The organism is Roseivivax sediminis, from assembly GCF_900112685.1.
GTDB lineage: Bacteria > Pseudomonadota > Alphaproteobacteria > Rhodobacterales > Rhodobacteraceae > Roseivivax > Roseivivax sediminis.
In genome coordinates, this window is the sequence record NZ_FOMS01000002.1 from 333,577 (window position 1) to 391,247 (window position 57,671).

Annotated in this window: 39 protein-coding genes and 2 pseudogenes (2 of these 41 only partly in view); 16 read left to right on the forward strand and 25 right to left on the reverse strand. The window is 68.1% G+C overall.

All coding sequences use genetic code 11. The annotated features are described in order from the left end of the window. The 8 genes from F3H57_RS04685 to ppsR all read right to left on the reverse strand — a co-directional run. Positions 1-106: the start of an aspartate aminotransferase family protein gene (locus F3H57_RS04685; RefSeq protein ID WP_149754711.1), read on the reverse strand. Its footprint begins 1,271 nt before the window's first position; the window shows 106 of its 1,377 coding nt (coding positions 1-106); it begins with the start codon at positions 104-106; its stop codon lies off the left edge, out of view. A 118-nt stretch (positions 107-224) separates the two neighbouring features. Further along, positions 225-1,709: an NAD-dependent succinate-semialdehyde dehydrogenase gene (locus tag F3H57_RS04690; RefSeq protein WP_149754712.1), complete on the reverse strand. Its 1,485-nt coding sequence runs from the start codon at positions 1,707-1,709 to the stop codon at positions 225-227. Positions 1,710-1,836: 127 nt separating this feature from the next. Continuing rightward, complete coding sequence (locus tag F3H57_RS04695) at positions 1,837-2,319, reverse strand: Lrp/AsnC family transcriptional regulator (RefSeq protein WP_149754713.1); 483 nt, start codon at positions 2,317-2,319, stop codon at positions 1,837-1,839. Between the two features lie 3 nt (positions 2,320-2,322). After that, on the reverse strand, positions 2,323-3,309 hold the full coding sequence (locus tag F3H57_RS04700; protein WP_149754714.1) for a cyclodeaminase: 987 nt from the start codon (positions 3,307-3,309) through the stop codon (positions 2,323-2,325). Then, the gene (gene eutB, locus F3H57_RS04705) at positions 3,299-4,303 is read right to left on the reverse strand and encodes a hydroxyectoine utilization dehydratase EutB (protein ID WP_149754715.1); all 1,005 of its coding nucleotides are present in this window, start codon (positions 4,301-4,303) and stop codon (positions 3,299-3,301) included. The genes F3H57_RS04700 and eutB overlap by 11 nt, the downstream gene beginning before the upstream one ends. A gap of 79 nt (positions 4,304-4,382) precedes the next feature. Then, a complete protein-coding gene (gene idi / locus F3H57_RS04710; RefSeq protein WP_149754716.1) occupies positions 4,383-4,943 on the reverse strand; it encodes an isopentenyl-diphosphate delta-isomerase in 561 nt (186 codons plus the stop codon). Between the two features lie 171 nt (positions 4,944-5,114). Further along, positions 5,115-6,395 (reverse strand): BCD family MFS transporter, encoded by a 1,281-nt coding sequence (locus F3H57_RS04715; RefSeq protein ID WP_149754717.1) that lies wholly within the window; start codon positions 6,393-6,395, stop codon positions 5,115-5,117. A 42-nt stretch (positions 6,396-6,437) separates the two neighbouring features. Further along, positions 6,438-7,847 carry a transcriptional regulator PpsR gene (gene ppsR / locus F3H57_RS04720; RefSeq protein WP_188129599.1) on the reverse strand — a complete coding sequence of 470 codons (1,410 nt, stop codon included), beginning with the start codon at positions 7,845-7,847 and terminating at the stop codon, positions 6,438-6,440. An 811-nt stretch (positions 7,848-8,658) separates the two neighbouring features. Between ppsR and F3H57_RS04725 the strand changes: the two genes are divergently transcribed. After that, positions 8,659-9,066 carry a c-type cytochrome gene (locus tag F3H57_RS04725; protein WP_149754719.1) on the forward strand — a complete coding sequence of 136 codons (408 nt, stop codon included), beginning with the start codon at positions 8,659-8,661 and terminating at the stop codon, positions 9,064-9,066. Between the two features lie 132 nt (positions 9,067-9,198). Here the strand turns inward: F3H57_RS04725 and F3H57_RS04730 are convergent, their stop codons facing one another. Both F3H57_RS04730 and F3H57_RS04735 read right to left on the reverse strand, forming a co-directional pair. Next, entirely contained in the window at positions 9,199-10,902 is a 1,704-nt protein-coding gene (locus F3H57_RS04730; protein WP_149754720.1) for a capsule biosynthesis protein, read from the reverse strand. Then, positions 10,880-11,539, reverse strand: a complete 660-nt coding sequence (locus tag F3H57_RS04735) for an ABC transporter ATP-binding protein (protein ID WP_149754721.1) — start codon at positions 11,537-11,539, stop codon at positions 10,880-10,882. Before F3H57_RS04735 ends, F3H57_RS04730 begins: the two co-directional genes overlap by 23 nt. A gap of 203 nt (positions 11,540-11,742) precedes the next feature. On the opposite strand from F3H57_RS04735, the gene F3H57_RS04740 reads away from it, so the two are divergent. Further along, a complete protein-coding gene (locus F3H57_RS04740) occupies positions 11,743-12,528 on the forward strand; it encodes an MBL fold metallo-hydrolase (protein WP_149754722.1) in 786 nt (261 codons plus the stop codon). 57 nt (positions 12,529-12,585) lie between these two features. On the opposite strand, the gene F3H57_RS04745 is transcribed toward F3H57_RS04740, so the two are convergent. Genes F3H57_RS04745 through F3H57_RS04755 form a run of 3 tightly spaced genes read right to left on the reverse strand, consistent with a single transcriptional unit; the run spans position 12,586 to position 15,601 of the window. Further along, positions 12,586-13,251 carry a GntR family transcriptional regulator gene (locus F3H57_RS04745; protein ID WP_223162953.1) on the reverse strand — a complete coding sequence of 222 codons (666 nt, stop codon included), beginning with the start codon at positions 13,249-13,251 and terminating at the stop codon, positions 12,586-12,588. Then, on the reverse strand, positions 13,248-14,402 hold the full coding sequence (argE, locus tag F3H57_RS04750; RefSeq protein ID WP_149754724.1) for an acetylornithine deacetylase: 1,155 nt from the start codon (positions 14,400-14,402) through the stop codon (positions 13,248-13,250). The genes F3H57_RS04745 and argE overlap by 4 nt, the downstream gene beginning before the upstream one ends. A 2-nt stretch (positions 14,403-14,404) precedes the next feature. Then, positions 14,405-15,601, reverse strand: a complete 1,197-nt coding sequence (locus tag F3H57_RS04755; RefSeq protein WP_149754725.1) for a M24 family metallopeptidase — start codon at positions 15,599-15,601, stop codon at positions 14,405-14,407. A 434-nt stretch (positions 15,602-16,035) separates the two neighbouring features. Between F3H57_RS04755 and F3H57_RS04760 the strand changes: the two genes are divergently transcribed. From F3H57_RS04760 to F3H57_RS04785, 6 genes are all read left to right on the forward strand, one after another. Continuing rightward, positions 16,036-17,136 carry an ABC transporter ATP-binding protein gene (locus F3H57_RS04760; protein ID WP_149754726.1) on the forward strand — a complete coding sequence of 367 codons (1,101 nt, stop codon included), beginning with the start codon at positions 16,036-16,038 and terminating at the stop codon, positions 17,134-17,136. Between the two features lie 123 nt (positions 17,137-17,259). Continuing rightward, positions 17,260-18,366 (forward strand): extracellular solute-binding protein, encoded by a 1,107-nt coding sequence (locus F3H57_RS04765; protein ID WP_149754727.1) that lies wholly within the window; start codon positions 17,260-17,262, stop codon positions 18,364-18,366. A gap of 162 nt (positions 18,367-18,528) precedes the next feature. Next, entirely contained in the window at positions 18,529-18,825 is a 297-nt protein-coding gene (locus F3H57_RS04770) for a DUF1330 domain-containing protein (RefSeq protein WP_149754728.1), read from the forward strand. Beyond that, the gene (locus F3H57_RS04775; RefSeq protein ID WP_149754729.1) at positions 18,818-20,527 is read left to right on the forward strand and encodes an ABC transporter permease; all 1,710 of its coding nucleotides are present in this window, start codon (positions 18,818-18,820) and stop codon (positions 20,525-20,527) included. The genes F3H57_RS04770 and F3H57_RS04775 overlap by 8 nt, the downstream gene beginning before the upstream one ends. A 19-nt stretch (positions 20,528-20,546) precedes the next feature. Continuing rightward, positions 20,547-21,728 carry an ABC transporter permease gene (locus F3H57_RS04780; protein ID WP_394349818.1) on the forward strand — a complete coding sequence of 394 codons (1,182 nt, stop codon included), beginning with the start codon at positions 20,547-20,549 and terminating at the stop codon, positions 21,726-21,728. A gap of 1 nt (position 21,729) precedes the next feature. Next, the gene (locus F3H57_RS04785) at positions 21,730-22,710 is read left to right on the forward strand and encodes a phosphatase domain-containing protein (RefSeq protein WP_149754730.1); all 981 of its coding nucleotides are present in this window, start codon (positions 21,730-21,732) and stop codon (positions 22,708-22,710) included. Between the two features lie 157 nt (positions 22,711-22,867). On the opposite strand, the gene F3H57_RS04790 is transcribed toward F3H57_RS04785, so the two are convergent. After that, positions 22,868-23,365: a lytic transglycosylase domain-containing protein gene (locus F3H57_RS04790; RefSeq protein WP_149754731.1), complete on the reverse strand. Its 498-nt coding sequence runs from the start codon at positions 23,363-23,365 to the stop codon at positions 22,868-22,870. 163 nt (positions 23,366-23,528) lie between these two features. On the opposite strand from F3H57_RS04790, the gene F3H57_RS04795 reads away from it, so the two are divergent. Beyond that, positions 23,529-24,395 (forward strand): SDR family oxidoreductase, encoded by an 867-nt coding sequence (locus tag F3H57_RS04795; protein WP_149754732.1) that lies wholly within the window; start codon positions 23,529-23,531, stop codon positions 24,393-24,395. Positions 24,396-24,422: 27 nt separating this feature from the next. Next, on the forward strand, positions 24,423-25,043 hold the full coding sequence (locus F3H57_RS04800; protein WP_149754733.1) for an exopolysaccharide biosynthesis protein: 621 nt from the start codon (positions 24,423-24,425) through the stop codon (positions 25,041-25,043). Between the two features lie 12 nt (positions 25,044-25,055). On the opposite strand, the gene F3H57_RS04805 is transcribed toward F3H57_RS04800, so the two are convergent. The 3 genes from F3H57_RS04805 to F3H57_RS04815 form a co-directional block, all read right to left on the reverse strand. Continuing rightward, positions 25,056-26,315 (reverse strand): glycosyltransferase family 4 protein, encoded by a 1,260-nt coding sequence (locus F3H57_RS04805; RefSeq protein ID WP_149754734.1) that lies wholly within the window; start codon positions 26,313-26,315, stop codon positions 25,056-25,058. 101 nt (positions 26,316-26,416) lie between these two features. Then, on the reverse strand, positions 26,417-28,306 hold the full coding sequence (locus F3H57_RS04810) for a hypothetical protein (protein ID WP_149754735.1): 1,890 nt from the start codon (positions 28,304-28,306) through the stop codon (positions 26,417-26,419). A 124-nt stretch (positions 28,307-28,430) separates the two neighbouring features. Then, positions 28,431-30,401 (reverse strand): CAP domain-containing protein, encoded by a 1,971-nt coding sequence (locus tag F3H57_RS04815; RefSeq protein ID WP_149754736.1) that lies wholly within the window; start codon positions 30,399-30,401, stop codon positions 28,431-28,433. 176 nt (positions 30,402-30,577) lie between these two features. Between F3H57_RS04815 and leuS the strand changes: the two genes are divergently transcribed. The 4 genes from leuS to F3H57_RS04835 all read left to right on the forward strand — a co-directional run bounded on the left by leuS (position 30,578) and on the right by F3H57_RS04835 (position 35,516). Then, positions 30,578-33,271, forward strand: a complete 2,694-nt coding sequence (leuS, locus tag F3H57_RS04820; protein ID WP_149754737.1) for a leucine--tRNA ligase — start codon at positions 30,578-30,580, stop codon at positions 33,269-33,271. Continuing rightward, positions 33,258-33,755, forward strand: coding sequence for an LPS assembly lipoprotein LptE (gene lptE, locus F3H57_RS04825; RefSeq protein ID WP_149754738.1), 498 nt, complete (start codon positions 33,258-33,260; stop codon positions 33,753-33,755). The genes leuS and lptE overlap by 14 nt, the downstream gene beginning before the upstream one ends. A gap of 4 nt (positions 33,756-33,759) precedes the next feature. Then, positions 33,760-34,785 (forward strand): DNA polymerase III subunit delta, encoded by a 1,026-nt coding sequence (gene holA / locus F3H57_RS04830; RefSeq protein ID WP_149754739.1) that lies wholly within the window; start codon positions 33,760-33,762, stop codon positions 34,783-34,785. Between the two features lie 140 nt (positions 34,786-34,925). Continuing rightward, positions 34,926-35,516 carry a glutathione S-transferase family protein gene (locus F3H57_RS04835; protein ID WP_149754740.1) on the forward strand — a complete coding sequence of 197 codons (591 nt, stop codon included), beginning with the start codon at positions 34,926-34,928 and terminating at the stop codon, positions 35,514-35,516. 4 nt (positions 35,517-35,520) lie between these two features. On the opposite strand, the gene F3H57_RS04840 is transcribed toward F3H57_RS04835, so the two are convergent. The 7 genes and pseudogenes from F3H57_RS04840 to F3H57_RS04870 all read right to left on the reverse strand — a co-directional run. After that, positions 35,521-36,021 (reverse strand): SixA phosphatase family protein, encoded by a 501-nt coding sequence (locus tag F3H57_RS04840; RefSeq protein ID WP_149754741.1) that lies wholly within the window; start codon positions 36,019-36,021, stop codon positions 35,521-35,523. After that, positions 36,018-36,911 (reverse strand): acetylglutamate kinase, encoded by an 894-nt coding sequence (argB, locus tag F3H57_RS04845; RefSeq protein WP_149754742.1) that lies wholly within the window; start codon positions 36,909-36,911, stop codon positions 36,018-36,020. Before argB ends, F3H57_RS04840 begins: the two co-directional genes overlap by 4 nt. Positions 36,912-37,057: 146 nt before the next feature. Beyond that, positions 37,058-37,714: a ribosome biogenesis GTP-binding protein YihA/YsxC gene (gene yihA, locus F3H57_RS04850; protein ID WP_149754743.1), complete on the reverse strand. Its 657-nt coding sequence runs from the start codon at positions 37,712-37,714 to the stop codon at positions 37,058-37,060. Further along, positions 37,711-38,451, reverse strand: a complete 741-nt coding sequence (locus tag F3H57_RS04855) for an MOSC domain-containing protein (protein WP_149754744.1) — start codon at positions 38,449-38,451, stop codon at positions 37,711-37,713. Before F3H57_RS04855 ends, yihA begins: the two co-directional genes overlap by 4 nt. Then, the gene (gene yidC / locus F3H57_RS04860; RefSeq protein WP_149754745.1) at positions 38,448-40,328 is read right to left on the reverse strand and encodes a membrane protein insertase YidC; all 1,881 of its coding nucleotides are present in this window, start codon (positions 40,326-40,328) and stop codon (positions 38,448-38,450) included. The genes F3H57_RS04855 and yidC overlap by 4 nt, the downstream gene beginning before the upstream one ends. Before the next feature lie 275 nt (positions 40,329-40,603). Beyond that, the gene (locus tag F3H57_RS04865; protein WP_223162954.1) at positions 40,604-42,145 is read right to left on the reverse strand and encodes a GGDEF domain-containing phosphodiesterase; all 1,542 of its coding nucleotides are present in this window, start codon (positions 42,143-42,145) and stop codon (positions 40,604-40,606) included. Between the two features lie 61 nt (positions 42,146-42,206). After that, positions 42,207-42,650: pseudogene (locus F3H57_RS04870) on the reverse strand (ATP-binding protein); the annotation flags it as partial. Positions 42,651-42,808: 158 nt separating this feature from the next. Between F3H57_RS04870 and F3H57_RS22470 the strand changes: the two are divergent. Both F3H57_RS22470 and F3H57_RS22940 read left to right on the forward strand, forming a co-directional pair. After that, a pseudogene (locus F3H57_RS22470) lies at positions 42,809-43,213 on the forward strand (transposase); the annotation flags it as partial. Continuing rightward, complete coding sequence (locus F3H57_RS22940; RefSeq protein WP_394349819.1) at positions 43,202-43,417, forward strand: DUF6880 family protein; 216 nt, start codon at positions 43,202-43,204, stop codon at positions 43,415-43,417. The pseudogene F3H57_RS22470 and the gene F3H57_RS22940, both read left to right, overlap by 12 nt. A 9-nt stretch (positions 43,418-43,426) precedes the next feature. Here the strand turns inward: F3H57_RS22940 and F3H57_RS04880 are convergent, their stop codons facing one another. Beyond that, a protein-coding gene (locus F3H57_RS04880) for a carbohydrate-binding protein (RefSeq protein WP_149754747.1) crosses the window boundary here: on the reverse strand, positions 43,427-57,671 show its 3' portion. Its footprint extends 989 nt past the window's final position; the window shows 14,245 of its 15,234 coding nt (coding positions 990-15,234); the start codon falls outside the window, past its right edge; the stop codon is at positions 43,427-43,429.

Consider the following 57,671-nt stretch of genomic DNA (forward strand, 5'->3'; position numbering starts at 1 on the left):
GGATCACGCGCTGGGGCGCGTTGCCGCGGGCGAATTCCGCCAGGTGGGTCGAGGGGTGGAAGAAATTCTCCCGATCCCATTGTTCGAGCATGTCGTTCTTGAGCATCGTCGCGGTCCTTGACTGTTCAATCCCGGCGCGGCCTGAGGGGCGTCTTTGCCGAGGGGTGATGTCGGTCCGGGCCGTGCGGGACGGCCCGGTCTAATCGTAAAAGACGGAGGGCGGTTCAGGCCCAATCGCGGCAGACGTACTTGATCTCGGTAAAGGCTTCGAGACCCTGACGCGCCCCTTCGCGGCCGAGGCCGGACTGTTTCATGCCGCCGAACGGGATCGGCGCGCCGGTCACCTTGGTGCGGTTCACCGCGACCATGCCGAAATGCAGCCCGCGAGAGACGCGGTAGATCCGCCGCGGATCGTGGCTGTGCACATAGGCGACAAGCCCGTATTCGGTGTCGTTGGCCCGCGCCACGACCTCTTCCTCGGTGTCGAAGGGTACCAGCGCTGCGACGGGCCCGAAGGTCTCCTCGTGCAGGATCAGCGCCTCTTCGGGCACGTCGGCCAGCACGGTCGGCTCGTAGAACAGATTTCCGGCGCTGTGGCGCTGACCGCCGCAGAGCAGCCGTGCGCCCTTGTCCAGCGCGTCCTTGACGTGCTCTTCCTGCTTGGCCACGGCCTTTTCGTTCATCAGCGGGCCGATGTCGGGATCGTCCATGCCGACACCGACGCTCAGCGCCTGGGTCGCCTCGGTGAACTTCTCGACGAAGGTGTCGTAGATCGCCCGCTCGATGAAGATGCGGTTCGCGCCGAGGCAATCCTGCCCGGAGGTGGCGAACTTGGCCTTCATCGTCTCGGTCACCGCCTTCTCGAGATCGGCGCCCTTGAAGACGATGACCGGCGCATGGCCGCCCAGCTCCATGATCAGCGATTTCACCGTCCCGGAGCATTGCCGGTACAGCAGCCGGCCGATTTCAGTGGAGCCGGTGAAGGACAGGACGCGCACGCGCGAATCCTGCGTCCAGGGCTCGACGATCTCGGACGCCTTGCCGGTGACGACGTTGAACACGCCCGGCGGCAGGCCGGCGCGTTCGGCCAGCTCGGCCAAGGCGAGGGCCGAAAACGGCGTCTCGCCCGAGGGATGCGCGACGATGGTGCAGCCGGCGGCAAGCGCCGCGGCGGCCTTGCGTGTCAGCATCGCGGCCGGGAAGTTCCACGGCGTGATGAGCGCGGCGACGCCCATCGGCTCGCGCCAGAGCTCGACCTCCGCGTCGGGCAGGTGCGAGGTCACGCCCTCGATGTTCGGGCGGCGCGTTTCCTCGGCGTAGAATTCGATAAAGTCGGCGGCGTAGTCGATTTCGCCCCGCGCCTCGGAGATCGGTTTGCCCTGTTCGAGCACCATGATCCGGGCGAGGTCTTCCTTGTGCTCCTTCATCAGCTCGTACCAGCGGCGCAGCAGGCGCGCGCGCTCCTGCGGCAGGCTTTGCGACCAGCTCTGGAAGGCGGTGTCGGCGGCATCGACGGCGGCGCGAGCCTCGTCGCCCGAAAGCTGCGCGACCTCGCCCAGCCAGGTGCCGTCGGCGGGATTGGACACGGCGAAGGCGGCGCCGGATTCGGCACTCTGCCACTTGCCGCCGATATAGGAAAAGTTGCGGACAAGGCGCGGATCGGCCAGGTCCGACAGCGGCGATTTGGGGAAGGTGCGATGCACGGTCATGCCATCCTCCTGAAGGGGTATGGCAGGAATATGGGCTGCGCCCGCCAGAGGAAGGGACCAAACATCCGCGCCGGGGCAGAGGATTCCTCTGCCTGAGGGCATAAAGCCAGACCGAACCGCCTGCGCGTCAGTCCGGGGCGGCGAGCAGCCCCAGCGGCGGACCGGCCGAGGTTTTCACCGATTTCGTCACGATATAGGTGTAGTACCGCGCCAGCCCGATCCGCGACTCCAGAAGGTGGTCGATCAGCCGCTGGTAGGCGTCGATATCGCGCGCCACCACCTGCATGAGGTAGTCGAACCCGCCGCCGAGCGCCCAGACCCAGGTGATTTCCTCGTGCCTCTGCACGGCCTCTTCGAAGATGCGGAATTCCGGCGCCTTGTGGCTGTCGAGCTCCACCGCCACGAACACCGTCACGTGCGGGCCGAACGCCTTCAGCGACAGCCGCGCGCCGTAGCCCTCGATGATGCCGGCGCGTTCGAGCTTCTTCAGGCGTTCCCAGCAGGGGGTCGGCGACAGGCCCACGCGCTCGGCCAGTTCGGTCTTGGTGATCCGGCCCTCGCGGGTGAGCGTGCGCAGGATGTCGAGGTCGCGCGCATCGAGGCGGACCATGCGTCAGCGCGCCCGGATCGGCGTGCCCGCCGCGCCCAGCCGCGTCGCCACGTGGCTGGCGATGGCGGTGTCCTGCGCGCCGGTGCCGGTCAGATCGGCGATGGTGATATCGCCCGGCGCCTGGCGGCCGGGCCGCGCGCCGGTGACGATCTGGCCCAGCTCGGCCGGATCCTCGGGCGCGGTGCCGGCGGCGCGGGCGGCGCGCAGCTCTCCCATCTTCTCGGCCTGCGAGACGCGGTCGCAGACATAGAGGTCGGCGCGCGTCAGGCAGGCCGCCTCCAGCTCCTGCTTGCCTTCCTGGTCCGATCCCATCGCGGTGACGTGCAGTTCGGGGTGCAGCCAGTCGGCTTTCAGCACCGGGTCGGTCGCCGGCGTCGTGGTGACGACAAGCTGGGACCGGCGCACGAGCGTCTCGGCGTCGGTGCAGACCTCCGCCTGGACCCCGAGCGCGGCCTTGAGGTCGGCGGCACATTCCGTGGCGCGCTGCGCGTCGCGGCCCCAGACAAGCACCCGCTCGAACGGCCGCACGAGGTGGACGGCGCGCATCTGCAGCCGGGCCTGCACGCCAGTGCCGATGACGCCGGCGGTGGTCACGTCCTCAGGGGCAAGGTGGCGCGCGGCCACGGCGCCCGCCGCCGCGGTGCGGATGTCGGTGAGATAGCCGTTGTCGAGGAACACTGCCTGCACCAGCCCGGTCCTGGCCGAAAACAGGATCATCAGCCCGTTGAGCGACGGCAGCCCCAGCTTGGGATTGTCGAAAAAGCCGGGCGAGACCTTGACCGCGAAGCCGTCGAAGCCGGGGATGTACGCGGTCTTCACGTCGACCTCGCCGTTGGCCTCGTGCAGCGCCATCGACATGACGGGCGGCATCACCACCTCGCCGCCGGCGAGCGCGGCGAAGGCGGCCTCGATCACGTCGACCGTTTCGACATCGAGCGCGACGACCTCGCGCAGCTCGGCCTCGGTCACGATGCGGATGTCATGGCTCATAGGGGCGCCCTTCGATCGTCATGTCGCCAAGCGTCACGTCGCGGCCCGTCACGACGCGGGTGAAGACCTCCATGTCGAGGTTGCGGCCCGTCAGGATCGTCGCGGTCGGCCCGGTCAGCGTGACTTTGCCCGTCTGTACTGCGGCGAGCCCGACGACGCAGGCGCCCTCCGCGATCAGCCGATCCTCGTAATAAAGGGTCTGGAGCGCGCGGTAGACTTCTTCCTCGCTCACCAGCACGACCTCGTCGAGAAGATCGCGGCACATCGCGAAGGTCAGCTCGTTGTCGAGCCCGATGCCGCCGCCGAGGCTGTCGGCGAGGCTCTCGACCTCTTCCACCTCCACCGGGCGGCCCGCCTCGAGGCTCGCGGCCATCGCCGCGCCGCGATCCATCGACACGCCGACGAGGCGGATGGACGGATTGATCGCCTTGGCCGCCGCGGCGACCCCGGCGGCGAGCCCGCCGCCCGAGAGCGGCACCAGCAACATGTCGAGGTCCGGCTGTTTCGCCAGCATCTCAAGCCCGATCGTGCCCTGCCCGGCGATCACGTGGGCGTCGTCGAAGGGCGATATCTGCGCAAGGCCCTGTTCCTCGGACAGCCGCTGGCTTTCGGCCAGCGCGGTGTCCTGCGACCGGCCGCGGATATGGACGTCGGCGCCGAAGGCGCGGATGCCGTCGACCTTGGTCTTGGGCACCAGTTCGGACATGCACACCACCGCGCGCAGGCCCCGTTCGCGCGCCGCGAAGGCGACGCCGCGCCCGTGGTTCCCGGTCGAGCAGCAGGTCACGCCGCTGATGCCCTCGGGCAGCTTGGCGACGGCGTTGAGCGCGCCGCGCAGCTTGAACGCGCCGATCGGCTGCGTCATCTCGAGCTTGAGCCAGAAGGGCTGGCCGTAGCGCGTCTCCATGTGCGGAGAGGGCACCATCGGCGTGGCATCGGCGCGCCCGCGCAGGACGGCGGCGGCAGAGAGGATATCGGCAAGAGTCACGGTCATCGCCCCGACTATGGCCACGCAAGCGGCGAAATGAAACCCGGGCCTTTCGGAGTGGTGCGGTGAAGCGGCGCCGCGTAGCTCAGTCTTCTGAGGCGTTCGAGAAGATGCGGCGGGCGTGCTCATCTAGGTAGATGCGCAGCCACGGCGTGTAGCGTTCCGGGCGGGCGGCGACGTCCTTCGTGAGCGCGTCGAGCGGCATCCATGCGGTCTCCATCACCTCGGCGGGATTGGGCGTGACGGGCAGCGCTGCGGGGGCCTCGGCGGTGAACAGGTCGACGACCTCGTGTTCGATGAGGCCACCGCCGACATCGGCGCGGTATTCGATCACGTCGCGGTGGGCGAGGGGCAGACCGGTCAGGCCGAGTTCCTCGAAGAGGCGGCGGTGCGCACAGGCCTCCGGCGCCTCGTCCCAGTGGGGATGGGTGCAGCAGGTATTCGCCCAGAGACCCGGCGTGTGGTATTTCGTGGCCGCGCGGCGCTGCAGAAGCACCGAGGCTCCGGAGAGCACGAAGACCGAAACGGCCTTGTGGCGCAGACCTTTGCGGTGCGCCTCCAGCTTTTCGACCGGGGTCAGGTGGCCGTCGACCCAGGCGGGGACGGTCAGCGGAGTCTCGGGCGCCGTGGCGCGCGGTCGTGTCATGGCAGCCTCGAAGGTCGGGCGGTGTCGTATGTCCGGAGGGTCATAGGGCCTTCGCGATGCGGTGAGAACCCGCAACACCGACTTGTGCGCGGGCGCTGATCCGGCGCCGCACCGTACCTTCCGTGCGATCGCGTGCGAAACCGTCCGTCGCCCGAACGAAAGCGAACGGGCTCATTCCCCTGCTTGCAGTCGGGCGGCGGGGTTGCGCCCCTCCATCACGAGAAGCGCCAGGATCGCGGCGGCGACGAAGAGGCCCGCTTCCACGGTAAAGACGGCGGCAAAGGCCGGGGCGTCCGCCGTCAGCCCGCGCATCAGGTCGACCGCCGCGGCCCCGGCGAACCCGCCCGATCCCGCGGCGATGGCCTGCGCCGCGCCCCACAGACCCATGCGCGTGCCCTCGCGCTGGCCGCGCCCTTCGCCGGCGAGCTTCATCATCGCACCGATGGCGGCGACCGCGAACATGCCGTTGAAATAGCCGAGCGCGATGGCCGCCGGCAGCAGCGGCGCGCCCGGTCCGGCCGGCGCGATGCCGGCAATCGTCAGGAGCGCGGCGGCCGATCCGAGGCAGCCCGCCGCGACCCAGGCCCGGAGCGAGCCGAGCCCGAAGCCGGTCGCGGCGATGCCGACGGTGAGCATGCCGACGAAGACGCCACCGTTCTGCGCCCCGGCAAGCTGCGTCGACTGGCCCGGCGTGTAGCCGAAGACGAGTCCGGCATAGGGTTCGAGGATGAGTTCCTGCATGAAATAGGCGATCATCGACAGGAAGACGAAGACGGTGAAGTTGCGCGCCCGCCGTTCTCGCCAGACCTCGGCCAGAGCGACACGGAACGGCGGCGCCCGGGGGTCCTGCCGGGCGATCAGCCCACGCTCGATGCCGTATACGGCGAGGACGGTGAGCGCCAGCATCGCCGCCGCGGTGGCGGCTACGATGACCAGAAGCCGCGCCGGCGAATATGGGTCGAGCAGCCCGCCGATCACGCCGGCAGTCACCGCGATGCCGAGGATCATCATCAGCCAGGTGATCGTGGCCGCGGCGGCGCGGCGGTGCGGCTCGGTGGCGGTGGCCAGAAGCGCCAGCAGCGAGGTGCCCGAGGCGCCAGTGCCGATGCCGATCAGCGCGTAGGACAGGATCGACACCGCGAGACCGGGCCAGAACGCGGACGCCAGCAGCACCACGCCGAGCGCCGCACCGATTCCGCCGAGCGCCAGCACGGCCATGCCGCCGACGATCCAGAACGTGCGGTTGCCGGCGGTGTCGGAACGGAAGCCCCAGCGCGGCCGGGTGATCTGGATACCGTAGTAGAGCGCCACGAGGAGGCCCGGCAGGGTTGCCGGGAGCGCCAGCTCGACCACCATCAGCCGGTTCAGCGTGGAGGTCGTCAGCACCACGATCGCACCGAGCGCCATCTGTACGAGGCCGAGCCGGAAGATCGAGAGCCAGCCGAGCGTCATCGCGTGCCCTCGTGCCGGCCGGGCGCCGCTGCGCGCGCCGGTTCAGGTCTCACCGGGGCCCTCGCGGTCCAGCAGGCCGAACTTGCGCAGTTTCACGTAAAGCGACTGGCGCGACAGGCCGAGCATCTCGGCCGCCGCGACGCGGTTGTTGCGAGTCAGGTGAACGGCGGTCTCGATGCACATCTTCTCGACCGCGTCGGTGGTCTCCGACACGATCTCCTTCAGCGTGGCGGAGCCGACAAGCGCAATCACCGAGCTTGCGTCCTCTGGCGTGCCGGTCGGTTTGGAACTGCGTACTCCTTCGGCGCGGCTGGCGTCGCGGATGACGAAGGCGAGCGAAGGGGCGGTGCGGTCGTCGAGGTGGCACACCGACATTTCCACCGCGGTTTCGCCGCCGAGCCGTGTGACGAGCCGGGTGGCATAGAGGCGCATCTGCCCGAGCCCGCGCGCGTTCTCCACCAGAACCTTCAGGTCGACCTGGCCGCGGCCGAGATAATCCGACAGGCATCGCCCCGCCACGTCCGAGATCTGCGTGGCCTCGATCAGGTCGAGGAAACTGTCGTTGCAGGTCACGATGGTGCCGTCGAGGCCGGCAAAGAGGATCGCGTCGGTCGAACGGGCGTAGAGGGCGGAGAGGTCGGCGGCAATGCCGTCCGCGGCGCCGGTGCGGTCGCCCGCCCCCTCGAGCCGGCAGAGGTAATGCCGCGCGCCGGCGGCGCGGAACACCTCGGCCGAAAGCCGCAGCTCCCGGCCGTCCCGCGCGGTGCTCAGGAGCAGCGGCCCCTCGCCCGCGGCGGCGCGGGCGAGGCGGTCGGAGAAATCCCCGGCCTCCGTTGCGAAAGCCGAGGCGAGGGGCCGGCCCAGCGATTCGCGCGTGGCGGCCAGCAGCGCGGCGGCAGGGTCGTTGAGGTCGGCGATCCGCCCGTCCGCGGCGGTCACGAAGACCACGGGCTCCGCGATGCCGCTCAGCAGCACCCGGTAGCGCGTGGCCACGTCGCGTCGCGCCTCGTAGACCTGTTCGAGCGCCAGTTGCGCCTGCACCAACTGCGTCCGGCATTCGGTGATGGCTCCGAGATCCCGGCCCAGCATGAGAAGCGCGCCGTCGAAACCGTGCGGCACGAAGCTGTAGCCGACCGGAGCCACCCGTCCGGTCGAGGTGCGGTGGTCGAGCTCCACCGCGCGGCACAGGTCTTCGCCCGCGGCGATCCGCGCGCGGGCGTCGTCGAGCCTGGCCGCGCTTTCGGGGGTCAGGGCGCCGGTCAGCGGGTGGCCGACAAGGTCCGCGAGCCCGGGATCGGGCAGGCCGGTCCGGCCCGGGACTACCGACAGAACTCGCCCGTCGGCGGCGATCACCAGCGCCACGTCGCAGGCCGCGCCGACAACCTCGGCGAGATACGCCGGCGGAACCGCCGCGTCGACCGCCTCCGGACGGCTGCGGGGGGAGCTGGTCATGGCCATGTCCTCACGTCGGAGCGCACGCCGGCATGCTGCCTCGTGAGCGGCGTGCGCGCAGCGTTTGTCACAAGATTGGCCCCGGTCAGGGCCCGAACGGCGTCTTCGCGATCGGGCACGAGGCCGCCGGATGCACGGAGGGCGGGGCGGCACGCGTGCTCTGTCACGACCGCAACGAGCGTGGCGCCGGTTTCGATCCCTTCCGCCCGGGCGCGGCAGACGGGCGCGGGCTCTGCATGCCCCCCGGAACGTGTCAGCGCACGCCGGCTGGCAGCGCGAACGTAAATCGCCCGGCGGCCCGGCCCGCGGCGTCGTTTCAGCCGAAGCATCGCCGCCGGGCACAGGGGCGCGCGGGTGCGTGGTGGCATCGGATGCTGCACTTGGCGTTCGCTCCGGTGGGTCGTTCGCGGGGGATGTCACACGTCCTGGTTCCTCGGTCGCCGGGGCCGAGCCGAGGTCAGATGGGTAAATAGTCTCTCGATGGCGAATTGACACGAGGATAACGTGATCGGGCGGGATCGCGACATCTGCGTGACCTGCGGGCGCGCTGAGATCGGCGGGCGGTGCGTTGCCGCCACGCCTCCGGCAGTGTGCCGGGGCGGAACTTTTCGCCAGGGCGGGCTACGGTACCGTCGTTCCGAGGCGGCACGGGGGCGCCTTCGCGGCCGCCATCCCGATGGTCGTGGGGGCAGGGCGGCCGGGGGCACGGATCGCCGTTCACGAAATTGTCCGGTATTCCGGACCTTTCATCGCGCAGGGGCGCTGTTATCTCTTGGGCGTCCGTCCGTTGTTCCCGATCCGAAGGGGTCCGATGATCCGCAAGCTGTCCGTCCTCCTCGCCTGCCTGCTGGCAGGGCCCGCCCCGGCGCAGGACGCCGCCGCGGGCGCGCGGGCGTTCGCGGCCTGCACCGCCTGCCACGCGGTGATTGCGCCGGACGGGACGGTGTTGCGCGGCGGCGGCCGGGCGGGGCCGAACCTGTACGGTGCCGCGGGCGCGCTGGCGGGGCGGCAGGCCGGGTTCAATTATTCGCCGTGGCTGCGGCGGCTGGGCGATGCCGGCGTGCACTGGACGCCGGACACCTTCGCCGCCTACCTGCGCAACCCGACCGAGTTCACCAAGGCGCAGCTTGGCGAGTCCTCGGCGCGTTCGCGCATGGCGTTCCGCATGGACCGCAGCGCGGCCGACATTCACGCCTATCTGGCGTCGCTGGAGCGCTAGAACCGGGCCGCGGCGCGTGCGGCACGGGCGAGGGGCCAGCCCAGCCCCTCGCACTCCCCGGGGTTTCTCCCGCCAGACGAAGAAGGGAGTCGCGGGCAGGGCGGGCAATCTGCCTACCTTCCGAGAGGCCGGTCAGGCGGAGACCTGTTCGCGCAGGATCGAGGCGGTGAGCGAGATCATCAGGTAGATTCCCGAGAAGATCAGGAACGCCAGGAGCGTGTTCTCGAACTTGCGCGGGTAGCTGGGGTCCTGCGAGGCGGTGGGCACGACGGCCGTGGTCAGGTAGCGCGCCTGGCTGTCGGCGTCGCGGCGCGCGGTCTCCAGCCGTTCGAGCGCCGATTGCAGCATCATGTCGCGCGTGGCGAGGTCGGCCTCGGCCAGCTGCACGTTGGTCGCGATGTCGGCGAGCGATTGTTCGCCCTCCTGCGCGCTGGTCATTCGGGTGTTGAGGTCGGCCAGCAGATCCTCGAGCCGGCGCACGTCGGCGCGGGCGCCGTCCACCCGGCTCTGGTTCGGGCGGGCGTTGTCGAGCAGCGCCTGGAGTTGCAGCCGCTTTTCCTGGAGCTGGATCTCGAACGTGTTGATCTGGCTGCGCAGCGCGGTGATCCGGCCCTCGGGGTCGAGAAGCGCGCTTTCCTGTTGCAGCCGCACCAGCGTCGACTGCGCCTCGCGCCGCGCGGCCTGGGCCTCTTCGAGCCCCGCCTCGGCGTCCAGCACGGCGTTGGCCCGCTTGCGCTGCGACAGGTTGTCCACCCGCTCCTCGGCATAGGAGATGAGCGCGCGCGAGAATTCGGCGGCGGTTTCGGGGTCCGCGGCTGTCACCTCCATCTTCACCACGCCTTCGGTCGGGTCGTAGCCGATCTCCACGTTGTCCTCGTAGACCTTGTAGGTGTCTTCGGTGGAGGCGCCCGGCTCGAGCCGCTGCAGGGGGTCGATGAAATCCTGGCTGAAATGCGACCTGAAGCCGACGTCGCGGTCGAGCCGCAGCATCGCGTCCTTCGAGGCGAGGTAGGATTGCACCGCGATCGCGTCCTGGTTGGTGGCGAACTGGGTGCCGGACAGCAGCCCGCCCATGCCGCTGCCCGAGCCGCCATCGGCGGCGAGGATCAGGAATTGCGACTTGGTGGAATAGAGCGGCGTGGCGACGTTGTAGAAGTAGTGCCCGGCCAGGGCCGTGGGAATGGCGATGAAGAAGAACAGCCGGGTGAGCAGCAGCGCGAACTTGCGCCGCCGCCGCTTGACGAGGTCGCGCTGGATGCGCCCGATCTCGGCCGCGCGGCGTTCTGCCGGCCCGGGGCCCGGATCGACCTCGGTCGAGGGCAGCGTCTTCTTCTTCAGCGGCATGGTCTGGGGCAGTTGCACCCGGCCGTCCGACCTGTCCGTGCCCGGCGTCTCCGCAGGCGCGGTTTCGTTCGCCGCGGCCGGCGGGCGGCCGACCTTGTCCTCGCCGGTTTCGGGGTCGCGGGTGACCACGAGTTCGAGCGTGTTTACGCGCTGGAACGGGTCGATGCCGCGGGCGCGCAAGAGCCGCACGGCATCGAAATCGGAGGTCGGCGCGAGCCCGTGCTTCTGCGCCACGCGGCGGGCCATGCGCAGCTGGCGGCCGGTCAGCCCCTCTTCGCGGATCGCCTGGATATCGGTGTCGGCGGCGGAGGCGATCTCGCCGCTGGGTGGCGCCTTCGGGGCCTCCGGCGCGGCTGTGTCGCTGCCGCGCGGGGCGGGCGGCGCCGGACGCGCGGCGGGATCGGCTTCGGCCATGGAGGTGCCGGCCTCCGCGGCGGAGGCGGGGGCGGAGCGGCGGATCCGGAATTTCTTAGCCTTGGGTTTCGTAGTCATAGAGCCGCTTCGCTTCTTCCAAACTCTCGAACATGTGCAACTGGCCATCCATCAGGACCGCGGCCTTGCGGGCGAACTTCTCCAGCACGTCGGGCTGGTGGCTGACGATGATGATCGTCGTGGTGCGCAGGCGCTCGGCGAGAATGTCGCCGGCCCGCTTGTTGAACCCGACATCGGTCGAGGACGGCATGCCTTCGTCGATGAGGTAGATGTCGAAGTCGAGCGCGAGCATCAGCGAGAAGGTGAACCGCGCCTTCATCCCCGAAGAATAGGTGCCGAGGGGCTGGTCGAAATATTCGCCGAGGCCGCAGAGCCAGCGGCAGAACGCCTCCACATAGTCGGGGTCGAGGCCGTAGAGCCGGGCAATGTAACGCGCGTTCTCGCGCGCGGATATCTTGGAGATCACGCCGCCCATGAAGCCCAGAGGGAAGGATACCCGGCAATTGCGGCGGATCTGTCCCTCGTCGGGTTTTTCCAGCCCTGCCATCATCTTGATCAGCGTCGTCTTGCCGGTGCCGTTGGGCGCGAGGACGCCGAGGGATTCGCCAAGGTCCACCTGGAACGACACCCGGTCGAGGATCACCTTGCGGTGCGATCCGGTCCAGAAGGACTTACTGACTGTGTCGAATTCGAGCATTCCGGCGGCCTCGGGTGACGGTGCGGGGAAAATGGGTCCGCAGGTCAGTGGAAACGGGGCATAAAGGTGGAATTTGGTTAGAGTATGTCGGGATTTGGCCACAAAACGCAATCGGGCTGTCGCGTCGGTGTCGGAGGCGCGGCGATGGACGCCTGCGCCCCGCAGCCTAGGTCTCACGCATCACCAGCGGAGAGGAGATCGAGATGTCTGTGACACGGCGCCGGTTCATGGCGACCACCGGGGCGGCCTGCGGGGCCGCGATCATGTTGCCCTTCCAGGCGATGGCCGAGCAGCACATGAGCAATACCTTCTCCACCGACGGCGGCGAGATCACCGTGCATCCGGTGAGCCACGCCTCCTTCGTGATGGAGACGCCGATGGGCGTGATCCATGTCGATCCGGTCGGTGGGGCCGACGCTTATGCCGACCTGCCGGCGCCGGACCTGATCCTGATCACCCACGAGCACGGCGATCACTACGACGCCGAGACGCTGCAGGCGCTGATGGGCGAGGGCACGCACCTCATCACCAACCCCGCGGTTGCCGAGATGCTGCCGGAGGCGCTGGCCGAGCGCGCCGAGGCCATCGGCAATGGCGAGAGCACCGACTGGGACGGCCTCGGGATCGAGGCGATCCCGGCCTACAACACCACCGAAGGGCGGCTCGATTTCCACCCCGGGGGGCGCGACAACGGCTACGTGCTGAGCTTCGAGGGGTTCCGGGTCTACATCTCGGGCGACACCGAGGACATTCCGGAGATGCGCGCGCTCGAGAACATCGACGTGGCCTTCGTGTGCATGAACCTGCCGTTCACTATGGATGCGGAGGCGGCGGCGAGCGCGGTCAACGCGTTCGCGCCGGCGCATGTCTATCCGTATCACTTCCGCGGGCGTGACGGCGGCACCCAGGACCCGGCGGCCTTCGCCGAGATGGTCGAGAGTGCGGAGGTCCTGACGCCGGACTGGTACCCGGACAACGAGTCGCTCTGAGCAGTGGAAGGGGGGCGGATTGCCCACACTACCGGCGCGCTGTCCGGAGCGTGAGGCTCAGTTCGCGGGCCGGGATCCGGGCAAAGCCGCCTTCAGGCGGTGGAAGCTCATGGAAATGTGGGCGCGGCGGATCATGCCGACCGCGGTCATGTCGCCGGAGGCGAGCGCGCCAGCGACCTGGCGCATCTCTTCGCGGAAAGCTTCTATCTCGCGGCCGAGGTCCAGCGCGGAGATGGTCTTGAGCCAGATCCGCGCGGTGCGGAAGTAGAGGCGTTCGGACACCTCGGCCAGTGCCTCGTTGCCGATCAGCCGCTGGGTGAAATCGAAATAGGCCATGTTGAGCCGGGCGAAGGCGCGCGCGTCGGGCGCCTCCGCCAGCCGCTCGCCCTCGGCCACCAGGCCGCGCGCCTCGTCGAGCACCGACTGCGTCACCGGGCGCGGGGTCATCGTACCCGATAGCTGTGCCAGTTCCTCGCGCAGCGCGTAGACCTCCCCGAGTTCACGCGCGTCGACATCCGTCACCAGCGTGCCGACGCCGTGGCGTGCCTCCACCAGCCCCTCGTCGGCGAGCCGTGCGAGCACGCGGCGGACCGGCGTGCGCGACACCCCGAATTCGGAGGCGAGCGATTCCTCCCCCAGCTTGGTGCCGGGGGGGTAGTCGAGCAGGCAGATGCGGCCTCGCAGCTCCGAGTAGAGCCGTTGATGGCGCGCCTCCGCGCTCATGCGGCGAGCGTGCGCCGCAGGCCTTCGAGCATCGTCAGGCATTCGGTCAGCTGCTGGCGCGAGACGTATTCGTCGGGCTTGTGGGCCTGCGCGATTGAGCCGGGGCCGCACACTACCACGGACATGCCAAGCTCCTGGAAGAGCCCGGCCTCCGTGCCGAAGGGCACGACGTCGGCGGAATTGCCGCCGGTGAGCTGGGCGACGAGGCTGCGCGCCATGTTGTCGTCCATCGGCTCCAGCCCCACGACCTCTCCGATCGTCTCCACGCTGATGTCGGCCCACGGGGTGACGGCGCGCATCGCCGGCAGAAGCTCCGTCTCGATCAGCTGGGTGAGTTGCTCCTTGACGAACTCCGCGTCGCCGTATTGCACCGGGCGCATTTCCCATTCGACCTCGGCGCGGCCGGGGATGACGTTGTGCGCCACGCCGCCGGCGAGCTTGCCGATGTTCACCGTGGTCCACGGCGGATCGAAGCGGCTGTCGCGCGGGGCGCGCAGCTTCAGTTCCTCCGCCAGTTCCATCAGGCGGGAGACGTAGCGCACCGCGTAGGCCACCGCGTTCACCCCGCGGTCGGGGTTCGAGCCGTGACCTTCGAGCCCCTGGAACCGGGCGGTGTATTCGCAGCAGCCCTTGTGCCCCTCGATGATCCGCATCTCGGTCGGCTCGCCGACGACGGCGATGGCCGGCAGGTGGTCGCGTCCCTTGAGGTGCTGAACGAGGTTCTGCGCGCCGAGGCAGCCGACCTCCTCGTCATGGGTGAAGCAGAAATGCACCGGGCGGCGCAGGTTCGTGGTCCCGTAGGCGCTGGCCATGGCGATCGACGCGGCGATGAACCCCTTCATGTCGCAGGTGCCGCGCCCCATCAGCAGATCGCCCCGTTCGGTCATCTGCCAGGGGTCGGTGGACCAGTCCTGGTCGGCCACCGGCACCACGTCGGAATGCCCCGACAGCATCACGCCGCCGCCCATGTCCGGGCCGATGGAGGCCCAGAGGTTCGCCTTGTCGCCGGTCTCGTCCCGGAACACCTCCACCCGCGCGCCGGCATCCTCGAGCCGGGTCGCCATCGCGTCGATCAGCCCGGCATTGGGGTCCGACGACACGGTGGGATGCGCGATCAGGTCGGCCAGGATCTCTTCGGTGCGGTCGAGCATCGTCAGTCCTTCACGTACATCTTGCGGGGGCGGTGGCAGAACGTCTCGGCCGGGCCGTCGTCCTTGATGAGGATGGATTCGGTGATCTCCAGTCCCCAGTCGGACATCCACAGGCCCGGCATGAAGTGGAAGGTCATGCCCGGTTCGAGCACGGTTTCGTCCTCCGCGCGGAGGGAGATCGTGCGCTCGCCCCAGTCGGGCGGGTAGCTGAGGCCGATCGGGTAGCCGCAGCGCGCCCCGCGTTCGATGCCCGCCGATTCCAGCGGCGCGGCGAGCGCGTTGGCGATGTCACAGGCGCGGTTGCCGGCGCGCGCGACCTCGAGCCCGGCTTCCAGCCCCTCGACCAGCGCGGCTTCGGCCCGCTTGAAGATGTCCGACGGCTCCCCGAGGAAGATCGTGCGGCAGAACGGCGCGTGGTAGCGGCGGTAGCAGCCGGAGATCTCGAAGAACGTCGCCTCGCCCGGATTGAACGGCTCGCCGTCCCAGGTCAGGTGCGGCGCGGCGGCGTCCGAGCCCGAGGGCAGCAGCGGCACGATCGCGGCATAGTCGCCCCAGTGGCCGTCCGCGCCCATGATCGCGTCGCGCTGGCATTCGGCCACGACCTCGTTCTTGGGCACGCCGGGTTCGACACGTTCCACCAGCCCGTCGATCATCTTCTCGGAGATCTTCGCGGCGCGGCGCATGAAGGTCAGCTCTTCCTCCGACTTCACGGCGCGCTGCCAGTTCACCAGCGCGGTGGCGTCGAGCAGCGTGGAATTCGGCAACTCGCCCGATAGCGCCATGTATGCGCGAGCGGAGAAATAATAGTTGTCGAGTTCCACCCCGATGCGCGTGCGTTCCAGCCCCATGCCGATGAGGCGCTGGGCCAGATCCTCCATCGGGTGACGTTCGGTCGACTGCACGTAGTTGTCGGCGTAGCCGATGACACGGTCGTCGCCCATCCAGACGGTGCGGATGGCGCCGTTGGCATCCTGGTTGCGGCCCCACCAGATCGGATCGGCGTCAGGCAGCACGATCACGCCCTGATGCACGTAGAAGGACCAGCCGTCATACCCGGTCAGCCACGCCATGTTCGACGGATCGGTGACGTAAAGCACGTCGAGACCGGATCGCTCCATCGCGCGGCGGGTCTTGTCGAGGCGGCGAGTATACTCTTCCTCGGAAAACGGCAGGTCCTTGGTGAAGCGATGATACGCCATGGGCACGCCTTTCTGACCGGTAGGGATGACAGCTCCACATTGACAACTTGTGTACATCTGGTCTGTCAGAACGCGACGCCAAGGCTCCGTTTGCGACATTATGCCGAAAAATTCAGCGGAATTTGGCTGGAGGCGCGCAGTGCATCCCCAAGATGTGTACATCATGGGGCGTCACCGGGTCGTGAGGCGAATGGCTGATTCTGCCTTCGGCGCAGCGCGGACCGGCGCCTGGGCCGGTGCGAACGGTCATTCCGGCCGGGGCCGCCTTGCCATTCTTCCCGCCAGGTGCCGAATATCTGGGCAATGTTCCTGTTTCTGGGCGCCGGATATGTTAGCCTTGCCAAGACAGTTGCATCGACAAGGCCTTGGCGGTTTAGTCGGGGTTCAGAGACGCGGGCCAACCCGCGCGGGACATATATCAGGGAGTTTGGCTGTTGGGGACCACGGCTGATAGCGACGCGTTCGTCGCGTTCGAACGCGTGCAGAAGAGCTATGACGGCGAGACGCTCGTCGTGAAGGATCTCAACCTCGCCATGCCGAAGGGCGAGTTTCTGACCATGCTGGGGCCGTCGGGATCGGGAAAGACCACCTGCCTGATGATGCTTGCGGGGTTCGAGACGGCGACCCACGGCGAGATCAAGCTCGACGGCAAGCCGATCAACAACATCCCGCCGCACAAGCGCGGGATCGGCATGGTCTTTCAGAACTACGCCCTCTTTCCGCACATGACGGTGGCCGAGAACCTGTCCTTCCCGCTTGAGGTCAGGGGCATGGCCAAGGCCGAGCGAGAGAAGAAGGTCAAGCGCGCGCTGGAGATGGTGCAGATGGGCCATTTCGGCGGCCGGCGGCCGGCGCAGCTTTCGGGCGGACAGCAGCAGCGGATCGCGCTGGCCCGCGCGCTCGTGTTCGAGGCCGAGCTGGTGCTGATGGACGAGCCGCTTGGCGCGCTCGACAAGCAGTTGCGCGAGCACATGCAGTTCGAGATCAAGCGCATCGCCAACGATCTCGGGATCACCGTCGTCTACGTGACGCACGACCAGACCGAGGCGCTGACCATGTCGGACCGGGTCGCGGTGTTCGACGACGGCCGCATCCAGCAGCTCGCCCCGCCGGACGAGCTCTACGAGGCGCCGCAGAACAGCTTCGTCGCCCAGTTCATCGGTGAGAACAACACGCTGGAAGGCGTGATCGAGGAGATCGGCGGCAACCGCTGCACGGTGAAGCTAGACAGCGGGGAGGTGATCGACGCCAACCCGATCAACGTGACCCAGAAGGGCGACCGCACGCGGGTCTCGATCCGCCCCGAGCGGGTGGAATTCAATCCGGACCTCGGCACCACGGCCCATACGCTGGAAGCCACTGTGCGCGAGTTCATCTACATGGGCGACGTGTTCCGCACGCGCCTGTCCGTCGCCGGCAACGACGAGTTCATCGTCAAGACGCGCAACCGCGCCGACCAGAAGCGGCTTTCGCCCGGCGAGACCGTGAAGATCGGCTGGCTGCCCGAGGATTGCCGCGCGCTCGACGCGACGTAGGATCGCCGCGCTGCGCGGGCTGGCGCGCCGAAAGGTGTGCGGCCGGCGCAGGCGCATCGGAAGGGCCTTGCGTTCCACCCGTAGCCGGGGCCCGCATCACCAACGGGACTTAGGGAGAAAGGTATGACACTTTCCAAGACGCTTCTCGCCACCACCGCGCTGACGGTCGCCGGCGGCGCCGTCGCCGCGCAGGAGATGGCAGACAGCATGACGCTGGTCAGCTGGGGCGGGGCCTACCAGTCCTCGCAGCAGCAGGCCTACGTGGAGCCCTACATCGAGAACAACCCCGAGGTCTCCGCGACCTGGGACGAAAGCTCGAACGAGGCCGTGGCCAAGCTGCGCGCGATGAACGAAGCCGGCAACATCACCTGGGATCTCGTCGACGTGGTGGCATCGGACGCCATCCGCCTATGCGACGAGGGCCTGGCGATGGAAGTCGACCATGACGAGCTTCTGGCGCCCGGCGAGGCCGAGGATGGCAGCGAGGTCGATCCCTCGGACGACTTCGGCGACCTGATCGTGTCGGATTGCTACATCCCGCAGATCGTCTATTCGACCACCTTCGGCTACCGCACCGACATGGTGCCCGAGGGCGCCGACGCGCCCGACGAGATCTGCGACGTCTGGGACCTGGAGACCTATCCGGGCAAGCGCGCGCTGGAAAAGCGCCCCATCAACAACATGGAATGGGCGCTCCTGTGCGACGGTGTCGCCAAGGACGAGATCTACGACGTGCTCGCCACCGACGAGGGCCAGGACCAGGCGCTCGCCAAGCTGGACGAGATCAAGGACGACGTGATCTGGTGGTCGGCCGGCGCCGACACGCCGCAGCTTCTCGCCGACGGCGAGGTGTTCATGGGCTCCACCTATAACGGCCGCCTCTACTCGGTGATCGAGGAGCAGGACCAGCCGGTGGGCATGATGTGGGACGCGCAGGTCTTCGACCTCGACGGCTGGATCATCCCCGAGGGTCTGCCGGAAGACCGCCTTGCCCGCGTGAAGGACTTCGTGCGCTTCGCCACCGACACGCAGCGGCTGGCGGACCAGGCGGAGTACATCTCCTACGGCCCGGCGCGCGAGACCTCGGCACCGCTGGTTCCCGAGGACATGAAGCAGCACATGCCGACCGATCCCGAGAACTCCGAGAACACGTTCCTCTACAACTACGAGTTCTGGGCCGACTACCGCGACGACATCGACGCCAAGTTCCAGTCCTGGCTGGCGCAGTGATCGCGGCGGCGGGGTAATCGCCCCGCCCGCAAGAGACCGGGGTGGGCAGATTGCCCACCCTACCCACCGCCGTCCGCAGGGTGGGGCAATCTCCCCACCCGGCGCGCGGCGCCAGAGCGACGCGCCGGACAAACGGCGCGCGACACCGACAGGGAACCCGGGATGCCCAAGGGCTACATCATCGGCCACATCACCGTCCGCGACCCGGAGGCGTACCGCGACTACATCGCGCGCGACACGCCCATCCTGGAGAGCCTCGGCGGACGTTTCATCGTCCGCGGCGGGCAGAGCGAGGTGATGGAGGGCGAGACCCACCAGCGCCACGTGGTTATCGAGTTCCCCAGCTACGACGCGGCCCGAGCCGCCTACAACGACAGCGCATACCAGTCCGTCGCCGAGATCCGGCGGCAGAGCGCCGACAGCGTGATCCTGGTGGTCGAGGGGACCCAAGATGAGTGACGCCACATCCGATCCGAACAAGATCGAAGCGCCGACGCCGGACGATCCGCTCGCCCAGGCCAAGGCGCTCGACAATGTCGACGACCGCGGGCGGATGCTCGCTGCCGACGGCACCCCGCTCAAGCGCCAGCTCGCCAAATCCCTGCGGATCCAGAAGATTCGCGCACTGGCCCTGATCGCCCCGCTGCTGCTGTTCGTGCTCCTGACCTTCATCGCGCCGATCGCGGACATGCTGTTCCGCTCGGTCGAGAACGAGATCGTCTCGGAGACCCTGCCACGCACCGTCGAGGCGCTGGCAGACTGGGATTACGACAGTGGCGAGTCCCCCGGGGACGAGGTCTATGCTGCGCTCTACGACGATCTTTTCCTGGCGCAGGAGCGCAAGGAACATACCCGCCTCGGCACCCGCCTCAACTACGAACTGACGGGGGTGTCGTCGCTCTTCCGCCGCTCGGGCCGCGGCGTCGACGATATTGGAGAGCTCTACCAGGACCAGTTCGAGGACCTGAACGAACTCTGGGAGGAAGAGCGCACCTGGGCCGAGCTCATGGGCTCGGACGAGTGGCTGGCGGCGCAGGAGGCCTGGGACGAGGAGTCCGGCGAGCCGCTGCCCGACTTCCAGCTGCGCGAGGGCATGCCGACGCTGCTGCCGGAAACCTCGCGCCAGATGCTGACCTTCGCGGAGTTCATCCGCACCGAGGACAACGAGAGCCCGCTCGAGGAAGAACCATGGACGCGGGTCTGGGCGGCACTCTACACCGATCTGACGAACAAGGATGTCTCGGGCTATTCGGGTCCGCATACCGACCTTCTGCAGGAGGCGTCCGCGGCGGTCGGCGATTTCGAGACCACGCCGATCAAGCAGGCCTTCCTCGACATGGACGAGGATTGGGGCGATCCGGAGGTCTGGGGCACGATCCAGGCGTTCTCGCCCGACTACACCTCGGGCTATTTCCTCAACGCCGTCGACATGCAGAAGACCCCCGACGGCGCGGCGATGCGGGACGAGGACGAACGGATCTACGGGCTGCTCTTCAAGCGCACGATGTTCATGTCGCTTGTCATTACCTTCAGCTGCATCCTTCTGGGCTACCCGGTCGCCTACCTTCTGGCGACGCTGCCGATGCGGTCGGCGAACCTGCTGATGATCCTGGTGCTGCTGCCGTTCTGGACCTCGCTGCTGGTGCGTACGTCGGCCTGGAAGGTGATGCTGCAGAGCCAGGGGGTGATCAACGACGTGCTCGTCTGGCTGGGCCTCGTCGGAGACGCCAACCGGCTGGTGATGATCAACAACCAGTTCGGCACCATCGTCGCGATGACGCACATCCTTCTGCCGTTCATGATCCTGCCGATGTATTCGGTCATGTCGACGATCCCGCCGAGCTACGTGCGCGCCGCGAAATCGCTGGGCGCGACCAACGTCACGGCGTTCCGGCGGGTCTATTTCCCGCAATCGGTGCCGGGGATCGGCGCGGGCTCGATCCTCGTCTTCATCCTGTCGATCGGCTACTACATCACACCCGAGATCGTCGGCGGCACCACCGGCACGTTCATCTCCAACCGGATCGCCTATCACATCTCCTCGTCGCTCAACTGGGGCCTCGCGGCGGCGCTGGGCACGATCCTGCTGGCGGTGGTGCTGATCCTCTACTGGGCCTACGACAAGATCGTCGGCATCGACAACGTGAAGCTGGGAGGCTGAGGCAATGGCGACACCCAACGTGGTCATCACCGAAACCCGCACCATGCCCTACGGCTTCACCTGCGGCGTGGTCGCGGCGGCGGGGGCGTTCTTCGGCCTCTTCGTCGGCACCGCGCAGGGCTCGGGCCTTGTCGGCATCGTGCTCGGCGCCGCGATCTGCGCCGGGCTCGCCTATCTCGCGATGGCTTATCTCGGCACCGCGCAGGAGCGGGCGTTCAAATGGGGGGTCGTCGCGCTGTTCGCGCTCGCCGGGCTGCTGATCGGCGGCGTGCCCGGCCTTGTCGTCGGCGCCCTCTTCGGCTGGTTCCTGGGCTGGTTCATCTACTGGGTCGGGCGCTGCCGCTACCGGATGGCGCTGCCGCCTTACCTCACCGGCGGGCAGGTCCTGTGGCACTACAGCTTCCGGGTGATCTGCGGGGCGATCTTCGTCTTCCTGATCACGCCGATCCTCGTGGTGATGCCGCTCAGCTTCAACGCGGAGAACTTCTTCACCTTCACGCCCGAGATGCTGTCCTTCGATCCCGAGGGCTATTCCCTGCGCCACTACCGCAATTTCTTCCAGTCGAACGAATGGCAGAGCGCGCTGCGCAACTCCCTGATCATCGCGCCGATCGCGACACTGCTGGCGGTCAGCTTCGGCACGCTCGCGGCGATCGGCCTGAGCCAGCCGCACGTTCCCGGGCGGCAGGTGATCATGGCGATCCTGATCTCGCCGATGATCGTGCCGCTGATCATCTCGGCGGCGGGAATGTACTTCTTCTACAGCCGGATCGGGCTGCAGGGCACATATCTCGGGGTGATCCTCGCGCACGCGGCGCTCGGCATTCCGTTCGTGATCATCACGGTGACGGCGACGCTGGTGGGCTTCGACCGGTCGCTGACGCGGGCCTCGGCCAATCTCGGCGCGAACCCGGTGACGACCTTCTTCAAGGTGCAGATGCCGCTGATCCTGCCCGGCGTGATCTCGGGCGGGCTCTTCGCTTTCATCACCTCCTTCGACGAGGTGGTGATCGTGCTCTTCGTCGGGTCGGCCAATCAGCAGACGCTGCCCTGGCAGATGTTCACCGGCCTGCGCGAGCAGATCTCGCCGACGATCCTGGCGGTGGCGACGATCCTCGTGGGTATCTCGATCTGCCTGCTGACCACGGTGGAGATCCTGCGCCGCCGGTCCGAGAAGATGCGCGGCATGAGCCCCGGCTGAGATGGTCAAGCCCGTCCTCGCACGTATTGCGCACCCGGTCGAAAAACTCTTCGACCGGGTGTTTCTTCGCCGGGAGCCCGAGCGGGTCGTCATCGATCCCTATCTCGGCTACGCCACGCCCGAGGAGATCCTGCTGCGCGGGCGCGTCCTGACCTCGCTGCGCCGCACCACGCCGTCGCCCGAAGCGTCGTGGTGGGTGAACCTGCGGCAGATGGCGGGGCTGTTCTTCACCCGCGAGGTGTCAGAGCGGACGATCCGCGTCGGAGAGGCGACGGCGGTCAGCGACGAGGAGGGGTATTTCACCCTCCACCTGCCGCGCGGCGATGCCGCGCCCGGCTGGTTTGCCGCCGAGGCGGAGATCGACGGTGGCGAGAGCGCGACGCTCGAGGCGCTGGTCGTCGGCGATGCGCCGTTCCTGGTAATCTCGGACATCGACGACACGGTGATGGAGACCGGGGCCTATTCGCTGGTGCGCAACCTCTGGACCTCGCTCACCGGCAACGCGCTGACGCGGCATGTCTTTCCCGACGCGGTGGCGCTGATGAAGGGGTTCGAGGCGGCGGGCGCGCCGATCTTCTTCGTCTCGTCGAGCCCGTGGAACCTGCACTATTTCCTGCGCCGCATCTTCGAGCGGCACGGCCTGCCCAAGGCGCCGGTCTTCCTGCGCGATCTCGGAATCTCAAGGACGCAGTTCATCTCGGGCACGCATGGCGACCACAAGGGTGCGGCGATCGATTCGCTGCTCGCGGCGCATCCCGGCGTGCCGGTGATGCTCGTCGGCGATACCGGCCAGCACGACCCGAAGGTGTACCTCGCCGCCGCCGAGCGCCATCCCGGCCGCATCGTCCGGGTGATCCTGCGCGAGCCCGGCAAGGGCGCGGACAAGCGCGACCGCGCCCGCATCGCCGCCCTGGAGGACCGGGGCATCAAGGTCGATCACGGGCCGAGCTACGACGGATTCAGCGCGGCGTTGCCCGACTGATCGCGCCGCCTTCGGCCCGAGCCGGCCACCTTTGCTTCTTTGGGCTTCAAATACTCAGGGGGGTTGCCATTGGCACGCCATCGGCCCGAGAGACAATGGCGACGGGCTGGGCCCCGGTCCGTGTCGCCCGTCCGCCCTGGGGGCCGGCGCCGCCGGATCAGCCCGGCCGCAGGCCGGTCTCCACCAGCATCCCGCGCCGCTTGGCCTCGTAATAGTAGCCGCGGGCATACCAGCCGACCGCCTTGTCGTGGCTTCCATCGGACACCATCCACGCGCCGCGAAGGTATTTCACCGCGTATTTGAGGTTGGTCTCGGCATCGAGAAGATCGGAGGGCGCACCGCGGAAGCCCATGGTCCGCGCGGTCGCCGGCAGGATCTGCATCAGCCCGTAATAGGGGCCGTTGCGCGCCCAGGGGCGATGCGTGCTTTCGCGCACGATCACCCGGTGAACCAGCGGGCGGGGCACGCCGTAACGGTCGGCGTATTCGTTGATGAGCTGGCGCAGCTCGGGCGTCTCGTTCGGATGGAGAGGCAGTTTCGGTGTCTGCGCTGCAAAGCTACGGGCTTCGCTGTCGTCTATCACCGGTGCCTGCGTGCCGCAGGCGGCCACCCCGAAAAGCGCCGCAATCGCGAGCGCCAGAGCCGTTTTCCGCATCGAACCTCGTCCCGGATCGTTTGTCCCTGGCTCGATCATAGACACGAGGCGGCCCACCGGGGAGCGCGAAAGCCCGGCCCCGCGAGCCGTCGGCAAGCTTCTGCCGACCCCTGCGGGTCGCACTCTGCTTGCCAAACCGCCGCACGCGCCGCATCCTTGGGCCATGACGGACCACACGCCCACGCTCCTCGCTCTCGGTTACGGTTTCTCGGCCCGAGCGCTCTCGCTCCGGCTGATCCCGGAGGGCTGGCGCATCCTCGGTACCGTGCGCGACCCCGAAAAGGCGCCTCGCCTCGAAGCGGACGGGGTGGAACCGGTGCCCTGGTCGGCCGAGAACATTGCCGCTGCGCTCGGGCCGGCGACGCATCTTCTGATGTCCGCCCCGCCGGGCGAGGACGGCGATCCCGCGCTCGCCATCGCGCGCGAAGCGATAGAGGCGAAGGCGCCGGACCTGCACTGGGCGGGGTACCTCTCGACCACCGGCGTCTACGGCGACCATCACGGCGCTTGGGTGGATGAGACCACGCCGCTCCTGCCGACCACGCCGCGCGGCCAGGCACGGGTGGAGGCGGAAGCCGCCTGGGGCTCCATTCCTCACCTGCCGCTGCACGTCTTCCGCCTTGCCGGGATCTACGGGCCGGGCCGCGGCCCGTTCGAGAAGCTGCGCCGGGGCCGCGCGCAGCGCATCGTCAAGCCCGGCCAGGTCTTCAGCCGTATCCACGTGGACGACATCGCCGCCGTGCTCGCCGCCTCAATCGAGCGGCCCAATCCCGGCGCGGTCTACAATGTCTGCGACGACGATCCCGCTCCGCCGCAGGACGTGCTGGCCTATGCGGCCGAGCTCCTCGGTCTGCCGGTGCCGCCCGAGGTGCCGTTCGAGACCGCGGAGATGTCCGAGATGGCGCGCAGTTTCTACAGCGACAACAAGCGCGTGGCCAACGACCGTATCAAGACGGAACTCGGTGTAGAACTGGCCTATCCGGATTACCGCTCCGGGCTACTTACCCTGCTCGAGGCCGAAGCGGCCTGATCCCACGTCCGCAGGAGGAGACATCCCGTGAGTTCCGCATCCCCGAGCGCGGCGCCCGAGGCGGCGCCCGTGACGACGCTGGGCGAGCTTCTGGCGCGCATCCGCCCCGATCCGGACGAGGATACGGTGTCGGTGGGGGACATCCTGCGCAAGGTCGGCGATCGGTCCTTTACCGCGGTGATCCTGGTGCCGGCGCTGATCCTCGTGTCGCCGGTGTCGGGTATCCCCGGAACCCCGACGATCGGCGCGCTGATCATCCTGCTGGCCGTCGGCCAGGCGTTGACGCGGCGCGACCACCTGTGGCTGCCGGGGTTCGTCACGCGGCGCCGTATCGGGGCGGCGCGGCTGCGCCAGGGGCTCGATTTCCTGCGCCGGCCCGTCGCCTGGATCGACCGGCACAGCCGCAACCGCTGGCGGGTGCTCACCTTCGGGCCGATGCGGACGCTGGCGCAGGTGATGATCGCGTTCACCGCGTTGACCTGGCCGGCGCTGGAGCTTCTGCCCTTCTTCACCTCGTTCGGCGCGGCGGCGGTGTCGCTGTTCGCCATCGGCCTTCTGATCCGCGACGGACTCTACATCGTCGGGGGCTACGTCATGGTCGGCGCGGCGTTCGGCGTGGCGTTCGCGATCTGGCAGGGCCTCGTCTGAGCGGCGGCGTACTCAGTCGATGACCGGCCGCGGCTCCAGCGTGGCGAGGCGTTCGACCCAGGCGACATGCTCGGGCAGGCACACCGTGCGCAGGTCGTAGTTCTGCTGCACGAAGGCGCGGGCGTTCCGGCCAAGCCGGGCGCGCGTCTCCGGGTCGTCGAGCAAGGCGCAGAGCCGGTCGACAAGCGCCTCGCGGTCGAAGAAATCGACCATCCAGCCGGTCTCGTCCTCGGTCAGCACCTCGCGCACGGGGCGGGTATCGGAGGCGAGGATCGCGCATTCGGCGCTCATCGCCTCGAGCAGCGACCACGACAGAACGAAGGGGTAGGTCAGGTACACGTGGGCCTGGCTGACCTGCATCATCGCAAGGAAGCGGTCGTAGGGCACGCGGCCGAGGTAATGCACTCGCGCCCAGTCTGCGTCGGGGATCTGGCCGCGGACCTCGTCGATGAAGATCTGTTTCCAGGTCTTGCCGTCTGGCGCCTTGGCGCCGTAGCTGACCTCGTCCCCGCCCAGCATCACGACATGGGCGTTCGGGCGGCGGCGCAGGATCTCGGGCAGCGCACGCATGAAGACGTGGTAGCCGCGATAGGGTTCGAGGTTGCGGTTGATGAAGGTGATCACCTCGTCGTCGCGGGTCAGCACGCGTCCGTCGGTGACCTCGAGCCGGGCGTCCGGGTTCGGTTTCACCTCGTCGGTGAAGATACCGTCATGGGTAACGGTGATCCGGTCCTGCCAGCGTTCGGGAAACGTCGAGGCCTGAAAGCGGGTCGGGCTGACGCCGGCATCCATGATCTCTTCGTGGATGCGGTTGTTGAGGTTCTTCAGGCGGATGCGCATCGCGTCGAGATCCGGCGTCCCGCGGTCGAACTCGGGGTCGAAGCGGGCGAATTCCTCGGTCGTGAGGTGGTAAAGTTCGCAGTAGAGGCCGAGCCGGGCGTTCGGCCAGACGTCCTTGAGGAACATGCTCTCGCCCCAGCCGTGATGGGCGAGGATCACGTCGGGGGCGAAGCCGCGCGCCTTGAGCTCCAGCGCGCCCTGGTAGCAGGAGGTGCCGCGCAGGATCTTGGTCTCGAAATCCTGCAGCCAGGGATGGATGCCGCGGGTGGAGTTGCCCTTGATCTTGTAGGGCAGGACCTTCACGCCCTTCCAGTTGGTCGGCTTGTCGACCTTGGGCGTGAGCGAGGCGACCTCATGCCCGCGCTTCACCAGTGCGGGGGCCAGGTACTTGTACTGGCCCGGAAAATTCTGGTGGATGATGAGGATCTTCACCGCTGCCGCCCCTTGCCCCGTGCGCTTGCCCGAGGGTCATGCCACATCGGACCGGAAAGGGAAACGCCCGGGCGGTGCCGCCCGGGCGCGGGCGTTGCGGATCAGATGAAGATGAAATCTCCGACGCCGAGATCTTCCGCGGCGATGCCTGCGATCTCGATGGTGTGGCCGCCGTAGGTCAGGCGCGCGCCGGCGACTTCGCCGTCGAAGGCGAAATACGTGATGTCGAGCGCCTCGATCCGTTCCTGCGTGTTGTTGCCCGAGATCCCGCGCAGGCGCAGCACGTCCTCGCCATCGTCGAAATCGTAGATCCGGTCGACCTCTCCGTCGGTGAAACCGTTGAAGACGAACACGTCTGCGCCGGCCTGGCCGTACATGTGATCGTTGCCTTCGCCACCGTTGATCGTGTCGTTTCCACTGCCGCCGAGAATCGTGTCGTTGCGGCCACCCCCGGCAAGGAAATCGTCGCCGTTGCCGCCGCCGATCAGGTCGTTGCCTTCGCCGCCTCCGATCGAGTCGTCGCCGTCATGACCGGCGAGAATGTCCATTCCGGTCCCGCCGCCGAGATTGTCGTTGCCGTCGCCATCCGAGACTGTGTCGTCGCCGTAGCTACCGCCGATCACGTCGTCGCCGGCTTCGCCGAAGATCACGTCGTCGCCGGGACCGCCGCTGATCACGTCGTCTTCCAGCCCGCCATTGACGGAATCGTCGCCGCGTCCGGCCCCGATTGTGTCACGGCCGGCGCCCGCGACGATCTTGTCGTCGCCGAAGCCGCCGCCGATCATGTCGTTTCCGTTGCCGCCGGAGATGGTGTCGTTGCCGTCACCTCCGGCGATCAGGTCCCAACCGTCGCCGCCCGAGATCATGTCGTCGCCGCCGCCGCCATTGAGCGTGTCGTCGGTCGGGGGTCCGCCGATGACGTTGTCGGCGTCGTCACCGATGACGCGGCGCCCTTCGCCGCCGGGGGGCATTCCGGGATTGCCGGTATTGCCGCCCTCGGAATGCATCGGCAGCGCCTGCACGATCTCGGACGGCGGATTGACGTTCCGCACCGGCTCCGTCGGAGGGGGTGGGCCGTCCGGTTCGGCCGGCTCCTCCGGCCCGTCCGGCAGCGGGTCCTGTTCCACTTCCACGAGGCCGTTTGCGGTCAGCTCGAACGTGCCGTCGGTGAACTCGAACAGCTCCATCCCGTGCAGTGTGCTGACATGCGGACCGAGGGTGATCTGCATGGCGGCGCCCGCCATTGCGACCTCCACCGCTGTCGAGGGGAGGTTTACCACCAGCGTGTCGGTGCCGGTGCCGCCGAAAATCGCATTGTTGCCGCCGCCGAGGTGAATCCTGTCGTCGCCGCCGTGGCCGCGGATCGTGTCGTCGCCGCCGCCGGCCGCGATCCGGTCGGCAAACGCGGTACCGCGCACGGTGTCGGCCGCGGTCGTGCCTTCTATGAGCGGGGGGCCCCCGGGATCTTTCGCCTGGCCGAACCAGACGTTGTAATAATTGCCGTAGCGGATCGGGCCGCTTTCCACGCGCTCGTTCATCTCCACCCCGATGCCGATGGCGCCCCAGCTGATGCCGGTCCAGGGGCCGGCATTGCGGATGACGATGTCGTGGCCGGGGGATTGTTTCCATCCCGCCAGCGCCCGTTCGACATCAGGTTGGCCGTAGGCGGTGATTTCGTAACCGGGGTCGTTGTAGCCCGATTGCAGCCGCTGCGGTGCGTTCGTCATCGCTCCCGGCGTGCTGCCGTCGGACATGTACGGCCGGTCGGACCAGCTGTGCAGGTTCGCACCCTCTGGCAGGCCGGTGCCCGGGACCTCGATGTTGTGATACTGATCGAGCGAATGACGCCCGGCGGTCAGCGTCAGGCCGCCGGACAGGGGGATAGCCGGCAACCCCTGTTCCGCGCGGTATTCCATGATCAGATGGTACAGATCGAGCTCGACCAGACTCAGGTTATCGGCCGAGGTCGGTGCATAGATATTAATTGGCATTCAGACTTGAGCCCATCCCAGTGCTGTCGCAGTCTCACTACAATAGACACCTTAACGGCGTCCAAGCATTCTGGGATTTTAATGAGCAATGCGGCGAGAATCGGGACTCGAAGCAATACTTCGCTCAGATGAACAGAAAGTCATCCAGTGTGAGGTCAGCGACGCGCACGTTCTCCAGCAGGATCAACTGGCCGTCATAGGACAAGATTGCGCCCTCGACGGTGTCCGTCGGGGTGAGCGCTGCCACTTTGCCGACGAGTCCGCTGCCCGGGGCATTGTCGATGCCGGTGAGGCGCAGCCGGTCCAGTCCGGGTTCGAAATCGGTGACGATATCGGCTTCGCCGGAAATTAGATCGTTCCAAATGAATATATCGGCGCCGGTGCCCCCCGACAAGATATCGTTGCCCGCGCCACCATTGATCGAATCGGCGCCCGCCTGTCCGAAGATCGTGTCGTCGCGGCCCCCGCCGGCAAGGAAGTCGTCGCCGCTGCCGCCGTCTATGGAATCGTCGCCCTCGCCGCCGCCGACGGCATCGTCCCCGTCATGCGCGGCGATGACGTCCTGCCCGGTGCCGCCGCCGAGGCTGTCGTCCCCGAAGCCGCCCGAGACGATGTCGTCGTTGAAGCCCGCCCCCGAGGTGTCGTTGCCGGCCCCGCCGAAGATCGTGTCGTTGCCCTGGCCGCCGTTGACGATGTCGTCGCCCGCCTCGCCGTTCACGAAGTCCTCGCCGCGGCCGGCGCCGATCGTGTCGTTGCCGGTGCCGCCGAGGAGGCTGTCGTCGCCGAAGCCGCCGCCCACGTTGTCGGCGCCGGCCCCGGCTATCACCGTGTCGTTGCCGTCCGCGGCGGCGATCTCGTCGTCCCCGCCCCGGCCCAGAAGCGAATCGTTGCCGCCCCGGCCGGCGAGCGTGTCGTCGCCGTCGGTGCCGTCGAGGATGTCCGCGACCTCGGTGCCGATGCGCCGTACGCCTGAGGGCGCCGGCGGCGTCTCTTCCACGTCGGTCACGGTGATTGTGGCGTCGACCGCTACCTCCGGGCCGCGGATCTCCACGTCGTAGACGTTGTCGCCATCGGTGTCCTCCGGGGCCTCGAAATCCGGGGTGGCGGCAAAGCGTAGTGCGGTGCCATCCAGGACGAAGGCGGCGGCATCGGCGCCCGACAGCGTCAGCGTGCCGCCGGTGAAGGAGACGGAGAGCACCGCGTCGGTCCGGCCCTCGGCGTAACCGACGGTCCGGACGTCCGGTGCGGGCGCCTCGGCGATACCGTCGAGCTTGGTGTTCGCCGCGTCCATGGTCACCGTCTCGACGATTTCCGCTGCCAGCGCGCCGCCGGCGAAGGTCACGGTATAGTCGCCCTCCGGCAGCGGCATCTGGTAGCCGCCCGCCGCCCGGGTCGTGGTGGTGAATTCGCCGACCGCGCCCGCGGCCGTCACTGTGACCCCGCCGAGCCCCTCGCCGATGTCGTAGACATCGTCGCCGTCCGCATCCTCGATCACCACGCCGAGGAGCTGCGGCGCGTAATCGGCGCGGTTGCCGAAGACCTGCGTGACCACGAGCGGGCCGATCTCTTCGCTGTCGCCGGCCGGCTTGACGGAGATGCCCAGCTCGACCCGGCGGTCGTTCATTATCGCGTCGCGGTGGCCCGGCGGATCCTGAATGCCGGTCTCGGTGGTCCGGCTCCAGTCGATGAAGAAGGCGGCGTGAATATGCGCGTCGCCGCGCCCCGAGGCGTAGACATTCTCGCTCACCCCGGTCCAGTCGTAGCCGGCGGCGATGACGCGGTCGACCGCGCGGCTGCCGCCCGGTCCCGCGTGCCCCTGATCGTCGATCGCGATCTGGTGGTCGGTCTGCACCTCCGCCGCCTGTGACAGAAGATCGTTCCAGGCCAGCGGCGGCACCGGGTCGAGCGCGGCGAGCTGCGCTTCGAGCACGGTCATGTTCACCTCGCGAGAGCGGATCGCGGCGGTCGCGTCCGGGTCGAGGGTGGTGCGTGTGGCGGCGTCGAGGATCAGCCGGTCGAACTCTCCGCCCGGGTCGGTCCGGGCCCGGTTGATGAGTTCCAGAAGGGATTGCTCCAGTGCGGTGGGTTCGGGCATGGTCCGTCTCGCGGGGATCTTTCGGGTCTGACGGCCAGAATACAGCGCGCCAGGGGCCTGTGAAGGCGGGAATACCCCCAGTCGCCGCGGCCCGAGGCTCTGGACGTGCCGGTCCTCCCCGCTTATCACCGCCGCGACCGACACATGCCCGTCAGAGGCCGAAGGGGAGCGCCCGAATGTCCCGCTACACGCCCGCCGAGATCGAGCCGAAATGGCAGAAGGCCTGGGACGAGGCCCTGACCTTCAAGGCCGAACGCAAGAACGGCAAGCCGAAATACTACGTGCTGGAGATGTTCCCCTACCCGTCGGGGCGCATCCATATCGGCCACGTGCGCAACTACACGATGGGCGACGTGGTGGCGCGCTACAAGCGCGCGACCGGCCACAACGTGCTGCACCCGATGGGCTTCGACGCCTTCGGGATGCCGGCGGAGAACGCCGCGATGGCGTCGGGGGGCCATCCCAAGACCTGGACCTACGACAACATCGACACGATGGTCGAACAGATGAAGCCGCTGGGCCTGTCGCTCGACTGGTCGCGCATGTTCGCCACCTGCGATCCGGAGTATTACGGCCAGCAGCAGGCGCTGTTCCTCGATTTCCTCGAACAGGGCATGGTCTACCGCAAGAACGCGGTGGTGAACTGGGACCCGGTGGACATGACCGTGCTCGCCAACGAGCAGGTCGAGGAGGGGCGCGGCTGGCGCTCCGGCGCGCTGGTGGAGCGGCGCGAGCTGACGCAGTGGTTCTTCCGCATCTCCGACTTTGCCGAGGATCTGCTGGAGGCGCTGGACGGGCTCGACGACTGGCCCGCGAAGGTCAAGACGATGCAGGCCAACTGGATCGGCCGCTCGCGGGGCCTGCAATTCGCCTTCTCGACCACCGACGCGCCCGAGGGGCACGACCGGATCGAGGTCTACACGACGCGGCCCGACACGCTTCTGGGCGCCTCCTTCGTCGGCATCTCGCCCGACCATCCGCTCGCCCGGCAGCTCGAGCGCGACAGCGAGGAGGTCGCCGCCTTCTGCGCCGAGTGCCGCCGCACCGGCACCTCGGAGGAAGAGCTCGAGACCGCCGAGAAGAAGGGCTACGACACCGGCATCACCGTGCGCCACCCCTTCGACACGAGCTGGGAGCTGCCGGTCTACATCGCCAACTTCATCCTGATGGATTACGGCACCGGCGCGGTGTTCGGCTGCCCCGCGCACGATGCCCGCGACCTCGAGTTCGCGCGCAAGTACGACCTGCCGGTCAGCTCGGTCTTCGTGCCGGCGATGGGCGAGGAAGGCACCTACATCCTGCCCGAGGACGGCGGCCCGGCCTACGTGCCGCCCAAGGTGGAGACGGTGCGCTACCTCAAGCCCTTCGCGGGCGAAGAGGCGATGACCGGCGATAGCGGCGTCGATGCCGCCATCGCCTTCTGCGAAGAGAACGGCGTCGGGCAGGGCGTGACCAAGTATCGCCTCCGCGACTGGGGCCTGTCGCGCCAGCGCTACTGGGGCTGCCCGATCCCGGTGGTGCATTGCGACGCCTGCGGCGTGGTGCCCGAGAAAAAGGAGAATCTGCCGGTCGAGCTGCCCGACGACGTCAGCTTCGATCAGCCGGGCAACCCTCTCGACCGGCATCCGACCTGGCGCGACGTGGCGTGCCCGTCCTGCGGCGCCCCGGCGAAGCGCGAGACCGACACGATGGACACTTTCGTCGATTCGTCGTGGTATTTCGCGCGGTTCACCGCGCCGCGCGCCGGCACGCCGACGGACATGGCCGATGCCGAGTACTGGATGAACGTCGACCAGTATATCGGCGGGATCGAACACGCGATCCTGCACCTGCTGTACGCCCGCTTCTTTTCCCGCGCGATGCACCTGACCGGCCATCTGCCGGAAAAGAGCCGCGAGCCCTTCGATGCGCTCTTCACGCAAGGGATGGTCACGCACGCGATCTTCCAGACCTATAGGCGGGAAACGCATCCAGATCCGCAACCCGACAAGCTTGTCAGGCACTACCTCTTTCCTGAAGAGGTGATCACTTTCCAACATGACGGCATTGAAAAAGCGGTTGAAACGGCTTTTGCGGAGAGTCTTGAGGGTGTGGGGGGCCTGAGCTCGGTGCAGGCACTTGCTGAAGTGCATCGGATTGCCGACATGAACGGCCGTGGCGTGGAAATCATTCCCTCGGCCAAGATGTCGAAGTCCAAGAAGAACGTGGTCGATCCGGTCTCGATCATCTCGCAATACGGCGCCGACACCGCGCGCTGGTTCGTGCTGTCCGACAGCCCGCCCGAGCGGGACGTGGAATGGACCGCCTCTGGCGCGGAGGCCGCGCATCGCCACCTCTCGCGCGTCTTCCGCATCGCGGCCGAGGCGGCCCGGGCCGAAGACGCCCCGCAAGGGTCGGATGAGGTCCTCCTGCGCGAGATGCACAAGACCATCCACGACGTAACGCAGGGGATCGAGAGCTTCGGTTTCAACGCCGGTATCGCGCGCCTCTACGCCTTCACCTCAACCCTGTCGAAATCGGACGCGGGCGGCGAGGCCAAGCGCGAGGCTGCGCGGACGCTGGCGCAGCTCATGTCGCCCATGACCCCGCACCTCGCGGAAGAGATGTGGTCGATGCTCGGCGGCGAGGGCCTTGTCGCCGACGCGCCCTGGCCGGTGGCGGACGAGACCATGATGGTCGAGGACACGGTGACCATGCCGATCCAGATCAACGGCAAGCGTCGCGGCGAGGTCGTGGTGCCCAAGGACATGCCCAAGCCCGAGGTCGAGGAACTGGCGTTGTCGCACCACGCCGTCCTCAAGGCGCTGGATGGCGGCGCGCCCAAGAAGATCATCGTCGTGCCCGGGCGGATCGTCAATGTCGTGGTGTGACCGGCGCTTCGTGATCGCGGGCCTGGGCGCGCTTGCGCTCCTGCCGGCCTGCGGCTTCTCCCCGGCCTACGGGCCGGGCGGTGCCGCCGGCCGCCTGCAGGGGCAGGTGGCGCTGGACGATCCCGGCAACCGCGCGGCCTACATGCTGCACCGCCGGATCGAGGACCGGCTCGGACACGCGCCCTCGGGCCGCTACCGCCTGTCGACCTCCATCGACACGTCCGAGACCGATCTCGGCACCACCTCCACCGGCACCACCACGCGTTACCAGGTCCTCGGGCAGGTCGATATCCGCCTGCTGGACACCGCCAGCGGCGCGGTGCTGCTGGAGGACCGCGTGGACAGCTTCACCGGCTATTCCGCAACCGGCTCGAACGTGGCGACGCTCGCCTCCGAACGCGACGCGGAGGAGCGTCTGATGACGCTGCTGGCCGACCGCATCGTCGACCGCCTGATCGCCGTCGCGCCCGACCTGCCGGCCTGAGGCCATGAAGCTTTCGCCCCGCGACGCGCCGGCCTATTTCAAGCGCCCCGACCCGGAGGCCGCGGGCCTTCTGATCTACGGCGAGGACGCGATGCGCGTGGCCCTGCGGCGGCAGGAGGTGATCGCCGCGCTGATCGGCCCCGAGGGCGAGACCGAGATGCGCCTGACGCGCATGCCCGGCGGCGATCTGCGCAAGGACCGCGCGGCGCTTCTGGACGCGATCAAGGCGCAGGGTTTCTTCCCCGGCCCGCGCGTCGCTTTCGTCGAGGACGCCAATGACAGCGTGTTTCCGGCGATCGAGGCGGCGCTGTCCGAATGGCGCCCCGGCGACGCGCAGATCGTCGTGACGGCGGGCGCGCTCAAGGGCTCGTCGAAGCTGCGCAAGGCCTTCGAGAACGCGAAGCGCGCCTATGCTACGGGCATCTACAACGACCCGCCCGGCCGCGCCGAGATCGAGGAGACGCTGGCCAAGGCCGGCCTTGCGAAGATCGACCGCGCGGCCTCCGACGCGCTCTTTGAACTCGCCCGCGAACTCGATCCCGGCGATTTCCGGCAGACGGTGGAGAAGGTCGCGCTCTACAAGCACGGCGACGAGGCGCCGCTGACCGCCGAAGAGGTCGGGCTGATGGCCCCGGCCACGTCGGACGCGGAGGTGGACGACGTCCTTCACGCCGTCGCCGAGGGCCGAGCGGCCGAGGTCGGTCCCGTGATGCAGCGCCTGTCGGGGCAGGGCGTCGCCGCGGTGACGCTGGTGATCTTCGCGCTGCGCCATTTCCGCGCCCTTCACGCCGCCGCCGCCGATCCGGGCGGGCCAGGGCAGGGCATCGCCCGCCTGCGCCCGCCGGTCTTCGGCCCGCGCCGCGACCGGATGCTCCGGCAGGCGCAGGGCTGGGGCATGTTCAAGCTCGAACAGGCGCTGCGAATCCTGACCGAAACCGACCTCGCCCTGCGCTCCGCCGGGCAGCGGGCCCCGGCGATGGCGCTGGTGGAGCGGGCGTTGATCCGGCTGGCGATGCTGGCGCAGCGCTGAGGCGGTGTCCTGCGTGGCGCGGTTCGGCGCCTCCGGCGGGAGTATTTGGGACGAGAAGAAGCAGGGGGCGGTGCGATGGGCCGTTGCGGCGCGCGGGCGGGCGGCGCAGGGTCCGCCGCAGATGATGAGAGGAGCGAGGCATGGGGTATACGGTGATCGGCACGCGTCACTCGCGGGCCTTCCGCGTGCTGTGGATGCTGGAGGAGCTGGGGCAGGATTACGCGCATGTGCCGGCGGCGCCACGGGCGGAGGAAGTCACGCGCGTCTCGCCGCTGGGCAAGCTGCCGGTGCTGCTCGACGGCGATCAGGCGATCCCCGATTCGGCGGCGATCCTGACGTACCTTGCGGACAAGCACGGCGCGCTGACCTATCCCGCCGGCACGCCGGAGCGCGCGCGGCAGGACGCCTGGACCTTCCGCATTCTCGACGAGCTGGATGCGCTTTTGTGGACCGCGGCGCGGCACAGCTTCGTGCTGCCGGAAGGCGAGCGGGTGCCGGAGGTGAAGGACAGCCTGAAGGCGGAATACGCGCGCAACCTCGAGCGGATGGTGCCGGAGATTCCGGGGCCGTACCTCATGGGCGAGCGGATGACCGTGCCCGACCTCCTGCTGGTGCATTGCGGTGGCTGGGCGATCGCGGCGAAGTTCCCCGAGCCGCCGGCCGCGTTCAAGGCCTACGCAAAGGGTCTCAGGGCGCGGGAGGCCTACCAGCGCGCGGCGGCGCTGCCCTGAGCGGTCACTCCGCCAGGAGCTCGCGCGGGATCACGAAGGCCTGTGCCGTGGCGCCACCCCAGGCCGCGTCGGGCCACGCGTCGATTTCGAACCGGGCGTGCAGCGTCGCCCCGGTCGGGTAATCCTGGAAGCGCGGGTGGTCGGGCGGCCCGGCGACGATGCGGGACGCGACCTCCTGGAAGCCGGGATTGTGGCCGATCACCAGCACCCGGTTGCCGGTGGCATGATGCAGCGCGCGCAGGACCGTCAGCGGCTCTGCGTGGTAGAGCTGATCCTCGAAGCGCGCGGGCGCGTCGATGTCCAGAAGCTCCAGCGTCTCGCGCGTGCGCGCGGAGGTCGAGCACAGCACCTCGTCGGGCAGGGTGCCGGAGCTGCGCAGCCAGTCGCCGAGCGCCTTTGCGCTGCGCCGGCCGCGGCGGTTCAGCGGGCGATCGAAATCGGGCTCCTCGAAGCTCCAGTCCGACTTGGCGTGCCGCATCAGGAGGAGCTGGCGGCCGCGCTTCATACGCGCTGCTCGTGCCGGGGCAAGTCGGGTGAGCGGATCAGAGAGCCCGCGCCGTGTTCGGTGAAGAGCTCCAGCAGACAGGCATTGGACACGCGGCCGTCGAGGATGACGACGCCGCGCACGCCCTGTTCGATCGCCTTGAGCGCGGTTTCGGTCTTGGGGATCATGCCGCCGGCGATCACGCCCTCGGCGGTGAGCTTGCGCACGTCGTCGGGGGAAAGCTGGGTGACCACCTCTCCGGCCGCGTCCTTGACGCCGGGAACGTCGGTCAGGAGCAGCAGCCGGTCGGCGGCGAGCGCCCCGGCGATGGCGCCGGCGGCGGTGTCGCCGTTGACGTTGAAGGTCTCGTTGGGGTCCATGCCGGTGGCCACGGGGGCGATGACCGGGATGATGCCGGCCGAGAAGAGGTCGCGCAGGACCTGCACGTTCATCTCGATCGGACGGCCGACGAAGCCGAGTTCCGGATCGTCCGCCTCGCACACGATGAGGTCGTCGTCCTTGCCCGAGAGGCCCACGGCGCGGCCGCCCTCGTCCATGATCGCCTGCACGATGCGTTTGTTGACGAGGCCGGTCAGAACCATCTCGACGACATCGACGGTAGCCTGGTCGGTCACGCGCTTGCCGCGCACGAAACGGCTCTCGATGCCGAGCTTCTTCAGGGTGTCGTTGATCATCGGGCCGCCGCCATGCACCACGACGGGGTTCATGCCGACCTGCCGCATCAGCACGATGTCGCGGGCGAAGCTGGCCATTTCACGGACGTCGCCCATGGCGTTGCCGCCGAACTTCACGACGACGATGGCGCCGGAATAGCGCTGCATGTAGGGCAGCGCTTCGGACAGCGTGCGGGCGGTGGCGTGCCAGTCTCTGTTCATGTCCTGCGGCTGCATCTCGTTCCGTCGGGTCGGGGCCGGGCCGTTATCGGGTGTCAGCGCGCGCGACGCAAGGGGAGGCAGAGGTTCGTGGGGGCGCTGCCCCCACACCCCCGGGATATTTTGTGGCAGATGAAACCCGGAAAAGGGCGGGTGCGCGAGGCTCAGGGCAGGGTGGCGATGAGGGCGCGCAGGGTGTTTATTCCCTCGTTCTTTTCCGCTGAGGTGAGCACGATCTCCGGGAAGGCGGCGGGGTGCTTGGCGAGCCGGCCGCGGACCTGCGCGAGGAGCGCGTCGCGATCCTTGGCCTTGATCTTGTCGGCCTTGGTCAGCACCGCCTGGAAGGTCACGGCGGAGCGGTCGAGGAGCGTCATGATCTCGTCGTCCACCGGCTTGATGCCGTGGCGCGCGTCGATCAGCACGAAGGCGCGGCGCAGGCTGGCGCGGCCGGCGAGGTATGTCTTCAGCAGCGCCTGCCAGCGTTCGACCACGGCGACCGGCGCGTTGGCGAAGCCGTAGCCGGGCAGGTCCACGAGGTAGTGGCTGTCGCCGAGCGTGAAGAAGTTGATCTCTTGCGTGCGGCCGGGCGTGTTGGAGGCGCGGGCGAGCCCCTTGCGGCCGGTCAGCGCGTTGATCAGGGAGGATTTGCCGACATTGGAGCGGCCGGCGAAGCAGATCTCCACCCGGTCGGCGGGCGGCAGCCCGTCCATCGCCACCACGCCCTTGAGAAAATCCGCGCCGCCGGAGGCGAAGAGGCGGTGCGCGGCCTCTGCCGCCTGCGGCTCGGGCGGGCCGGCGAGGGGGAAGGGAAGCTCGGTCACGCCGCCACCTCGGCGCCGGGGGCGAGCGTGCCGCCATCGAGGATCGTGGCGTAGACGCCGAAATCGCGGTGGCCCCAGCGGTCCTGAAGAATGCGCAGGGTGTCGGCGTCGCGTTCGCCGGTCTCGGGGTTCGCCTCGGTGGCGCGGCACCGTTCGATGCGCTCGGTGACCTTCAGGCGCAGGCCTCCGAGCGTGATCTCGCGCCCGACCAGGTCGAATTCTTCCCACGGGCTGCCGCCGTCCAGGACGAGGTTGCCGCGGAAGCGGCGGATGTCGAGCGGCTGGCCGATCGCGTCCGACAGGGCGGCGAGGCTGGCGCGCGACAGGATCGACACCAGTGCGGCGCCGTTGTCGGCCATGCCCTGCGGCGGCGCGGGGACGAGCCTGTGCGGCGCCGGGCGCGCCTCGGGCCAGAGCGGGCGGACCCAGTCGATCAGGCGCGCGCCCTCGGTGGCGGGGACAAAGGTAAGGTCCGGCCGGTCCGGATGCGTGACGGTGATCGTGCCGTCAGTGTGGGCCGTCGCGGCAATCTGCGCGAGCCGGGGGCCGGAGGCGACCACGAGGAAGTTGCGCCGCGGTTGCCAGGCGTCCGTGTCGGCGGCGGCGTTCTCGTGCAGGAGCGCCCAGGCGCGATCGCCAGGGAGGGGCGCCTCGGGCGTGACCGCCACGCTCTCGAGGCGCTCGCGGCCGAGACCCTTGATCGGGTGACGCCAGATCTCGGCCAGGCGCTGGGTCATTTCTTGTCGCCGCCGGACGCGCCGCCGCCGCGCTTGAAGCTGGACTTGATGTTGCCGAACACGTCCGGTGTGTACCCTTGGCTGCGCATGATCGCGTATTGCTGCATGAAGGTGATGGTGTTGTTCGCGATCCAGTAGACCACGAGACCCGAGGCGAAGCTGCCGAGCATGAACATGAAGACCCACGGCATCCAGGCGAAGATCATCGCCTGGGTCGGATCGGGCGGCGCCGGGTTCAGTTTCTGCTGCAGCCACATCGAAACGCCCAGCAGCAGCGGCAGGATGCCGATGAACACCAGCGCGAGGATCGTGCCGGCCTCGGGCGCGCCCCAGGGCAGCAGGCCGTAGAAGTTGAAGATCGACGTCGGATCGGGTGCCGACAGGTCGCGGAACGGGCCGAAGAACGGCGCGTGTCGCAGCTCCAGCGTGACGAAGATCACCTTGTAGAGCGAGAAGAAGATCGGGATCTGCAGAAGGATCGGCAAGCAGCCCGAGGCGGGGTTAACCTTTTCCTTCTTGTAGAGCTCCATCATCTCCTGCTGGAGCTTCTGGCGGTCGTCGCCGGCACGCTCCTTCAGTTTCTCCATCTCCGGCTGGAGCTCCTTCATCTTCGCCATGGAGACGTAGGACTTGTAGGCTAGGGGAAGCAGAAGCGCCTTGATCAGCAGGGTCAGCAGGATGATCGACACGCCCATGTTGCCGATGAGCTGGTTGAGCTCGTGCAGCACCATGAAGATCGGCTTGGTGAGGAAGAAGAACCAGCCCCAGTCGACGGAATCGACGAAGCGGTCGACCGGCTGCTGGTCCGGGTCCTGGTCGGCGCCGAAGAGCCGGGAGAGCCAGCCTGGCTGATTCTGGTAGTCGCGGATGACCTCCCATTCCTTGGCGCCGGCGAAGAGGCGCGTGGAGACGGAGGCGCTGTCGCCCGCGGCGACATTCAGCGTCGGAAGGACCTGTTCGGTCTGGTAGATGTCGCTGCGCGGATCGTACTTGGCGACGGCGCGGAAGCGCTGGCCGGGATCGGGGATCAGCGTCGACATCCAGTAATGGTCGGTGAAGCCGATCCAGCCGTCCTCGGTCACCTGGAAGGTCTCGGCCGGCACGCCGAGGCCGGAATCGGTGTCGAGATCGGTCAGGTTGCCCCAGGAGGTCTCCGTCAGTTCCCCGTCGGCCATGATGCTGGCGCCTTCGTGGAGGATGAAGAAGTTCTTGGCGTTCGACGGCTCGCCGTGCCGGCGCAGGATGCCGTAAGGGGCGAGCGCGGCGGTCTGGTCGGTGGCGTTCTCGACGCTCTGGGTGACGGTGAACATGTAGTCCTCGTCGACCGCGATGGTGCGCGAGAAGACCAGGCCCGCGGGGCTTTCCCAGGTGAGCGTGACCGGATTGTCGGCAGTCAGCGTGGCGCCGTCCTCGGCCTGCCAGCGGGTGTTGGGGCCGGGAACCGCGTCGCCGGCGACACCCTGGCCGGGCGCCCAGCCATAGAGTGCGTAATAGGCGTCGTCACCGCCCACCGGGTTGAAGAGGTGGACGATTTCGGAATCGTCCTCGAGCGTCTCGGTGTAGTCCTTCAGTTGCAGGTCGTCGATCCGCCCGCCGGAAAGGGAGATCGACCCGGCCAGGCGCGGGGTGTCGATCTCGATGCGGGGGGCATCTGTGCTGGGATCGGCCGCGGCGGCGCCGCTGTCGGTGGTGGCCGCGTCGGGCTGTGCGCTCGGGGCGATGGCATCCGGGTTGTCGCCCGGAGTCTGCTCTTCGGTCGCGGTCGGCGCGTTGGGGTCGGTTTCGGGTTCCGGCGGCGGAAACAGCACGAACCAGATCAGGATCACGACGAAGCTGAGCGCTGTCGCGAGGATGAGGTTCTTGTTCTGGTTGTCCATGAGGCGCGGATCCCGGTCCTGGCAAGATGGGCGGGGTTCAACAGAGCCGGGCGCGGAAGGTCAAGGAGATTCGGGCGCGGCCACCCGGGCGCATCACGGTGGCGGGACCGCGCGGCCACGTGGCCGGTTCGTTGACCGTGCCCGCGGCCGGGTTCCGCGAGCGCCCGCACGGGCGCCGCCCCATGGTCGGGCGGAATGGCGCGGGGCGGGATAGCGGTTTTGCCCGGTGCTCCAGCGATACGGCGCGATGGCCGCAAGCGGAGTGACGGGTGCGGCTACTGGGCGCGGCGTGACAGGTCGGGTCGGGCGATGCTCTGGCGGTGGCGGAAGATCCATTCGGGGACCTGCGCGGCCGGCATCGGCCGCGCGATGCGGAAACCCTGCACGTGGTCGCAGCCGAGCTGCGCCAGAAGAGCGTGTTCGCCGGCGCTTTCGACGCCTTCGGCCAGCGTCTCTATCCCCAGTTGCTCGGCGAGGCTCAGGATGCCGGAGACCATGCGGCGCTGGCGTTCGCTGCGGTCGATCCCGGCGATGAAGCCGCGATCGATCTTCACCCGGTCGATTGGCAGGCGGTGCAGCGCCATGATCGAGGCGTGCCCGGTGCCGAAATCGTCCAGGTCGATCGTGCAGCCGAGCCGCTTGAGGCCGCTGACCGTGGTCGCGACGGCGTTGTCGGCGCTGTCCGTGAACACCGTCTCCAGTACCTCGATGCACAGGCGGTCGCCGGTCATGTCGTGGCGGTCGAGATCCCATTTCAGCCGTTCGACGAAGGTGGGATCGTGCAGCTCCGCCCCCGAGAGGTTCACGCCGACGCGCGGAACGGCGAGGCCGGCGCGGTCCCAGTCGCTCAGCGCAGCGAGGGCGGAGTGGATCATGATCTCTCCCAGCCGGGCCATGAGGCCGCCGGCTTCCAGCGCGTCGAGGAATTGCAGGGGCGAGATCAGCCCGCGTTGGGGATGCACCCAGCGCGCCAGGCCCTCCGCGCCGGTGATTTCTCCGGTCGAGGTGCAGATCTGCGGCTGGAACCAGGGCTGGATCTGGCCCTGCTCGAGCGCCGCCGCGACCTCGCAGCGCAGCACCCGGCGCAGCGTACGGCTTGCGTCGAGACCGTCGGACCAGGCCCGCACCGCGGAGGGGCCCGATTGCACCGCTTCGGACAGCGCGGTGAGCGTGGCTTCCAGCAGCCCGTCGCCAGTCGCGTCCTCACCGAGCCGCGCTTCGCTGCAGAAGCCCGCGGCCGCGGTGAGGTAGTGCGGCACATCGTGCACGGTCATCGGCTCTTCCAGCGCGGCCTGCAGGCGGTTGGCGGTGCCGAGCAGCGATTCGAGGTCGAGCCGCGCCGCCGGCTCCAGCAGCACAAGGTAGCGCGCATCGCCGATGCGGTGCGCGCGGTCGCCGGCGCGCAGGTTCTGGCGCAGGCGGCGCAGGCAGGCGTCGCGCAAGGCCGCCGCCCCGCGGTCTCCGAGGGAGGTCGCGGCGGCATCTATGCCGCCGAGGTCGAAGCCGATCGCGCCGGTGGTCAGCCCGGACATGCGCGCATCGCGGATCGTGCCGTCACACAGGCGCGCGGCGCCGTCGAGGTCGACCCAGTCGCGCACCGGTTCCCGCTGCGCGGGCAGCGCCACGCGCTCGAAGGTTCCCGCGGCGGCAAGCCCCGCCGGGATCCCCAGCGCCGCCGCCACCAGAAGCAATTCGCCGCCGATCCAGTAGGCGGCGAGCACCACCGCCGGCAGGAAGGCCAGCATCTGCGCGCTGGCCAGGTGGCGGTTGAGCGCGGTGCGGATACGTTTGCGATGCGCGGCCCATGGGTGCAGCATTGGATTGCCTCGATGACGCAATGTCACCTGGGCACGCTATAACCAGAACGTATTGCAATCGTTAATGTGACTCGGACAATCGCGGGGCGTCGTCCGGCGCTGTTTCCGCACGGCGCTCCAGACCGGCGAAATCGAACAGCGCGGGGTCGAGCAGATGCGAGTGCCGCGCGTTCATCAGCGCGCGGACCATCACCTGCCGGCGGCCTGGGCTGTTACGCTCCCACCCGTCGAGGATCTGCTTGACCTGCTGGCGCTGAAGCCCGTCCCGCGACCCGCAGAGGATGATCGGGTAATCCATCGCCCGCGCGAATTTCCCGCAATCGGCCTCGGCCACGTGGGCGAGCGGGCGGTAGAGGAAAAGATCCCCCCCCTCGTTCACCAGCTTCGGCGGCATCGTCGCGCGCCGGCCGCCGTGGAAGAGGTTCATGAAGAACGTCTCGAGAATGTCGTCGCGGTGATGGCCGAGGACGACGGCCGAGCACCCTTCCTCGCGCGCAATGCGCCAGGCGTCGAGCCCGGAGGTGAAGACCCTGCGCGCCGAGGCGTCCGGGGAGGTGTCCGGGCCGAAGGAGGCCCTCGCCGAGGTCACCCTCGAGAACAGGCTGCTCAATAAAGGCATGCTCGGGGGCGAGCCATTGTCCGCCATCGGTCCGAGGACAATGGTCGAGCGGCGAGTTTCGGGACAAGACCACGCGGCCGAACCAGCTCTGGCAGACGGACGTCACCTACCTGAAGATCTTGGGCCGGGGCTGGTATCGCCCGAGCACGATCCTCGACGACTTGAGCCGCTACGTGATCGCCTGGAAGCTCTGTACGACGATGGAAGCGCGCGAGGTCACCGGCTCGCTGAAGTCGGCGCTCGCCGCCCGGGGCTGCGACCGGCCGACGGTCCTGCAGCGGCCGAGGCCGCTCGGTGACAACGGCTCGTCCTGCATCGCCGGAGACCTGGCAATCCGGCTCGAGGACAAGCGCATCGAGCACGTCCGGGGCGCGCCGAACCATCCCTGGACGCAGGGCAGGATCGAGCGCTGGCACCAGACGCCGAAGAACCGGATCCTGCGCGAGGACCTCAACAAGGGGAACCTCGTCGCGCTCGGCGCGGAGACGCTCGCGGACCTGCTGTTCGAAGCCGTCAAGGGCGACGCCGCCCGGCACTGCCGGGTGAGCATGGTGCTTTCTGCCGATCAGGGGCCGGAGGCGATCCGGCCGCCAGAAGTTCTCTGGTCCGAAAACCCAGAGCGCCAGTGTAAAGCGCTCTGGGATGGGCAGTGAATACGTCCGCTAGACGAAGATAAAGTCGTCAGCGGTCAACTCGTTCGGATCAATGTCCTGCAGGACAATCTCCCGGTCGCCATCGTGGATGACGGCGTTTCCGCCGAGCATGTCGATCTGAAGCGCGCTGAATGGATCTTCAGACGTGGCCGGAGCCGACAAGACCAGAGTGTCGCTGCCGATGTCGAAGTCCACGACCAGGTCGATCTCCGGGCCGCTCGCGTCGACGAATATGAACGTGTCAGCCCCGTCGCCGCCGATGAGCGTGTCGTTCCCGAGCCCGCCGTCGAGCGTGTCGTTTCGCCCTCCACCGGCGACGAGATCGTCTCCGGAGCCGCCCGCCAGGCTGTCGTTGCCCAGACCACCGCCAAGGGTGTCGTTGCCACTCCCTCCGTCGAGGTCGTCGCGGCCGGCTCCGCCGCCCAGCTGGTCGTTTCCGTCACCTCCCAGGACGGTGTCATCTCCCACACCGCCGGAGAGCAGGTCGTCGCGACCGCCGCCCGACAGCATGTCGTTTCCGTCACCTCCGGCGATGTTGTCGTCACCGAAACCGCCACCGATTGCGTCGTCGCCAGCGCCGCCGAGAAGGATGTCGCGCCCGGCGCCACCGCCGAGATGATCGTCGCCGTCCCGCCCCTTGATGGTATCGTCGCCGGTACCGCCGGAGATGGTGTCGTCCCCTTCTCCGCCGCACAGGTCGTCGGCATGCGAGCCGCCACTGATGACGTCGTTGCCGTCATCGCCGCAGATCTCATCCGCCCCCTGTCCGCCGAGCACTGTGTCGGAGCCAGCGGCGCCGAAGGCTGTGTCGTCGCCGAGGTCGAGAACGAACATCTCCATCTCCTCGCTGCCGACAAGGTAGTCGTCCTCGCTGGTTCCCGTCATGGTCACGGCCGCCGGTACCTCGCCGCCTCCCGCGTCGAACGCCGTATCCTCATTCGATGTGATTGCCGCCGCCATGGCTGCCGGTACTTCGGTCAGCGTGAAGGAGCGGAAGTCGAGGATGTAGCCGTTCGTCGCCAACGCACCGTCAAAGGTGAAGCGCAGGGTCTGCTGACCCGCGCCGAGGGTGACGTTGACGGCGCTGGTCTCGGCGAAGGTGGTGCCTCCGAACCCGTTGGATCCCCCATTGCTGTCAGGCAGCGCAAAGGTGATGAGCGGGGTGCCGTCGTCGAGCGTGACGGCGATGGAGTTGCCCGCGATCGGCGTCTTCGCGTTGAGGCTGAGCGCATAGGTGCCTGCCTCCGCCACATCCACCGTATATTCGACCCACTCGCCCGGCAGGACGTAGCCGATATCCGACTCCGATCCGACCAGTTCGACATCGGTGTCCGACCGGAGCGGGTTGGTCCCGTCGCGGCCGGGATTGTCGTTCCACGACACGCCCTGCCCACCGGCATCGAAGTTGGTTGCATCCACGGTCAGGCTGCCGTCGAGCACCGGAGCATCCGGCCCGGGGAACGGCGTCTGACCGGGTTCGATCGCGATCGGATCGAGCGTGAAGGACATCAGGTCCTGCAGAGCGTTGTCGAAGTTGATCCGCAGGACGTTCACGCCCTCGTTCAGCGTGACGCTGAGCGCCTCGGTATCGGCATAGCTCGTGTAGGCGCCGGTGTTCGGCACGTCGATGTCGAGGGTCTCGTAGACGACGCCGGACTGCGCGAAGGTCGCGGTCAGCTCCCGGCCGTCGCTGGGCGAGGAGGCGTTGACGAAGAACGCGTATTCCCCGGCCGCCTGCACGTCGATCGTGTATTCCAGCCACTCCCCGGCGACGGTGTAGCCGACCGCCAGCGTGCCGTTGGAGATGTCGACCGTCTCGTTCGGTCGGACGCTCTGGTCGCCCTCCTTGGTGCCGTTGTCGTTGTAGGCGACCCCGTTCCCGCCGCTGTCGAACAGGTTGGCCATCAGCGTCAGGCCGCCCGACCCGACCGCCCAGGGCGTACCGGTGTCGTTGAAGGCCTGCTGATCGCCCGGCGGGGGTGTCACGTCGGGATCGTAGAAGTCCGGCGTGCCGTCGTTGTCGCTGTCGGTGACCAGCGCGTCGTTGATGCCGTCGCCGTTCGCGTCCTCCTCGTCCGACAGCTCGTAGGCCTGGACGTTGGTGAGCACGAACATGTGGTCGTTGTAGTCGAAGTTCGACCCGCCGGGATAATCCTGGATCCCGATGACCGTCCCCTCGATGTCGTTGCCGTCCGCATCGATGGCCTGGAAGAACCGGATGTAGTGGCCTTCGTTGTTGCCGGTGATGTTGTAGGTGTCGTCGAAGACGTTGGCGTCCGGGTCGCTCCAGGCGGAGTAGGTCGGAAGACCGTCCACCGTGACGCGCAGACCGAAGGCCTCGTCACGGTCGATGACTGCCCGCGCGACGCCGTCCTGTGCCCCCGGCCCCTGCTGCAGCCCGTCGGGCAGCAGCGTCTGGTACTGGTTGTCGTCCTGCGCGTAGAGCTCGGTCAGGGCGCCGCTGCCGACGTCGTGCAGGCTGAGGCGGCTGATCCCGGAGCTCAGATAGGCGGCGATGTTGATCACCTCCATCGGCTGGGAGGGGTCGAGCCGCTGCATGTAGGGCAGCAGCACCTCGTCGCCGATCTGCTCCACCACGCCGCCGCCGTTGAGCTGCGACTGACCCACGTCGGTCGAGTAGCCGAAGGCGTCGACGATCTGCTGAACGGTGGGCTCCTCGCCGCCCTCGGACTGGATCTGTGCCAGGCCCGACAGGGCGATCTCTGTCACCCCGGCATCGCTGCCGATGGTGAGCGTGCCCTCATAGGACACCGCCTGGTTGTCGTCGGACGGATCGGTGCCGGTGAAGGTCACCGTCAGGTCGACGCTCTCGCCCGGTGCGAGGCTCTCGCCCTCTGACAGGCCGCTGATCGTGAAGGCGCCGGTCACGGTGAGGTCGTCGATGGTCAGCGCGCCGATGCCGTCGTTGGTGACGGTGATGGTCGTGCTGTCGCGGAACGCCTGGTTGCCATTCGCGGGATTGTCGATCCGCGAGAACACCAGCCGGTCGTCCGCCGCGGCGTCATCCAGCCCGTCGACGGTGAGCACGCCGCCGTCATACACCGGCGCCACGCCCTCGATGATGAACATGTTGTCGTTGTAGTCGTAGTTGATGCCAGTGTAGTCCATCACGCCGAGGAAGACGTTCTCGATGGTATTTCCGTCGGCATCGACCGCCTGGAACACCCGCACCGTATAGCCGTCGGAGACCGGGTTGCCGTCCGGGTCGAACACTTGCTCACCCGTAACGGTGTAGCCCGGATAGCGCGCGTTCAGTTCGGCCTGGCTCGGCGCACCGGCGCCCGTGTCGTTGAGCGTCGGATCGGTGGACAGACCCGCGACCTCGATCCCGAAGAGATCGTTGCCCGCCCAGCCGTCCGGAATGTCGGCGGCACTGAACACCTGCGTCGCGAAGTTGCCGTTGTTCAGAAGCGGCAGCAACGACTGGTTGCTGGTGCTGGCGTGGTTGGTGAACGTGACGTCCGCGCCCTTGTTGCCCGGGGCATGGATCCCGAGCGTTGCGCCCGAGGGGCTGTGGAAGGCGGCGATCTGCGTGATCCGCGCTTCGCTGACGCCGTCGGCAAGCCGCCAGTAGGGCGACAGGACCTCGGTTTCGTCCACCGGCAGGTAGACGTCGTAGAAGTCAAGCTCGTCGCTCTCGCCGCCGCCGATCAGGGTCAGTCCCTCGATCTCGTTGCCGAAGCCGAAGACGTCCCACACCTCGTTGATGTTGGGCTCCTGCCCGCCTTCGTCACGCGCCTGCCAGAAGCCGGACAGGTCGATGGTGGCAACCGGGCTGTCGGCGTCGTTGGTCCGCAGTTCCAGTTCTCCGTTGAAGACGCCCGTCACGCCGCTGCCGCCGGAGGTGTAGGCGTCGCGGTCGAACAGAACCGTCACGTCGATCGACTGGCCGGCCCCGAGGGTCAGTCCGTCGAAGACGCCCGGATCGGCCAGCTCGAACGGACCGGACAGATCGCTTTCGAGGATCTCCAGCGTCTCGGTGCCGGAGTTCGAGATCGTGACCGTGGCGCTTTCCTTGAAGTCGCGCGGGTTGTCCGCGACGACCGCGGTCGGGTTGTCGATCCACGAGAAGTGCAGCCGGTTGTCGAAGTAGGCCGGATCGTTGCTCTGCACCTCGATGTCGGCGTTCTCGTTGCCGGGTGCGGGACGCACATCGAGATAGTCGATGGCGCTCGCGCCGGGCTGGTCCGAGATGGCGATGACGCGATACTGCACGCCCGCCTCAAGCTCCACGTAGGCCGTGGTCTCGCCGGCCTCGCCCTCGCCGGGGAAGCCGTTGTCGTCGATCTCGACCGGCTGGGCGCCGTCGGCGCTGAGGAAGACGGTCAGACCGCCGCCATCAGGCGCGCCGGGATTGGCCGCGAAGTCGAGCGCGTAGGTGTCGTCGGCATCCACGGTGAAGTAGAACTCCACCGTCGAGGCGTTGACCGTCCGCGTGGTGTCGTCGGTTGCCTCCAGCTCGATCCGGCCCTCGCCGGTGATGTCGACGTAGGACGGAACGAAGGTGTCGACCGGCGCCTCGGAGACGCGCAGGTAGTCGATGTTCGCGCCGTTGGCATCCGGCACCGCGATCGAGATCGTGTTGATCCCGGCGCTCAGCGACACCTCGGCGCTCTGCGGGCCCCAGGCGCTTTCTGCTGCGTTGCTGTTGGGCACGAAGGGCAGGGAGCCCTGGTCCACGCCGTTGATCAGCAGCGTTGCCGGCCGCGCCTCCTTGGTGGTCGACAGCGCGTAGAGGATGTCGATTCCGTAGGTGCCGTCCTCGGGCGCGGAGACCGTCCAGGTGATGGTCTGCGTGCCGGTACCGTCGAAGTCGACGAACTCGCCGCCCCGCTGATTGCGCTCGTCGGTCGTGTCGGAAACGATCACCGGCCCGTCGAGCACCGCATTTTCGGCCTCGTAGACGAGGTAGTCGACGCCCGCCACGTTCTCGGTGCCGTCGTTCGGCACCGTGGCCACGTTCGGCGTGATCGTGACGCTGTCGATGTTCGGGCCGCCCGATCCCGCGAGCTGCTCGATCACCACCGTGTTCGGGCCTGCCGACAGATCGAGGGTGACCTCGAAGTCCTGCCACGTGGCGAAGCTGCCGGTCTGGGTGTCGTCGATGGTGACGGTCTGCGTGCCCGCCTTGATCGCGATCGGACGCTCGAGCGTGCCCGAGGTGGCGCCGTTCGCGATGCGGAACGACAGCGTGTAGCTGCCGGCCTGCGCCGCGTCGTAGACGAAGGACGCCTTGTCCTCGGCCCCGCCGTTCATGTCGAGGTAACCGGCCCCGTCATACCCGTCGTTCATGCCGTCGCCATTGGCATCGTACTGGTCGCCGTCATGGGTGGACGGATCGCTCAGCAGGCGGATCAGGGTGCCGTCGTTGGTGTCGAGCACGGTGAAGGCATCGGCGTCGATGAAGTTGCCGCTGGCGGTGTTGCCGGGGGTGAAATCGGTCTCGGCGGTGGCGTTGTTGCCATTGTCGTCGAAGACGGTCAGCACCGCCGACACAGCCCCGTCCGTGCCGCTCAGGTCCGCGGTGAAGCGGTTCTGCGCGTCGAGGGTGACGGTCTGCGCCGGAGCGCCGTCGAAGCTGACGGTGATGGTCTGGATGTCGGCGTCGAGACCCGAGACCTGGAACAGCACCTCCTCGGGATCGGTGGCGCTGACCACGAGCAGCGCGAGGTTGCCGCCCTCGTCGGCGGTGATGTCCTCGACCTCGCCGCCCGGCGCCGCGTCGAGCCGGATGATCTGGCTGACCCCGTTGCCGCGGTTGAGCGTGAGCATGTAGAGCCCGCCGTTCGCGCCCTCGATCACGTCGAGCGGGTCGACGTAGCTGATGATGTTGCCGTCGGTGTCGCGCAGGATGAAGTCATCCGACACCGTGCCGTCCTCGTTGAACAGGACCGCGCGCAGGTTGTCGCCGCTGGAGTACTGCGTGAAGATCACGGCATTCTGCAGCGAAGAGCCGAAGTTGTTGCCGAGATACTCGATCGCACCGTTCGGCGACTTGTTGTTCGCCAGCGAATACGAGCCTTCGAGATCGTATTCCGGGTCCGGGTCCGTGCCGACCGGATAGTTCCCGACCTGGTTCGGATCGGTGCCACCGGTCGGATTCCCCCCGTTGAGGATGAACTTGTCGTGCAGCGGGTTGGGATGCCCGTAATAGCCGCCCTCGACCATGCGGAAGAGGTAGTCGTTCTGCAGCCCGACGCCGTTGATGTTCTCGTTCTCGGGGGTCGACGGATCGTCAGGCACGATGCCCCCCGCCGCCGAGCCGTTGGTCGGCACGTAGAGATAGCCGTTGGAGTGCCACACGAGGTCGTAGGCGTTGCGGTTGCCCGTCGCGAAGATGCTGACGACCGCATCCTCGGCGTAGGGATCGTAGAACCGCTCCACCAGGGCAGAGCCGGCATCTTCGCCTTCGCGTACCTCGGCCACGCCCTGCGCGTCGAAGTGCAGGTAATTGCCGGTGAACTCGCCGCTGTCGATGAAGATGCCGCCGTTCTTGAGGTCGTTGTCGTTGTCCTCGAAGCGCCGGTTGAGGTTGTCGTCCGGAAGCGGCTCGGTGGAGACGTCGAAGCCGCCCTCGGGGGCCTCACGGCTGCGGTCGATCTCCAGGATCGCCGCGTTGAGCAGCCGCTCGGGGCGGAAGCCCCAGGCCGAGTCCGGCTCGCCCATGGCCGAGTTGGAGCCCTGTGTCAGGTACATCAGGTACTGCGGCGCGTCGCCGCCCGGCACGTAGTCGGGGTTCACCCGGAACTCTAGGCTGTTGGTGACGTGGTCGCCGTTCGAGCGCGGCAATCCGGTGATGTAGGTCTCGATCGACGCATCCTCGAGCGATCCGCCCTCGCCGAGCGTGACCTTGGAAATGCGCCCCGAGAAGTCCGGGACCGAGTTCGACCGGCCGTTGAGCGGGATCGGGTAGTTGTCGGTGATCCAGATCGTGTTGTCGTCCTCGGGATCGAAGGCGACGCCGATGATCCCGCGGCGCCCGCCGTCCTCGTTGAAGTCGCCGCCCGGGGTGAAGACCTCCTTGGTCGACTGGTCGAGCGAGCCGTCGTCGTTCACCGCCCAGCGGGTGATCGAGCCGGAGATGGAGGTGACGTACAGGAACTGCTTGTCAGGCGACATCTCGATGGAGGTGTAGCTCTCGCCCAGCGACGGGTTCGAGGACAGCTCCACCGTGTCGACGAAGGCGACCTCGCGGGCCTCGACGACCGGCGCTTCGCCGGTGACGAAGGTGGTGGAGAACTTCTGGAATTCCCGCGTCGGCGCGTCGGTGTCGTCGTTGTCGCCGCGGTCGCGGAAGCCGTCGATCACCACCGTGTAGCTGGTGAAGGGCTTGAGATCGGCGGCCGGCGCGATGGTCACGGAGTCGAAGCCGCCGGTGGTGTTCGCGTTGTAGGCGACCTCTTCGCCGGTCAGCGTCTCGAACAGGCGGATGGAGCCGTCCGCCAGGCTTTCCAGCAGCGCGCCGCCGCGCCCGTCGACCACGTCGATGCCGAGCACGATGTCCGAGGTCGGGTCGATGCCGTCCGGCAATTCGCCGTCCTGCACGCCGAGTTCGACCTCGCCGTCGGCCGACACCGCCCGCGGTGCGACGAAGGCGGCATAGTCCTCGGGCGCCTCGTTGCCGTCATCGGGCGTCAGGTCGGGCAGCGCACGGATGTCGATGTACTGCATTTCCGTGATGGTGCCGTCCGGCGCTGCGAGGGTCAGGTTGCCGTCCTGCACATTGGCGAGGACGGTGACCAGTTCGCTCTTGAAGGCCGAGGTCGGCGTCCAGGCGGCGGCGAGCTGGCCCTCGATCTCCAGCGCGTTGACGCTGTCGTTCGGGCCGCCGGTGTCGCCCACGGCGACCGTGACCTCGTACCAGCCGTTCTCAAGCGCGATTTCCCAGGCCACCCGCGACGGGAAGGAGCCAAGGTCGAAATGCGCGTAGCCGGTCAGGCGGGGATCGTAGCTGTCGAAATCGGCGACCAGCGCCCCGCCGGGCAAAGTGCCGTCATCGGGAAGCGACGCGCTACCGGACCGCTCGTTGATGGCGATGGCCGGGAAGTTCGTGCCGATCGGCGTGTTCGTCATGCCGTCCGCGTCGAGCGCGGAAGCCTCGGTGACGAAGCCGTAGGTCTCGCCGTTGGCCTGCGCGGCGTAGCCCGTGAAGTTGCCGACGAGGTATCCGGCCGCGGCCGGCGTCGAGCCGTCCTGGAAGTTGATGCGGATGGTCTCGCGCGGGCCGGGTTCTGTCACCGGCGGCGGCGGCGTGATGTTGTTCTCGATGACGATCTGGTCGAGGTTCGGACCGGTCGCAATGGTGTTGGCAAGCGCGATCGTGTTCACGCCCTCCGCCAGATCGACCTCGACCTCGACCTCTTCCCAGACGTCCCAGTCGGCGGTCGGCGCGAAGCCCACCGTCTCGACCACGGTGCCACCCACGGACAGCGCCATCGGGCGGTCGGTGTCGCCGCCGTTGCCGTAGCGGATGGTGAACGTGTAGGTGCCCGCCTGCGGCGCGTCGATCTCGAACTGGACCGCGTCGCCGATGTCCAGGCCCATGTCGAGGTAGCCGTCGCCCTCGAAGTTGTCCCACAGGCCGTCAGGTCCGCGCTGCGGATCCGGGGCCTCGGGGTTCAGCGGATCGCGCGGCTGGGTGAGGCCGGCACCGTCGGTGCCCGGCGTGTCGTCGATGATGGTCATCGACCCGTCGCGCGCCTCGAACTGGAGCGTCTGCGAGAATGGCTCCGGCACGTCGCCGATGGTGAAGCTCGCCGTCGTGGTGACGTTGTTGCCGGCATCGTCCGTCAGCTCGAAGATCACGTCGAGCCCGCTTTCCGCCGCGAAGGCCGAGAGGTCGAGCGTGATGGTCCCGCCCACCGGCACGACCGGCGTGAAGGTCGCGCCACCGTCGGTGGAGTAGGCATAGGAGACGATGTCCGCGTCGACGCCGGTGAGGTCGAACGCCACAGCGCCGAGGTTCGCCGGATCGATCACCGCGCTCACGTCGACGTCGAGGTTGCCGTCCTCGTCCGCGCTGACGTCCACATCGGTATAGGTGAAGGTCGCCTGGTCGATGTTCGGCCCACCCGTCGCCCCCGCGGGAATCTCCAGCGAGAGGGTGTTCGCGCCGGCCGACAGCTCGACCTCGACGGTGACCTCGCTCCACGCCTCCCACGGCTCCGCGCCGTCGGTGAAGGGGAAGGATTGCAGCGCCGCGGTAGCGCCGTTGACCGACATCAGGAGCGGCCGGTCGAGCCCGCCGCCGTCGCCGTTGGCGTAGCGGAAGCTGACCTCGTAGGTTCCGGCGGCCGGGGCGTCGATCTGGAAGGTGATCGAGTCGCCGGGGTTGCTGCCGAAGTCGAGATAGGCGTCGCCGACGCCGCCGGGACGGTAGTTGCCGTAGTCGTCGGGGTTTTCCTCGTCCACGGCCCGGGTGACTTCGCCCTGGCCGCCCTCACCCACGTCGTCGATGACGACAAGGTCGTCGTCCTCGCCCTGGATGGTGAAGGGCGCCACCGAGGGCGCGCCCACGGTCACGGTGAAGACGACCGGATCGGAGGCCAGCGTGCCGTCGGTGGCCGACACCGCGATGGTGTAGCTGCCCGCCGGCGCGTCCGCCGGCACGATCAGGTCGGTGCCGGAGACCGCGAAGCCCGCGGGCAGCGTGCCGCCGCCGGCCGCCGCGATCGTGTAGGCGACGGTATCGCCCTCGTCCTCGTCGGTCGCCCCGAGACCGCTGAGATCAACAATCGCCCCCGCGCCGCCGTCGACGGACAGGTTGTCGAGCGACGCGCCCGCGGCAAGCGTCGGCGCCTCGTTCAAATCGTTGACGTTCACGACGATGGTCTGGGTTACCGACTGGCCGGTCTCGTCCGTGGCGGTCACGTCGACCGACACGGTCTCCTCGGTCTCGTGGTCGAGGCTGACCCCGGTCACGAGGTTGAGCTGGTCGTCGCCGTCGATCTCGAAGCGCGAGTCGCTGACGGTGAAGGACACCGCCGTTCCCTCGGGGTCGATGGAGGAAACCGTGCCCACGACGGCGCCGTTGGCGTTCTCGTCGATGCTGGCATTGGTGATCACCGGCGCCGAGGGCGCCTCGTCAACGTCGGTGACGGCGATGGTCAGCGTGGTCGTGGTCGCATCGCCGTTCTCGTCGGTCGCGGTGACGTCCACATCGACGGTCCCGCCGGCCTCGAAGTCCAGCGCGACGCCGTCCTTAAGCTTGAGCGATCCGTCCACCACCTCGAAGTCGGAGGCGGGATCGACGCTGTAGACTATCCCTGCGTCGTCGCCGTCGGGGTCGGTCGCCGACAGCGCGCCGATGACGGCGCCCTCGGCGTTCTCGGCCACGATCGCGGCGTCGATCTCGACCGCGCTCGGCGGGTCGTTCGGCTCTTCGACGCGGGTGAAGGTGAAGTTGTCGGTCCGCAGAATCTCGCCGTCCGCGAGGCCCGAGAGCGTGAGGACCGTGCCGGACGTGATGAACACGGCCTGCTCGAACGTGACGGTCTTGAGGTTGCCCGACTGGCCCGCATTGCCGCGCGGATTGTCGTTGTCGAACGTGTCGTTCGCCGTTTCCAGGTCCGGCGTGCCGTCGAACGCGGCGTTGTCGGCGAGCACGGTGTCACCGATGCTCAGCGAGTAGGTCGCGCTGCCGTCGGTTTCGTCGTAGCGTGTCATCGACACGATGTACCACCCCTCGATCACGCCGTTCTGGCCGAGATCGGTGGTGACTTCGGCGGTGTCGCCGGCGGCGCCGACGCGGATCACCTGGTTCTGCGAGGCCCCAACCTGCCCGGTGGCAAAGAAGCCCTCCGCCTCGGGCAGGCCGGTGAAGTCCTCGGCCTCGACGACGATCTGGTCGCCGACCTGGCCGCCCTGGACCAGGAAGGTCAGCGGCAGCGTCGCCGAGAGCCCGGTCGGATCCGTGGCGCGCACGATCACGGTGAAATCACCGCCGACCGTCGGCGTGCCCGAGATGATGCCTTCGGAATCGACGCTCAGCCCGGCGGGCAGGTCCTCGACCGTCAACGTCAGCTCGTCGCCGTCGGCATCGCTGAAGAACGGCTCGAACTGCGCGAGGTCGATACCGTCGATGGCGCTGCCTGCCTGCAGGAAGTACGGCTCGAGCGCGGGGTCGCCCTCGACCACTGGCGCGTCGTTCACATTGTCCACCGTGAGCGTAAAGGTGGAGGTGACGGGCGTGCCGCTGCCGGCTGTGTCGGTGGCCGTCACGGACACGGTGTAGACGCCCGGCTCGGACGGCGCGACGCCGCCCAGCACGCTGTCCGACAGCGCGAGCCCGTGATCGGCGTAAGGCAGACCCTCGGAATCGGTGATGGTGAAGGAATAATCGAGCGCATCGCCGTCCGGATCGACGAACGGCAGATCGATCTCGACCATGCCGTCCTCATCGACGGAGAAGTCGGCGATGCCGCCGCCCACGACGACCGGTGCGGCGTTCTCGCCTTCATCCTCGAACAATTGCACGTTCGAGAAGGTGACCGAGCCCTGGCCGTTGCCGAAATTGTCGTCGTCCGACACCAGCGTCAGCGAGTCGATCGTTTTGCCGGCATGACTCGACAGGTCGATGGTGAAACGGAACACGCCGCCGCCGAGATCCTCTCCTTGCCCACGCAGGTCGACGAAGCTGCCGTTCGACTGGGTTCCGGCGATCTGGTAGTTCGACTGATCGCCGCTCTCCAGTGGGGAATTATCGTCGTCGAAGCCGATGGAGACGATCTCGGGCATGGAGGCGCCGACCTCGATGTCCACGGTCAGGCGCGTCGCACCGGAAATCGTGTAGCTCTCATCCAGGGCTGCGCGCTTCCAGAGGTTGCCGTCGAGGGTGACCGACGTGCCGTCCGGGGACACGCTCACGCCGCCGCCGTCCTCCGGCCGGTCCTGCCCGCTGTAGGAGGTGATCGTCGCCGCGTCGAAGAGAACGGCGCCCGGTGCGGCGTTCTCGCCCTCGTCCTCGAACAATTGCACGTTCGAGAAGGTGACCGAGCCCTGGCCGTTGCCGAAGTTGTCGTCGTCCGACACCAGCGTCAGCGAGTCGATCGTTTCGCCGGCATGACTCGACAGGTCGATGGTGAAACGGAGCACGCCGCCGCCGAGATCCTCGCCTTGCCCACGCAGGTCGACGAAGGCGCCGTGCGACTGGGTCCCGGCGATCTGGTAGTTCGACTGATCGCCGATCTCGAATGGGGAATTATCGTCGTCGAAGCCGATGGAGACGATCTCGGGCATGGAGGCGCCGACCTCGATGTCCACGGTCAGGCGCGTTTCGCCGGAAATCGTGTAGCTTTCGCCCAGTGCCGCGCGCTTCCAGAAGTTGCCGTCGAGCGTGACCGACGTGCCGTCCGGGGACACGCTCACGCCGCCGTCATTCGGCTGGTCCTGCCCGCTGTAGGAGGTGATCGTCGCCGCGTCGAAAAGCACGGCGACCGGGCCTTCCGCCACGTCGGTAACCGAAGGGGAGAACGGATCGGATGACAGCGCGCCGAGCGTGACGGAGACTGTCGGGAGAGCCGCCTCGAAGTCGAGCGACTCGGTGTCGATCAGCTTGAGCTGGATGCCCGCGGGGCCGTCGACCAGTTCGAACAGCGCGGAATCCGGGCCCGCGACAATAAGTGCCGCTGCGGTGTAGACCGAATCCGGGTCAGTGACCTCCACATCGGCCACGACGGCGCCCGCGGTGCCTTCGGCCACGTCGATCGGCGTCAGCGTGATGGCGCTCGGCGCGACATCCTCGGCCAGGTCGGTGACGGTGATGCTCAGCGTCTGGCTGTCCTCCAGAACGCCGTCGCTGGCGGTCAGCGTGACCTCGTAGACGTTGTCGCCGTCGAAATCGCCCGCCAACTCGAAGTCGGGCGCAGTCACGAAGGACAGCGTGCCCGTTTCGGCATCGAAGCTGAACGCCTCGGAATCGTCGCCCGACAGCGTGTAGCTCAGCGCGTCGTCCTCGCCGTCCGTGGCGCCGATGCCGGTGGCCGCGACGGTCTGGTTCTCTGCGGCGTCGAAGCTCAGCGTTTCCTCGGCAAAGGCCGGCGCGGTGTTGACGCCCGGGAATGCCGGGGTGTCGCCAAGGCTGGTCAGCGCGACCGCGTCGATGTTCGGCCCGTTGTTGTACCCGGGCGGGATGGCCAGGGCGATCTCGTTGATACCGGCATCGAGCGCGATCTGAACCGGCGCCCGGACCTGCCAATCGTCGAAGCCCGAGCGACCGGGGAATCCGACGATCTCGCCCACTGCGTCGCTGCCGTTCACGAGAACCGATACCGGGCGGTCCGGATCGGCCGCAGCGACGGAGGCATAGCGGATGTGAAGCTCGTAGAGGCCGGCCTCTGCCACTTCGACCTGCCAGCTGATGACCTCGTCGCCATCGACACCGTCGCCGCCGAAATCGGTGTAGCCGGAGCCGCCGTAGCCGACCCGCAGCCCGTATTCGTCCACGGGATCATTGCCGGCCCCGGTCTCGACGCTCGCCGGATCGCCCTGGATCCGGTGGAAGGTCTCCGCCCCCTCGGGAATGTCCGCCTCTTCCGCCTGCAGATAGACCGGCGCGATGGACGGCGCCGGCAGCTCGGGCTCCACGTCGGTGACCGCGATGGAGACGTCCTGGGTGACGGTGTCCGCCCCGTCGGACACCTCGACCGTGACCTCGTAGATACCGTCTCCGTCAGCGTCGGTGGCGGCCTCGAAGTCCGGCGCCGCGCTCAGGGTGAGCTGGCCGTTCTGATCGATCTGGACCGCGCCCGCATCCGGCCCGATCAAGGTGAACGTCAATTCGGCGCCATCGAGATCCTGCGCCAGCACCTGGCCGACGACGGTCGTGTTCTCCTCGACGGTGAAGTCCGGCGCGCTGGTGATTTCGGGCGCGACGAAGCTGACCGCCACGCCGGTTTCCGCGATGGCGACCGCATCGATGTTCGGTGCGCCCGAGCCGGTCTGGCTGAGGATGACCTGATGCGTACCGTCCGTCCCGACGGTCACGGTAAAGGTGTGCGTGTTCCAGACGCTCCAGCCACCGGTGTTGGTGTTCGCGAGTCCCTGTGCCGGTCCGCCGTCGACGGCAAGCGCGATCGGGCGCGGCGCCCCCCCGCTGGCACCGTTGGCATAGCGCAGGGTGATGTCGTAGGTGCCCGCCACCGCGTCGAACGAGAATTCGACCTTGTCGCCCGCGCCGCCGTTGATGTCGACATAGCCATCGCCCGTGTAGTCGTGGCGAAGTCCGAAGTCGTCG

Bases quoted from the DNA above. Each gene is read 5' to 3' on its own strand.
- F3H57_RS04690 (WP_149754712.1), bottom strand. From the start codon at position 1,709: ATGACCGTGCATCGCACCTTCCCCAAATCGCCGCTGTCGGACCTGGCC.
- F3H57_RS04695 (WP_149754713.1), bottom strand. From the start codon at position 2,319: ATGGTCCGCCTCGATGCGCGCGACCTCGACATCCTGCGCACGCTCACC.
- F3H57_RS04700 (WP_149754714.1), bottom strand. From the start codon at position 3,309: ATGAGCCATGACATCCGCATCGTGACCGAGGCCGAGCTGCGCGAGGTC.
- eutB (WP_149754715.1), bottom strand. From the start codon at position 4,303: ATGACCGTGACTCTTGCCGATATCCTCTCTGCCGCCGCCGTCCTGCGC.
- idi (WP_149754716.1), bottom strand. From the start codon at position 4,943: ATGACACGACCGCGCGCCACGGCGCCCGAGACTCCGCTGACCGTCCCC.
- F3H57_RS04715 (WP_149754717.1), bottom strand. From the start codon at position 6,395: ATGACGCTCGGCTGGCTCTCGATCTTCCGGCTCGGCCTCGTACAGATG.
- ppsR (WP_188129599.1), bottom strand. From the start codon at position 7,847: ATGACCAGCTCCCCCCGCAGCCGTCCGGAGGCGGTCGACGCGGCGGTT.
- F3H57_RS04725 (WP_149754719.1), top strand. From the start codon at position 8,659: ATGATCCGCAAGCTGTCCGTCCTCCTCGCCTGCCTGCTGGCAGGGCCC.
- F3H57_RS04730 (WP_149754720.1), bottom strand. From the start codon at position 10,902: ATGACTACGAAACCCAAGGCTAAGAAATTCCGGATCCGCCGCTCCGCC.
- F3H57_RS04735 (WP_149754721.1), bottom strand. From the start codon at position 11,539: ATGCTCGAATTCGACACAGTCAGTAAGTCCTTCTGGACCGGATCGCAC.
- F3H57_RS04740 (WP_149754722.1), top strand. From the start codon at position 11,743: ATGTCTGTGACACGGCGCCGGTTCATGGCGACCACCGGGGCGGCCTGC.
- F3H57_RS04745 (WP_223162953.1), bottom strand. From the start codon at position 13,251: ATGAGCGCGGAGGCGCGCCATCAACGGCTCTACTCGGAGCTGCGAGGC.
- argE (WP_149754724.1), bottom strand. From the start codon at position 14,402: ATGCTCGACCGCACCGAAGAGATCCTGGCCGACCTGATCGCGCATCCC.
- F3H57_RS04755 (WP_149754725.1), bottom strand. From the start codon at position 15,601: ATGGCGTATCATCGCTTCACCAAGGACCTGCCGTTTTCCGAGGAAGAG.
- F3H57_RS04765 (WP_149754727.1), top strand. From the start codon at position 17,260: ATGACACTTTCCAAGACGCTTCTCGCCACCACCGCGCTGACGGTCGCC.
- F3H57_RS04770 (WP_149754728.1), top strand. From the start codon at position 18,529: ATGCCCAAGGGCTACATCATCGGCCACATCACCGTCCGCGACCCGGAG.
- F3H57_RS04775 (WP_149754729.1), top strand. From the start codon at position 18,818: ATGAGTGACGCCACATCCGATCCGAACAAGATCGAAGCGCCGACGCCG.
- F3H57_RS04785 (WP_149754730.1), top strand. From the start codon at position 21,730: ATGGTCAAGCCCGTCCTCGCACGTATTGCGCACCCGGTCGAAAAACTC.
- F3H57_RS04790 (WP_149754731.1), bottom strand. From the start codon at position 23,365: ATGCGGAAAACGGCTCTGGCGCTCGCGATTGCGGCGCTTTTCGGGGTG.
- F3H57_RS04795 (WP_149754732.1), top strand. From the start codon at position 23,529: ATGACGGACCACACGCCCACGCTCCTCGCTCTCGGTTACGGTTTCTCG.
- F3H57_RS04810 (WP_149754735.1), bottom strand. From the start codon at position 28,306: ATGCCAATTAATATCTATGCACCGACCTCGGCCGATAACCTGAGTCTG.
- F3H57_RS04815 (WP_149754736.1), bottom strand. From the start codon at position 30,401: ATGCCCGAACCCACCGCACTGGAGCAATCCCTTCTGGAACTCATCAAC.
- leuS (WP_149754737.1), top strand. From the start codon at position 30,578: ATGTCCCGCTACACGCCCGCCGAGATCGAGCCGAAATGGCAGAAGGCC.
- lptE (WP_149754738.1), top strand. From the start codon at position 33,258: ATGTCGTGGTGTGACCGGCGCTTCGTGATCGCGGGCCTGGGCGCGCTT.
- holA (WP_149754739.1), top strand. From the start codon at position 33,760: ATGAAGCTTTCGCCCCGCGACGCGCCGGCCTATTTCAAGCGCCCCGAC.
- F3H57_RS04835 (WP_149754740.1), top strand. From the start codon at position 34,926: ATGGGGTATACGGTGATCGGCACGCGTCACTCGCGGGCCTTCCGCGTG.
- F3H57_RS04840 (WP_149754741.1), bottom strand. From the start codon at position 36,021: ATGAAGCGCGGCCGCCAGCTCCTCCTGATGCGGCACGCCAAGTCGGAC.
- argB (WP_149754742.1), bottom strand. From the start codon at position 36,911: ATGCAGCCGCAGGACATGAACAGAGACTGGCACGCCACCGCCCGCACG.
- F3H57_RS04855 (WP_149754744.1), bottom strand. From the start codon at position 38,451: ATGACCCAGCGCCTGGCCGAGATCTGGCGTCACCCGATCAAGGGTCTC.
- yidC (WP_149754745.1), bottom strand. From the start codon at position 40,328: ATGGACAACCAGAACAAGAACCTCATCCTCGCGACAGCGCTCAGCTTC.
- F3H57_RS04865 (WP_223162954.1), bottom strand. From the start codon at position 42,145: ATGCTGCACCCATGGGCCGCGCATCGCAAACGTATCCGCACCGCGCTC.